Consider the following 57,671-nt stretch of genomic DNA (forward strand, 5'->3'; position numbering starts at 1 on the left):
CCTCAACAAAAACACTACAAAGAATAAAACCCCACAAAGAAACACCCGCCACCATACGGTAGCCGGCCTCTTCGTGAAGTCAGATGCTCACGTCCACTGTCCAGTTCTCAAACAACACACGAAACAACCACTCCGTGCACTCGCATGCCCGGGGCGTGCTGCCTCAGGACCCAACAGTGTGCCACACAAGAAAATGAACAACCTTCGGTCCGAATGAACCTCACGTCGTCGCGATTATCAGCGTTCCACCCAGAAGCATCCACCACACGAACGGTGATGACGATGCTGATTCAAGGAATAGCTCCTTAGAGCTCCTTAGAAAGGAGGTGATCCAGCCGCACCTTCCGGTACGGCTACCTTGTTACGACTTCGTCCCAATCGCCGATCCCACCTTCGACGGCTCCCTCCCACAAGGGGTTAGGCCACCGGCTTCGGGTGTTACCGACTTTCATGACGTGACGGGCGGTGTGTACAAGGCCCGGGAACGTATTCACCGCAGCGTTGCTGATCTGCGATTACTAGCGACTCCGACTTCATGGGGTCGAGTTGCAGACCCCAATCCGAACTGAGACCGGCTTTAAGGGATTCGCTCCACCTCGCGGTATCGCAGCCCTCTGTACCGGCCATTGTAGCATGTGTGAAGCCCTGGACATAAGGGGCATGATGACTTGACGTCGTCCCCACCTTCCTCCGAGTTGACCCCGGCGGTCTCCTGCGAGTCCCCGGCATAACCCGCTGGCAACACAGGACAAGGGTTGCGCTCGTTGCGGGACTTAACCCAACATCTCACGACACGAGCTGACGACAGCCATGCACCACCTGTCTACCGACCACAAGGGGGGCCATATCTCTATGGCTTTCCGGTAGATGTCAAACCCAGGTAAGGTTCTTCGCGTTGCATCGAATTAATCCACATGCTCCGCCGCTTGTGCGGGCCCCCGTCAATTCCTTTGAGTTTTAGCCTTGCGGCCGTACTCCCCAGGCGGGGCGCTTAATGCGTTAGCTACGGCACGGATCCCGTGGAAGGAAACCCACACCTAGCGCCCACCGTTTACGGCGTGGACTACCAGGGTATCTAATCCTGTTCGCTCCCCACGCTTTCGCTCCTCAGCGTCAGTTACTGCCCAGAGACCCGCCTTCGCCACCGGTGTTCCTCCTGATATCTGCGCATTTCACCGCTACACCAGGAATTCCAGTCTCCCCTGCAGTACTCTAGCCTGCCCGTATCGCCCGCAAGTTCACCGTTGAGCGGTAAATTTTCACGAACAACGCGACAAGCCGCCTACGAGCTCTTTACGCCCAGTAATTCCGGACAACGCTCGCACCCTACGTATTACCGCGGCTGCTGGCACGTAGTTGGCCGGTGCTTCTTCTATCGGTACCGTCACTCTCGCTTCGTCCCGACTGAAAGGGGTTTACAACCCGAAGGCCGTCATCCCCCACGCGGCGTCGCTGCATCAGGCTTTCGCCCATTGTGCAATATTCCCCACTGCTGCCTCCCGTAGGAGTCTGGGCCGTGTCTCAGTCCCAGTGTGGCCGGTCGCCCTCTCAGGCCGGCTACCCGTCGTCGCCTTGGTAGGCCATTACCCCACCAACAAGCTGATAGGCCGCGGGCTCATCCCCTACCGAAAAAACTTTCCACCAAGAACCATGAAGCCCAAGGTCATATCCGGTATTAGACCCAGTTTCCCAGGCTTATCCCAGAGTAGGGGGCAGATCACCCACGTGTTACTCACCCGTTCGCCACTCGTGTACCCGAAGGCCTTACCGTTCGACTTGCATGTGTTAAGCACGCCGCCAGCGTTCGTCCTGAGCCAGGATCAAACTCTCCATCGAAAAATCTAGAAAACAAAGTTTTCAGAAAAAACGAGTGAATGTTGAACCCAACAAAAACTCACGCCAGCCAAAAATGACTGACTAAAAAAAATAAATCCACTGACTCTCACAAGCGAAGAGCCAGCCAAAACAATTTGGCACTGACAATCTAATCTTGTCGACACACTGTTGAGTTCTCAAACAACACGCGCTAGCTCCAGGCGTTTCCGCCTTTTCACTTGCTTGGTGTTTCCCTTACACACTGTAGCGACCGGAATTTTCCGGTGCAAATCGGTGTTTGGGGCGGTCCAGCAACTTCGTCCAACCTCGGTTCCCGGGGCTTCGAGGTTTCCCTCTCGCTCTCCGGTTCGGTGTCCGTGTCGCTCTGACTTGGATTAAGTTACGCGAGGTTTTGTGCAGAGTCAAATCGCGCTCCGCGGGCCGTGTCGGAGGGCTAAGAAACGCGCTCTATCTGCGCATTTAGGCCCTGGAGGTTCTCCACGAACGCCGGATATCCGCGATCGATATGGAAAACATCGTGAACTTCTGTGGTCCCATCTGCGCAGAGCGCTGCGAGCACCAGCCCGGCGCCGGCACGGATGTCGGCAGACCACACCGGAGCGCTCGAAAGACGCTCTACTCCGCGTACCCACACGTGGTGTCCATCGGTACGAGCGTCGGCGCCGAGGCGGACCATCTCGTCGACGAAACGGAAGCGCGCTTCGAAGATGTTCTCGGTGATCATCGCGGTCCCCTCCGATACGCAAGCCAGGCCGATGGCAAAGGGTTGAACGTCAGTAGGGAATCCCGGGAACGGGAGGGTCGAAGTGTTTACCGCACGCGGGCGCTGCTCCTGGACGACCCGGAAGCCACGCGGCTCGAGCGTCACCTGTGCGCCGGCAGCGCGAAGTTTGTCGAGGACAACCGCGAGGTGCTTCGGGTTCACGCCCGTCACCCGTACGTCGCCACGCGTCATCGCAGCGGCAATCCCCCACGTGGCCGCGACGATGCGATCGCCGATCACCTCGTGAGTCGTCGGCTTGAGTGACTTGACGCCCTGGATGGTCAGGGTCGAGGTGCCCGCACCCTGGATCTTGGCGCCCATCTTCGTGAGCATGTTGCAGATGTCAACGATCTCGGGCTCGCGCGCGACATTCGTGAAGACGGTTTCCCCCTCGGCGAGAACCGCGGCCATGAGGATGTTCTCGGTGGCCCCCACCGACGGGAAGTCCAGGCCGATGTTGGCACCGGTCAGCGCATCGGCCTCCGCCATCAGACATCCGTGCTCGACCCACGACCGGGCGCCCAGCAGTTCCAGTCCCGCCTGGTGCATATCCAGAGGGCGGTTACCGATCGCATCGCCACCCGGAAGCGCGACGATCGCACGGCGGCAACGCGCCATCAGCGGACCGAGCACGCATACCGACGCACGGAACTGACGAACCGCATCGAAGTCCGCCGCATATTTCGGCTCCGCCGGCGTCGTGATCGAGACCTTGTCTCCTTCGATCACGACCTCACAGCCGAGTCCGCGCAGAACATCCGCCATCAGTGGCACATCGAGAATGTCCGGGCAATTGGTGATGACGCTCGTACCCTCGGCGAGCAAAGTCGCCGCCATGAGCTTCAGAACACTGTTCTTCGCACCGGTCACCGGAACTTCGCCCTCGAGCCGCGTTCCACCGCCGACGAGAAATCGATCTTTATGCCCAGCTTCGCTCACCAGTCCAGCCTAGTCAGGCACTGGACTGTGGTCCCAGATAGTGCGAGCAAACTTGGCGGTAACGTTGTTTCCATGGCGATCCACCTGACGCGGATCTATACGCGTACCGGCGACGACGGCTCGACAGGTCTCAGTGACTTCTCCCGAGTTTCGAAGAACGACGCTCGGCTCGTCGCTTATGCCGACTGCGATGAAACCAATGCAACCATCGGGTTCGCGCTGACCCTCCCGGAGATCGCACCCGATATCGCCGAGGTCCTTCGCGAAGTTCAGAACGATCTGTTCGACGTCGGCGCGGACCTCGCCACTCCCCCGGATGTCGCACACAAAGCGCTTCGGGTCACCGAGGGCTACATCGAGCGATTGGAAAAGCACTGCGACTCGTTCAACGAGAATCTGCCGGCGCTGACGTCGTTCATCCTGCCGGGTGGAACCCCACTCGCGGCGCAGCTCCATGTCACGCGGACTGTCTGTCGTCGCGCCGAGCGCGCGGCGTGGTCAGCGTATGAAGACCTTCCAGGAACCAACGTCCTGACGGCGAAGTACCTCAACCGTCTTTCGGACTTGCTGTTCATCCTGTCCCGCGTCGCAAACGGCGGAGATGACGTGCTCTGGAAGCCCGGCGCGAACGGCTAGTGCGGGCGGCCGCGCCGAGAGCGGCCCGACGGGCGGGACTCGACCCAAGACAGAAAAGCAGTCAGCGCACCGGGCTCGAGCGCGAGTTCATACCACTCGGCGCCCTCAGTGAGCTGGATGATTCGGACATCGTCCGTCATGATCTCGGCCTCGACCGGAACCGGGAGGCGGCGCGTACCGACGTCGATCCCCTGCCGGTTCAACCGATAGTCCGGGCCGAAGCGGAGACTCGAAAGTTTGAAGATGACGAGCTCGTCTTCGCCGTAGCGAATGAGCCCGTGGCGCCAGCCCCCGGAACCGGAATGCGGCTTACGGCGAATGACGGCCTGCGTTCCGCCATTGCGAATAAGAACGAAGCGGTATGTGAGCACCGCACAAACGAAAGCGAGGAGCAGCATCAGCAGAATGAGAACCACGATCTGGGAACTCAACGCTGACCTGCTCCTCGCCTTGACGTTTAGGAACTCCTTGGCAGGAAGGTCGTCAGACCGTCTTGCCGAGAGCCCGGAGTCGAGCACGACCCCAGGCACTCACACTCTCGTCGTCGGACCGTGCGTCCTCGGCAGCGGCATCGGCATCGATGTCCTCTGCCGGCTCCGCGTTTCCAACGAGAATCGTGACGCCCTGCTCGGTGACCGAAAGGAACCCGCCGTCCACCGCGAAGGTGAACGACTGGCCCTCGGTGTCATCGATCCGGACCGAAGCGTCATCGACGAGCTGTGCAACCAGCGGAGTGTGGCGAGGAAGGATACCGATCTCGCCAGCGACGGTACGAGCGAACACAAAGCCTGCGTTCCCCGACCAGATCCGCCGGTCTACAGCGACCAGCTCGACCGCCATTTCGGCCATCAGAGCTTCACACCCAGCTTCTGAGCCTTCTCAGCGAGGTCCTCGAGACCACCGATCATGAAGAAGGCCTGCTCCGGAACGTGGTCGAACTCGCCCTTGCACAGACGGTCGAACGCCTCGATGTTCTCCTTGATCGGGACGTTCGAGCCGGCCTGACCGGTGAACTGCTCGGCCGCGTACATGTTCTGCGACAGGAAGCGCTCGACACGACGTGCACGACCGACGAGCTGCTTGTCCTCTTCCGAGAGCTCGTCGATACCGAGGATGGCGATGATGTCCTGGAGGTCCTGGTAACGCTGCAGGATACGGATGACTTCCTGCGCAACCCGGTAGTGCTCTTCACCGACGACGCTCGGCAGGAGGATCGTCGAGGACGAGGCCAACGGGTCCACGGCCGGGAAGATACCCTTCGCGAACACGGTACGGCTGAGCTCGGTGGTCGCGTCGAGGTGCGCGAACGTCGCCGCCGGGGCCGGGTCGGTGTAGTCGTCAGCAGGAACGTAAACGGCCTGCATCGAGGTGATCGACTTACCCTTGGTCGACGTGATGCGCTCCTGGAGCTGACCCATCTCGTCGGCCAGCGTCGGCTGGTAACCCACGGCCGAAGGCATACGACCGAGAAGCGTCGAAACCTCGGAACCGGCCTGGGTGAAACGGAAGATGTTGTCGATGAAGAGCAGAACGTCCTGGTTCTGCACGTCACGGAAGTACTCGGCCATCGTCAGAGCCGAGAGGGCGACGCGCATACGCGTTCCTGGCGGCTCGTCCATCTGACCGAACACCAAAGCGGTGTCCTTGAGGACGTTGGCGTCTGCGAGCTCGACCCAGAGGTCGTTGCCCTCACGCGTACGCTCACCGACACCGGCGAACACCGACGTACCGGCGAAGTTCTTCGCAATACGGTTGATCATCTCCTGGATGAGAACCGTCTTTCCGACACCGGCACCACCGAAGAGGCCGATCTTTCCACCACGCACGTACGGGGTGAGGAGGTCGACGACCTTGAGTCCGGTTTCGAGAACCTCGGTACGACCCTCGAGCTGGTCGAACGCCGGTGGCAGGCGGTGGATGCCCCAGTGCTCGAGGTCCTCGCCGTAGCCAGGCTCATCGAGGCACTTACCCAGTGCGTTGAACACGTGGCCCTTGACGCCGTCGCCAACCGGAACCGAGATCGGCGAACCGGTGTTGACAACGTCGACACCACGGACGAGACCGTCGGTCGGCTGCATCGAGATCGTGCGGACGAGATTGTCACCGAGGTGCTGGGCAACCTCGAGCGTCAAAGTCTTGGCCAGCTCCGGGAAGGTGACTTCAGCGTGGAGCGCGCTGAAGAGTTCCGGCATCGCATCGCGCGGGAACTCGACGTCGACGACTGGTCCGGTGACCCGGACCACCCGACCGGTCTTGGTGGCAGTTGCTGTCATCTCAGTCGTCACTTCCTGCTGCAGCGGCGAGCGCGTCCACGCCGCCAACGATTTCACTAATTTCCTGGGTGATGCTGGCCTGGCGAGCGCGGTTCGCTTCCAGCTTGAGCTTCTGAATCAAGTCATTCGCGTTGTCCGTTGCGGCCTTCATGGCACGGCGGCGCGAAGCCGACTCCGACGCCGAGGCGTCGAGAAGCGCGGCGTAGACCCGAGTGGTCAGGTAACGCGGCAACAAAGTGTTGAACAGAGTCTCCGCGTCAGGCTCGAAGTCATAGAGCGTTTTCGGACCCTCGCCCTCGTACTCGACGTCCATCGGGGCGATCCGACGAGCGACGGCCTGCTGGGTCAGCATCGACTTGAACTCGGTGTAGACGATGTGGAGCTCGTCCACGCCGGGCGGTCCGTCGAGGCTGGGCTCATAACCCTCCGAAGGCGAACCCGCGAGGAAGTCAGTCACCAGATCGGCCGCGACCGAGGTCGCGTTCGAGAAGTCCGGACGCTCCGAGAATCCCGTCCACGAACGCGCGATCTCGCGGTTGCGGAACGAGTAGAACGCGAGGCCCTTACGACCGATGGCGTAGACCACCGGCGTCTTGCCCTCCGCGCGGAGAGTCGCCTGGAGCTCCTCTGCCACACGCAAGACATTGGCGTTGTATCCACCGCAGAGACCACGATCCGAGGTCACCACGAGGACACCCGCGCGGCGCGGGTTCTCCCGCGCCACCAGCAGCGGATGGTCGAGCGCAGCCTCACCGGCCAGCGTCGACAGCATCTTCGTCAGTTCTTCGGCGTACGGACGGGCAGCCTCGACTCGGGCCTGTGCCTTACCGATACGCGAAGTCGCGATCAGCTCCTGGGCCTTGGTGATCTTCTTGATCGACCCAGCAGACTTGATCCGTCGACGCAGAACGCGTAACTGTGCACCCATTGATCGACGCCTTAGGCCTTCTTCGGTGCCGGGCGCTTGGCCTTGACCGACTCCGCGCCCTCACCCTCGAGCGGCTCGACATCCTCGACGACGACCGAGGAGCCATCGGTGGAAGCGAATCCACGCTTGAACTCGGCGACAGCAGCGTTGAGGCCGCTCTCGGTGTCCTCTTCGAACTTCTTCGAGTCCTTGATCGCGGTCAACAGGTTGGCGTGACGCGACTTGACGAAGTCCAGGAACTCGCGTTCAAAGCGGGTGCAGTCGCCGACCGGAACCGAGTCGAGGTGACCGCCGGTACCGAGGTAGATCGCGACGACCTGCTCCTCGACTGCGTACGGGCTGAACTGCTTCTGCTTGAGCAGCTCGACCAGGCGTGCACCGCGGTCCAGCTGAGCCTTCGAAGCGGCGTCCAGGTCCGAAGCGAAGGCCGCGAAGGCCTCGAGCTCGCGGTACTGCGAGAGCTCCAGACGAAGCGAACCGGCGACCGACTTCATGGCCTTGATCTGCGCGGCACCACCAACGCGGGAGACCGAGACACCGACGTTGATAGCCGGACGCACGCCCTGGTTGAAGAGGTCGGTCTCGAGGAAGCACTGACCGTCGGTGATCGAGATGACATTCGTCGGGATGTAGGCCGAGATGTCGTTGGCCTTCGTCTCGATGATCGGCAGACCTGTCATCGAACCAGCGCCGAGCGCGTCCGAGAGCTTTGCACAACGCTCGAGAAGGCGCGAGTGAAGGTAGAAGACGTCACCCGGGTACGCCTCGCGGCCCGGCGGACGACGCAGCAGCAGCGAGATGGCGCGGTACGCCTCGGCCTGCTTGGTCAGGTCGTCGAAGACGATGAGAACGTGCTTGCCGGCGTACATCCAGTGCTGGCCGATGGCCGAACCGGTGTACGGCGCGAGCCACTTGAAGCCCGCCGGGTCCGAAGCCGGAGCGGCGACGATCGTCGTGTATTCGAGAGCGCCCGCGTCCTCGAGTGACTGACGAACAGCCGCGACGGTCGAGCCCTTCTGGCCGATGGCGACGTAGACGCAGCGAACCTGCTGGTTCGGGTCGCCGGTTGCCCAGGCTTCCTTCTGGTTGATGATCGTGTCGACGCAGACCGTGGTCTTTCCGGTCTTGCGGTCACCGATGATCAGCTGACGCTGGCCACGACCGATCGGGGTCTGCGAGTCGATCGCCTTGATGCCGGTCTGCAGCGGCTCGCCGACAGACTGGCGCTCGACGACAGACGGAGCCTGAAGCTCGAGTGCACGGCGGGTCTCGGCGGCGATGTCGCCGAGTCCGTCGATCGGCTCACCGAGCGGGTTGATGACGCGACCGAGGAACGCGTCACCGACCGGCACCGAGAGAACCTGGCCGGTCCGCTTGACCTGCTGGCCCTCTTCGAGGTGGCTGTACTCGCCGAGGATGACCGCACCGATGCTGCCCTCGTCGAGGTTGAGTGCGACACCGAGGGTGCCGTCCTTGAACTCGAGCAGTTCCTGCGTCATCGCCGACGGCAATCCCTCAACGTGCGCGATACCGTCACCGGTGTCGGACACGATTCCGATTTCCTCGCGAGAGGTCTCCGGAGTGAAGGATGCGACATACGACTCGATCGCGCCCTGAATCTCGTCTGGTGAGATCGTCAACTCCACCATGGCTATCGGCTTCCTGCTTTCGACTGTGTGTTAAGGCTCTTGGGTTGTGGACGCGATGCCGTGCTCGGGACGACAGCGCTTGGGTTAACGCGGAATCTCGCCGGCTGCTGCCGAAAGACGGGCCGCGATGCTTCCGTCGATGACTTCATCGCCGAGGCGGATCACGAGACCGCCGCCGATCGAGGAATCGACTTCCACCTGGACCGAGATCTTCCGGCCGTAGATCTTCGACAGCACCGCGGTGAGGCGGGCGTCCTGACCGTCGGACAGCGCAACGGGCGCCGTCACGTGTGCGACCGACTCGTTGCGCCGCGCAGCGGCGAGCTCAGCGAGGTCCGCCACCACAGTCGAGAGGTTCGAGCCGTCCGCGCCGCGAACCGTCTGGGCAAGGAGCCCGGCCGTGTGCGACGTGGTCTTGCCGGCAAGAACACGTTCGAGCAGCTGGATTCGACCGTCCGCGGCTGCGGTGGGGTCACCCAGCAGAGACGCAAGACGAGAGTTCGATTCGAGCACCCGGCTGAAGCGGAAAAGCTCGTCCTCGACGTTCTCAATCTGCCCGGCGCGCTCGGCCGAGACAATCAGAGCCAGTCGGGCGAGGCGCTGGATCGCGTTCTTGAGGTCACGGCTCTTAGACCAACGCAGCGACACCGCGGCCTCGACAAGAGACAGCGTCGGCGCGGAGACTCGGCTGCTGAGCAACGAGCGAACCGCAGCCTGCTTCGGCGCGGCCTCGTCAGCACGGTTCGCGAGGTGCTTGCGCAGCGTGACCTCGCCGGCGAGCAGTCGGGCGACGGCGGCCAGCTCGTCGGCAAGAGTCGTCAGGCTCGCGTCATCGAGCGTTGAGATGACACTGTCGAAGCTGCTAGACAGCTTCGAGATCGATTCGCGGCTGGCTGCCTGCATCAGCTTCTCCCCTCAGTGCCGACCAACGAACCTTCGGCCATACGCTCGAGCTCGTCGATGAATCGATCGATGCTCGCTGCGCGCTCACCGGGCTGAGCCAGCTTCTCGTTCACGTTCTTCTCCGCCTGCGCCAGCGCCGCGGTCGCGAGTTCGCTCTGCAGCGAACGCACGAGCTGACGACGGTGCAGATCGATCTGCTCGCCGCCGTGGGCCTTGATCCGCGCCACCTCGGCGTCCGCCTGCTCGCGCAGCTGCTCGGCGATACGGTCCGCGTCGCCACGAGCGTCCTCACGGATGCGTGCGGCCTCGACCTGCGCCTCGCTGATCGCCTGCTCCAGCGACCGCTCGGCTTCGGCCAGACGGGTCTGAGCCTTGTCGCTCTCGGCCATCTGCTCGCGGACTTCGTCCTGCTGCGTCTGCATCAGCTTCTTGACCGGCGGTACCACGTACTTGACGATCACTGCGACGATCACCGCGAAAGCGAACAGCTGTCCGATGAAGATCGACAATCCCTCTGACATTTACCCTTAGCTCCGTCCGGACTGAGAGGCCACAGGCATTCCGAGAACCCGGCCGGTCAGCTGATCAGCCAGGGGGTTGATCTGCGACCGCACCTGGGCCGCCGCCGCGTCAGCCTGCGCCTGCAGCTGTTCGGCTGCCTTACGCGAAATGGCATCGGCCTCGGCGCGGGCCCGCGACCGCATGTCGTCGAGGATCTTCTGTCCCTCGGCGCGGGCCTCGTCGCGGATCTTGGCAGCGTCAGAACGCGCAGCCCTGATCTCCGCCTTGTACTTGGCCTCGGCCTCATTGAACGCCCGAGCTGCCTTGTGCTGATCGTCCGCCGTCTTGGCGATCCGGTCGGCACGTGCTTGCAGGACGTCGCGGATCGGCGGTACAACGAACACCGCGATGACGCCGAGAACGACCAGGAAGATGATCAGCTCAACGAAGAATGTGCCGTTGGGGATGAGAAAGTTGGACTTCTCCTCCTCGGCCAACAAGGTCGTCATTAGTTAGGCGCCCGGAGTCGCGAACACGAAGAGGGCCATGAAAGCGAGGTTGATGAAGTATGCAGCCTCGACCAGACCGACCGTGATGAAGAACGGGGTGAACAGACGCGACTGAGCCTCCGGCTGGCGAGCGATGCCGGCGATCAGCTGGCTACCAGCGAGACCGTCACCGATACCAGCGCCGATCGCGCCACCGGCCATGATCAGGCCGCCACCGATGAGAGCTCCCTGGATGATCTGGGGGTCTGCCATTTTCTTCTTCCTTTTCTTTTTATGGAGAGATTGGTCTTACCTGTTGGCCGTGCAGGCCAGGAATGGGATTAGTGGTGCTCGTCTTCCAGAGTCATCGACTGGCCGAAGTACAGAATGGTCAGCAGCGCGAAGATGAACGCCTGGATGAGCCCGACGAACAAGTCGAACAGCTTCCAGATCGCGTTCGGGCCCCACATGATGTACGCCGGGAACAAACCGATCAGCGTGATCATGATGCCGCCGGCGAACATGTTTCCGAAAAGTCGGAGGGACAGCGAGACCGGCTTGGCGATCTCCTCGATGATGTTGATCGGCGCGAGGATCGCGACGTGTCCCTTGACGAGAGCCTTGGCGTGACCGAACGGACCGCGACGGCGGATACCGGCGAGCTGGTAGGCGACGAAGACGAAGAGCGCCAGCGCGAGAACGAAGTTGATGTCCGAGGCCGGCGGCTTGACCCACTCCTCGTGGCCCCACTGCGCCGGAACGACCGACAGCCAGTTCGAGGCGAGGATGAAGACGAAGAGGGTGACGGCGAGCGGGAGGACGAACGGTGCGACCTTCATTCCGATCGCGCTTTCGATCTGTCCACGCAGCTGGACCGTGATGCCTTCGAAGAAGAGCTGCACGCCGGACGGCACACCCGAGGTGACCTTTGCGCGGAGGTAGAAAGCCAGACCCAAGACAACTGCCGCGGCGATGAGCGTGCAGTAAATGGTGTCAAGGTTGAAGGTCATTCCAAAGATGGTCTTGTCGATGTGCTCACCGACTGGAATTCCCTCTGCCAATACGTCGACACCGACGACGTCAGTCATGCTGGCGCAGTCCTCTCATAACGGGCACGGTCGTGTTTACCACGAGAATTACCTGAAAAACGGCGAGGCCGACAAAGATTCCCACCCCGTCTGGTCGCAGCACGAAACCTATCACGAGAGCGATCGCGGTAATCACCATCAATCGACTCAAAGAAGCGACGGCTAACTGCCGCTTGTTGGGGTTGTCCTGTGCGGTCACCTTGGCGACGTCGCGGTGCGCCAGGGCGATGTTCAGCAGGCCCAGAAGGAGGCCAACACAGAACAGCGCACCGATGAGCCACCGGTCGAAGTAGAAGGCCGCACCGAGGCCAAGAGCCCCGAGGACCGCGGAGATGAGCGCGGGACGACTCAGGCTGGGCACGTCCGGATAAACCGGAAGCCCTCCCTGCACTGGCGTCGACATCAGCTGCTAGGTCCTATCTCAAGAATTTCCGGAGTTCTCCGATCGCGGTTCCAACCGCGCCGAGCACGCCCAAGAACAAGCCGACCATCGTCCATACCGGTGTCGAATGCAGCCACGAATCCAGCGCGATACCGCCAACCAATCCCAGAACGACAAACCCTACGAGGGTCGCTCCAAGACCAATCAACTGACGCGGACTCGGTGATTCACCCGGCACGACGACAGCGCTGTCTAGTGCGCGGCCGACGGGCGCAGAACGCTCACGAAAAGCTCCTAATCGGTCGCAGCCGGCTTCGGACGCAAAAACCCGTCCAAGCAGACTGTCATGGCCACAGGAGGTACCTGGGGCCAAGGCACGCAAACGGTATCACAGGGTTTTGACAAACTGTTTACCCGTTCAGGTGGCCCGCTACACAGCGTAGTAGTACTGTGCCCTCTCCGGAAAGCCCCACAGCTTGTGAGAAGCCAAACATTCCGTACGTACGTACTACAGATTTCTTTGTTTCAGCGACGGAACCACGGTGACGATGAGGGCGAAGACCAGTCCCCCGGCGACCAGGACCACGACGATGCGCTGGTCGAGCCAGGCAGTGCCCACCGCGCCGAACGCCAAAATCGCGACCCATAAGTAAATGAGCAGCACGGCTCGACGGTGGGAGTGCCCCAATTGCAGCAGTCGATGATGCAAGTGCATTTTGTCGGGCGAAAACGGACTTCGGCCCGCGCGCGTCCGTCGAATGATCGCCATGAGCAGATCGAGCACCGGAATGAACATCACCGCACCGACCAGCAGTAGCGGAGAAAGCAAACCAACGATGTCGCTGGTGCCGTAGGCATTGAGCGGAATGCGCCCGGAGGCACTCGTGGAAATCGTGGCGAGCATCAGGCCGATGAGCATCGAACCGGAGTCACCCATGAATATCCGCGCGGGCTGAAAGTTGTGCGGAAGAAATCCGAGGCATGATCCGGCCAGTGCGGCGGCGATGAGGGCCGGTGGATACACGCTGACGTCGCCGCCCTGCTCACTGAGCAGACCGATCGAGAACGCGAAGATCGCGGTCGCCGCGACGAAGCCCACTCCCGCGGCAAGGCCATCGAGGCCGTCGACGAAGTTCACCGCGTTGATCATCACGACCGTGACCAGCACGGTGATGAGACCCGCTTGAAGCTGGTCGAGGACGATGGTCCCCTGTCCGCCGAACGGGACGTAGAGGATGAACCAACTGACGCCCATCACGACCAGGACTCCGGCGGCGGTGACCTGACCGACGAACTTCGTCAGCGCGTCGAGTCCCCACCGGTCGTCGATGATGCCGACGACGACGATGAGCGTTCCCGCGACCAGGGCCGCGGGAATGTCCGAGGTGAATTCGAATCCCCGTGTGAGCGCAGGCAACTCCTGCGCGAAGAGAAGCGCGGCAGCCATTCCGAGGTACATGCCCACGCCACCGAGGCGCGGGATCGGCTCAACGTGGACGTCTCGGTCACGGGGAACAGCGATCGCGCCGAATCGAATCGCTAGCACGCGGACCGCGCCAGTCGCGAGGAACGTCACCACCGCTGCCGTGAGCATCACGAGCATGAGCTCGCGAATCGGGACGCCTGCTCCTCCCCCGGCCGCGGGCAGGGCGAGGATCGCGGGCTCGGCGAAGGTCAACGCGGCATTCCCAGAGAATCCGCCGGAACTCCGAGGACCTCGGCCACCGCCGAAGTCGACACCGCACCTTCACGCAGAATTCGGGGTGCATCGCTGGTCAGATCAACAATCGTCGAGGCGACGGCGGTGACACACGGGCCACCGTCGAGATACACCGACACCAAATCGCCGAGCTGAGCGTTCGCCTGATCGGCGGTCGTCGCCGCCGGCTGACCCGAGATGTTGGCGCTCGAGGTGGCCAGGGGCCCGACCTCGCGCAGCAGTTCGATCGCGACCGGATGCAGCGGCATTCGGACCATGACCGAGCCGTTCGTGTTCCCGAGATCCCAGGCCAGTGACGGCGCCTGGCGAACCACGAGGCTGAGCCCGCCCGGCCAGAACGCCCGAATCAATTCGCGAGCTTGCGGGGTCACGCCCTGCGCCAGTCCGTCGATCGTGTGCCAGGAGCCGACGAGAACCGCGACCGGCATGTCCCGGCCGCGCCCCTTCGCCTGCAGCAATCCCGCCACTGCCTCCGGGCTGAAGGCGTCGGCCGCAAGTCCGTAGAGGGTGTCGGTCGGGATGACGGTCAGCTGGCCAGCCTGCAGCGCCCGCTTGGCGGCCGAGAGTCCGGCCTGACGTGCGGCCGGATTCGAGCAGTCGTAGGTCGTACTCACGCTGAGCCTCCTCGTTCCCGTCGTCGCTCCGCCACGACGAATCTTGGTCTACCAGTCAGGTCCGAACGCGCGGAAACGCCGGAGAATCGGCCGTCGGACTCCAGAAGGCGGACACACCGGTCACCGTTCGTGTCGTCATGTTCGATGGCGACGACGCCGTGGCCGACCAACCATCGCGCCACGTTCGGAACCATTGCGGCGATGACGTCCGTACCATCCTGTCCCCCGAACAATGCCCGCGCAGGGTCGTGGTCGGCAACCTCGGGCTCCAGAATCGCGGCGTCGGGAACGTACGGCGGGTTGGATACGACGACGTCAACGCGACCGTCGAGCTCACGAAGAAGCGCGGGATCGGTGACGTCGCCGTGGTGGAGTGAGATCGGGCGGTCGCCGGCTCGCGCGCGCGAATCCGCGTTTCGGCGAGTCCAGGCAATTGCGGCGTCGTCGAGCTCCACCGCGTGGACGGTGACGTCCGGGCGGACGTGCGCGATCGCCAGCGCCAACGCACCGGAACCCGCGCACAGATCGAGGACCATAGCGTTCGGGGGCGCTACTCGGACGACCCATTCCAGCAGCCATTCGGTCTCCGGGCGGGGTGTGAAGACACCGGGCCCGACGTTGAGATGCAGCGGACCGAACGCAGCCGATCCGACGATGTGCTGCAACGGAATTCGCTCCTCACGCTGCTGCACGAGTGCGGTGAAACGCGCAAACTCCGAAGCCGACATAGTCGGCGTGAGGATGAGCTTCATCCGGGCGACTCCGAGGACGAAAGCCGCGAGTTCCTCCGCGTCGACGACCGGACTCGCGACTCCCGCCGCCGACAGCTGCGCCGCCGCGGCATCGATCACCGCGCGGACTCGTTGCTCAGCCATCACTCCGCCGCGAGTCGAGCCTCACGGTCCGCCTTGATGAGCGCGTCGAACAGCGCGTCGAGGTCACCGTTGAGAACCTGGTCGAGGTTGTAGGCCTTGAACCCGATCCGGTGATCGGCGATCCGGTTCTCCGGGAAGTTGTAGGTACGGATGCGCTCCGAGCGGTCCACCGTGCGGATTTGGTTCGCGCGGTCGGCGGACGCCTCTGCCTCGGCTGCCTCCTCCGCGGCGGCCTGCAGACGAGCCGCCAGAACCTGCATCGCGCGGGCCTTGTTCTGGAGCTGCGAACGTTCGTTCTGACACGTCACGACGATGCCCGTGGGCAAGTGGGTGATGCGGACGGCGGAGTCGGTCGTGTTGACGCCCTGACCGCCCTTTCCGGACGATCGGTAGACGTCGATGCGCAGGTCAGACTCGTCGATCTGGACCTCTTCGACCTCTTCGGGCTCCGGATAGACCAGGACACCCGCGGCCGAGGTGTGGATACGGCCCTGCGATTCGGTTGCCGGAACGCGCTGAACGCGGTGCACGCCGCCCTCGAATTTGAACTTCGACCACACGCCGTCCGGACCGTCACCGCGGGCCTTGATCGAGAACGTCGCGTCCTTGTAACCGCCCAGATCAGACTGGTTGAGGTCGAGAACGTCGACCTTCCAACCCTGGCGCTCCGCGAATCGCAGATACATACGTGCCAGGTCGGCGGCGAACAGCGCCGACTCCTCGCCGCCTTCACCGGACTTCACTTCCAGGACCACGTCGTCGCCGTCGTGCGGGTCGCGCGGAGCCAGGAGGTCCGCGAGCGCGGCTTCCAATTCCTCGACCTCAGCAGTCAGCCCGGGCACCTCGGCCGCGAACGAAGCATCGTCGGCCGCGAGTTCCTTGGCCGCTTCGAGGTCATCCTTGGCCGTCTCGAGCTTGCGGTAGGCCGCCATGACAGGCGCGAGCTGCGAGAACCGCTTGCCGATGCGACGAGCCGCCGTCGGGTCGTTGTGCAGCGCCGGATCCGACATCTGCTGCTCGAGACCGGAGTATTCGGCGAGGACATCGTCGATGGCTGAGGGGTTGGTTGCCATGGTTATGAGTGCTCCGCGTGAGAAGTTGCTGTGTCTCCAGGATTCACAGAGAACCCCAGAATGACGCACGAGCCCGGCCTGAAATCAGACCGGGCTCGTGAGAGGAAGCTACTTGGCGTTGCGAGCCGGACGCTTGCCGTAGCGCGCCTCAAACTTCGCGACGCGACCACCGGTGTCGAGGATCTTCTGCTTGCCGGTGTAGAACGGGTGGCACTGCGAGCAGACCTCGACGTGGATCTGGCCCGACTTCTTGGTGCTGCGGGTCTCGAACGTCGCGCCGCAACCGCAGGTCACGGTGGTGGCAACGTACTCGGGGTGGATATCGGCCTTCATGGTGTCCCTTTCAATGGTCGCCGGGTCGTGACGCTCTTTCGTTCACGTGAACCGGAACCGGACTTGTCGACGGCTCAGTATGCCAGTTTTGACCACTGAGCTGTTAATCGATGGCTGTGGTGGAACACCGCCAGCCATCGATTAATTCCTGCCTTGGTTACTCGTCTAATTCCTGCGTTGGTTACTCGTCCGCTCCCGGCGCGTTCTTCGACACGGTCATGAGGAACTCGTAGTTGGTCTTCGTCTTGCGGAGACGGTCGACCAGCAGGTCGATCGCCTGGTGCGAGTCGAGGCCAGAGAGCACACGACGGAGCTTGTGCACGATGCCGAACTCTTCCGGGCTGAGCAGCAGCTCGTCCTTACGAGTACCGGACGGGTTGACGTCCACCGCCGGGAAGACGCGGCGCTCGGCGATCTTGCGGTCGAGCTTGAGTTCGGCGTTACCCGTTCCCTTGAACTCTTCGAAGATGACCGTGTCACCGGTCGAACCGGTCTCGACCATCGCGGTCGCGATGATGGTGAGCGATCCGCCGTTCTCGATGTTTCGCGCCGCACCGAGGAAGCGCTTCGGCGGGTACAGCGCGGTCGAGTCGACACCACCGGACAGGATTCGGCCCGACGCCGGCGACGAGTTGTTGTACGCACGGCCCAGACGGGTGATCGAGTCAAGCAGGACGATGACGTCCTTGCCCATCTCGACCAGGCGCTTCGCTCGCTCGATGGCAAGCTCGGCAACCGCAGTGTGGTCTGACGGCGGACGGTCGAAGGTCGAGGAGATGACCTCGCCTTTCACCGATCGCTGCATGTCGGTGACTTCCTCCGGACGCTCGTCCACGAGAACGACCATGAGGTAGCACTCGGGGTTGTTCGTCGCGATGGCGTTCGCGATGTCCTGCATGATCGTCGTCTTACCGGCCTTTGGTGGCGAGACGATCAGCGCACGCTGACCCTTGCCGATCGGCATGATCAAGTCGATGATTCGCGTGGTGAGCTTGGCCTGCGTGGTCTCCAGACGCAGCCGCTCATTCGGGTAGAGCGGCGTGAGCTTCTGGAACTCGGGCCGACGCTTGGCCGCTTCGGAGTCTCCCCCGTTGATGGTGTCGAGGCGCACCAGCGGGTCGAACTTCTGTCGCTGGTTCGACTGCTCACCGTCGCGAGCGGCACGAACGGCACCGGTGACGGCGTCACCACGACGCAGGCCCGACTTGCGGACCATGTTCATCGAGACGTAGACGTCGTTCGGGCCGGGCAGGTAACCCGAGGTCCGCACGAAGGCGTAGTTGTCGAGAACGTCGAGGATGCCGGCTACGGGCTGCAGGACGTCATCCTCGCGGATCTCCGGCTCGGTGTTCTGGCCGCCCTCGCCGCGGTTGCCACGACGGCGTTCCCGGAACCGGCGTCCGCGACGGCCGCCGCGATCGTCGTCGTCGTCGCCCGGGCCACTCTGGTTGCCCTGACCACCCTGGTTGCCCTGGTTGCCCTGGCCACCCTGGTTCTGGCCGCCGCCCTGGTTACGCTGGCCGCCTTGGCCACCCTGGTTGCGGTTGCCCTCGCCGCGCTCACGGTTGCCGCCGTCGCGCTGCTGGCCTTCGCGCTGCTGGCCGCCTTCGCGGTTGCCACCTTCGCGGTTGCCACCTTCGCCGCGCTCGCGGTTTCCACCGTCACGCTGCTGGCCTTCACGCTGCTGGCCGCCTTCGCGGTTGCCGCCTTCAGCACGGTTTTCGTCACGCGGTCCACGCTCGCGACGCGGACGCTCGCCGCCTTCCGCAGGCTTGTCGCTCGGGGCCGAGTCCTCAGACTTCGGCTGGTCGGCCGGCTTCTCACCGGCTGCTTCCGACGCCGGCGCGTCGTCGCTTGCCGGCTGCGATTCCGGAGAACCAGCCTGGCGCGACGCACCACGGCGCTGACGCTGACGCCGGGGAGCACCGTCTTCGCGGTCCTCTCCGTCACCAGTCACCTCGGCGGGTGGGGCTGGCGGCTGCACCGGCGGTGCCGCCTCAGTAACCGCTTCGGCGGCCGGAGCCGTTGCCGGAGCGGGAGTGTCGTGGGAGGGCTTTCGGGGCGCAGAACCTGCTTGACGTTCACTGATCGCGGCGATCAGCGCGTCTTTACGCATCGCAGACGTGCCTTTGATTCCCAACTGGCCAGCAAGCGATCGAAGCTGCGGCACCGGGAGGCCAGAAATCGTCTCAGAAGCAGAGGTTGCGACCAAGTCCGTATCGGTCACGGATGTCCTTTCCTTCCCTGCCTTCGTTATATCGGCAAGGTTTCGGCGAGCCCAGTTCATGCTGAGCCCGGATACGTCACGCATCTGTCATGCGGGCGCGTCGAATTTTCTTTTCGTGGCGACTACCAACGTGCTGCCACAGAGAACTGGTCCGGCTCGGCACAATCCTCGAAAACATCAAGTGGATTGCTGCCCGGGTGAAAACCGATTCGAAACGCGCACGGTGTGCGGACACCGACAGAATAGCCCCACACCAAATTCCCGGCAACAAACACGCAGTAAATGAGCCTTTTGCCGGAAAAATTCGGCAGTTTGACTCGGTTTAACCCGCCGACACCCCGTCGGAGATCGGCAATTCCAGAACAGTGAGGCCCTCCGCCTCGATCTCGATACGCAGTGCGTCCGGCATCGACGTCTGGCTGAATGCCAGGACTGTGGGTCCCGCACCAGACACCACTGCGGGGATACCCGCCTTGCGCAGCGCCGCAATCCACCGCGTGGTGATCGGCAAAGCACTTGCGCGATATCCCTGGTGAAGGCGGTCTTCCGTCGCCACCATGAGCAGATCCGGACGCTGTGTAAGCGCCACGACGGAAAGCGCCGCTCGGCTCACGTTGAACGACGCGTCCTTGTGGGGAACCATCGGCGGAAGGATCCCGCGCGTCTGCGCCGTCGACGACCGGAAGGTCGGAACGAGCACGATGAGCCGCAGGTCAGAGTGCGGTTCGACGCGGACCGCCGAGAACTTCGCGGCACCGTCGATTTCTTCCGTCCACGACACGACGACGCCACCGAGAACGCTCGCGGCCGCGTTGTCGGGATGCCCTTCGAACTCCGACGACAACTGAACCAGGCGCTCGGCGCCGAGTTCGAGCGTCGAGTCGAACTTCTTCGCCAAGGCCTCTGCGGCAGCGAGTCCGCCGACCACTGCCGACGCCGACGAGCCCAGGCCGCGCGAGTGTGGAATCTTGTTGCGGCACAAGACATTCATGCCAGCAGCTTGGACTCCGAGCGCGTCGAAACCGCGCTCGATCGCACGGACGACGAGGTGCGAAGCGTCGGCCGGAACGTCTCCCGCGCCTTCACCCTCGACTTCGACGGTTAATCCACCGTCGGTCGTCGTCACCGAAATCTCGTCGTAGAGCGACAACGCCAAACCGAGGCTGTCGAATCCCGGGCCGAGGTTGGCGCTCGACGCCGGAACGCGCGCGGTCACCGTGAGACCGCCGGGAAGCTGCACCGTCATCCGTGTTCTCGCTTCGACGCTCAGGCCAGGCCGAGCGCGGCGACGACTGCCGAGGGATCGACGGGAATCGGCTGCACGTGGGGCATCTCCAGGAGCGCGGTGTCCGGGTCCTTGAGTCCGTTGCCGGTCACGGTGCAGACCACGGTGAGACCGGCATCGAGCCAGCCTTCCTTTTTCGCCGCCAGCAGTCCGGCGACGCTCGCTGCCGACGCCGGCTCGACAAACACGCCCTCCGTCCTGGCGATCAGTCGGTAGGCCGCGAGGATCTCGTCGTCAGTTGCCGCGCGGAAGGCGCCATCCGACTCGTTCCGGGCGTTGACGGCGCCGTCCCAGGAGGCCGGCGAGCCGATGCGAATGGCGGTCGCAATGGTTTCCGGGTTCTTGACCGGAGCACCGTTGACCAGCGGCGCTGCACCTGCGGCCTGCACACCGAGCATGCGCGGACGCTGGGAGGTGAGTCCATCGGCGAAGTACTCCGAATAACCCTTCCAGTACGCCGTGATATTCCCGGCGTTGCCGACGGGCAGCGCGTGAATGTCCGGAGCGCGGCCCAGAACGTCGCAGATCTCGAACGCGGCGGTCTTCTGACCTTCGATGCGCACCGGGTTCACCGAGTTGACGAGCGCGATCGAGGGGTTCTCGGAGGTCGCCTTCTGGGCCAGCTCGAGGCAGTCGTCGAAGTTGCCGTCGACCTGAATGATCTTGGCGCCGTGCATGACTGCCTGCGCGAGCTTGCCCATGGCGATCTTGCCGGCCGGGATCAGGACGGCGCTGGTGATGCCGCCCTGAGCGGCGTAGGCCGCTGCCGAGGCCGACGTGTTGCCCGTCGAGGCACACAGCACAGCGCGCTGGCCACGTGCGATCGCGTCGGTGACCGCCATGGTCATGCCGCGGTCCTTGAACGAACCGGTGGGGTTCAGGCCCTCGACCTTGAGGTACACCTCGCAGCCGGTCAGCTCGGAGAGGTGCCGAGCGGGAAGCAGCGGCGTACCACCCTCGCGGAGGGTCACCGTCTTCCAATCCGGTCCGACCGGCAGGCGGTCGCGGTACTCCTCGATCAGACCGCGCCAAGCACGGTGGACAGGGTGGGGATTGCTCATTCCTCAGTGCCTTCCAGGCGGAGAACGCTCGAAACCTCAGTGACCACGTCGAGTTCGGCAAGTGCGGCGACGGTATCGGCAAGTGCCTGGTCCGGAGCGCGGTGAGTGACGACGATCAGGTGGGCCCCATCCGCGACGTCGGTCTGACGGACGGCGGAGATGCTGACTCCCCGCTCGGCAAACTCGCTCGCGACGGTTGCGAGCACACCCTTCTTGTCGGCCACCCGCAGGTTGACGAGGTAGCGCGTGGCGGTCTCCCCCATCGGCGCGATCGGCAGCTTCGCGTACGTCGACTCACCCGGAGCACGACCACCGTAGAACTTGTTGCGGGCCGCCATGACGAGGTCGCCCATGACGGCAGAGGCGGTCGGAGCGCCGCCGGCACCCTGGCCGTAGAACATCAGACGACCGGCGTTCTGCGCCTCGACGAAGACCGCGTTGAAGGCACCGCTCACCGAGGCGAGCGGGTGCTTGCGTGGGATGAGCGCCGGATAGACGCGAGCGGAGACGCGCTCCTTGCCCCCGTCCTTGACGCGCTCACACAGCGCGAGCAACTTGACCGTGCAGTCGAGATCCCTTGCGGCAGCTAGGTCTTCGGAGGTGATCTTGCTGATGCCCTCGCGGTGCACGTCAGCCGCGGTGACGCGGGTGTGGAACGCCAGCGACGCGAGAATCGCGGCCTTCGCCGCGGCGTCGTAGCCCTCGACGTCCGCGGTCGGGTCCGCCTCGGCATACCCCAGGCGACCCGCCTCGGCGAGGGTCTCGCCGTAGTCGGCGCCGGTCTCGTCCATCGCCGAGAGGATGAAGTTCGTGGTGCCGTTGACAATGCCCATCACGCGGTTGACCTGGTCACCCGCGAGCGACTGAACCAGCGGACGCACGATCGGGATCGCGCCGGCCACCGCAGCCTCGAAGTACAGGTCGGCGCGATTACGCTCAGCGGCCTCGGCAAGCTCGCCCGTGTACTCCGCGAGTAGTGCCTTGTTCGCCGTGACGACCGACTTGCCGGCGTTCAATGCCGCGAGGATATGCGTGCGAGCGGGCTCGATGCCACCGACCACTTCCACGACGATGTCGACATCCTTGCGGGCGACGAGCGCTTCCGCATCAGTCGTCAGAAGCTCTTCGGGAATCCCGCGGTCGATGCCCGTACGCCGAACGGCGACACCGCGCAGCACGACCGGTGCCCCGACACGGGCCTTGAGGTCGTCCGCATGGTCGCGAAGAATTCGCACGACCTCGGTGCCCACATTGCCGAGGCCCAGTACAGCCACGCCAATCGGGCGATCACCCGTTCCGAATAACGGCGTCATTCGTTCACCTCCAGGCTCAGCAGGTCTTCGACAGTTTCACGGCGCAGAACGAGCCGCGCAGCCCCATCCCGGACCGCCACGACGGCAGGCCGGGCAAGCAGGTTGTAGCGACTCGACATCGCATAGCAGTATGCCCCGGTCGCGGCCACGGCCAGAAGGTCACCGGGGCTGACGTCATCGGGCATCCACATGTCGCGGATGACGATGTCGCCGCTCTCGCAGTGCTTTCCGACGACACGCGCCACCACGGGCGCGGCTTCGGACGTGCGGGAGACCAGGCGACAGTCGTATTCCGCCTGGTAAAGGGCGGTACGGATGTTGTCACTCATACCGCCATCGACGCTAACATAGCGCCGCGCGGCAGAACCGCCGACCGTGACGTCCTTGATGGTCCCGACCTCGTACAAGGTGATCGTGCCGGGGCCTGCGATGGCGCGTCCCGGCTCCACGGCAATCGCCGGTTCCGGAATGCCGACCAGCGCTGATTCGGTCTTGACGATGTGCTTGAGGCGGTCCGCCAACTGCGCGACCGGCGGCGGATCGTCGCTTTCGAGGTAAGCGATGCCGAGACCGCCACCGAGGTCGAGCGTCGAAAGCTGGCTGGTCTTGTCCGCTCCGAATTCCGCGACGACGTCTCGCACCAGGCCGATGACACGGTGCGCCGCGAGTTCGAAGCCGTCCGCATCGAAGATCTGCGAACCGATGTGGCTGTGCAGACCCACCAGACGCAAGTGGTCTGCGGCGAACACACGGCGGACGGCTTCCATCGCGTCGCCGCCGGCGAGCGAGAAGCCGAACTTCTGGTCTTCGTGTGCGGTCGCGATGAATTCGTGAGTATGAGCCTCAACGCCGACCGTGATGCGGATGAGGACGTCCTGAACGACTCCCGACATTCGCGCGATCTCATCGAGGCGCTCGATCTCGACAAGCGAGTCGAGGACCACGTGCCCGACGCCGGCCTCGACGGCCATCGTCAGTTCGGCAACGGACTTGTTGTTGCCGTGCATCGCGATCTGTTCGGCTGGAAAGCCCGCACTGAGGGCAATAGCCAATTCCCCGCCGGACGCCACGTCGAGGGACAGCCCCTCCTGTGCGACCCAACGCGCAATCTCCCGGCACAGGAAGGCCTTTGACGCGTAGTGCACCTTTTTCGGGTCGCCGAAGGCGGACGCGATCTCGCGGCAGCGCGAGCGGAAGTCGTCTTCGTCGATGACGAACAGCGGGGTGCCGTACTTCGCCGCGAGATCGGTGACCGAAACACCGGCGACCTCGAGCTCGCCGGACTCGCGACGGCGCGCGTTGCGCGGCCAGACGTTCTCCGGCAGTTTCATCAGCTCTGCTGGCTCGGTGGGGCGCTCCCCCAGCGTCGGCGCGTGTGCCTGCTCCGCGTGACGCGGTCCAGCGGGATGCGCCATTACATCTGCTCCGGAGCTGCGACGCCGAGCAGCGCCAAACCGTTGGCGAGCACCTGACGGGTTGCCGAGGACAGCGCCAGACGCGCGATGTGCAAATCGCTGACCGACTCATCACCCATCGGCAGGACGCGGCATGCGGCGTAGAAGCGGTGATAGGCGCCCGCGAGTTCCTCGAGATATCGCGCCACGCGATGCGGCTCGCGCAGGGTGGCCGCCGAGGCGATCACCGCGGGGAACTCACCGATCGTGCCGATGAGCGCGTTCTCCTGCTCGGTCGTGAGCAGCGCGAGGTTCGGCTCCGAGGCGTTGATGCCGAGGTCAGCGGCATTGCGGGCGAGCGAGCACAGGCGCGCGTGGGCGTACTGGACGTAGTAGACCGGGTTGTCGTTCGACTGCTTTTCCCACAGCTCCAGGTCGATGTCGATCGCCGAGTTGACCGATGAACGAACGAGCGCATATCGGGCCGCATCGACGCCGATGAGCTCGATGAGGTCGTCGAGGGTCACGACCGTGCCGGCCCGCTTGCTCATCCGCAGCGCGACGCCATTACGTACGAGATTGACCATCTGACCGATGAGGACCTCGACCATGTCGGGACTGTCCCCCGACGCCGCGGCAACGGCCTTCAGACGACCGATATAGCCATGGTGATCGGCGCCGAGCATGTAGATACAGAGGTCGAAGCCACGCGACCGCTTGTTGCGGTAGTACGCGATGTCCCCGGCGATGTACGCGGGCTTGCCGTCGCTCTTGATGACGACGCGGTCCTTGTCGTCACCGAACTCCGAGCTCCGCAGCCACCAGGCACCCTCGTTTTCGTAGAGGTTGCCGGTCCCCTTGAGGTCTTCGACGGCGGTTTCGACCTGACCCGAGGCGAACAGGGCGCTCTCATTGAAGTAGACGTCGAATTCGGTGCCGAACTCGGCGAGCGTCCGCTTGATGTGCGCGAACATCAGCTCGACGCCCGCGGAGCGGAACAATTCGTGCCGCTTCTGCGGGTCGAGGTCGAGGATCTGCGGATTCGCGTCCACAACGGTCTTCGCGATGTCGTTGATGTAGGCGCCGGCGTAGCCGTTCTCGGGCGTCGGCTGACCGAGCGCAGCCGCGACGAGCGACTCGGCGAACCGGTCGATCTGGGCACCGTGATCGTTGAAGTAGTACTCGCGGGTGACCTGGGCTCCCGTCGCGACGAGGATGCGACCGAGGGCGTCTCCGACTGCGGCCCAACGTGTTCCGCCGAGGTGAATAGGCCCGGTGGGGTTCGCCGAGACGAACTCGAGGTTGATGTTGTGACCGGCGAGCACCTGCGACGTGCCGTAGGCGAAACCGGCCTCGAGCACCGCGGCGACGATCTTGCCCTGCGCGTCGGCGGCCAGCCGGATGTTGAGGAATCCCGGGCCCGCGATCGTAGCCTCGTCGATGCCGTCCTGGGCCGCCAATGCCTCAGCGAGCCAACCCGCCAAGTCGCGCGGAGCAACGCCAGCCCGCTTGGCGAGCTGCATCGCGATGTTCGTGGCGTAATCGCCGTGTTCCGGGTTGCGCGGACGCTCGACCTTGACCTCCGCGGGCACCAATGAAGCGTCGGCGCCGTGCGAGGTGAGCACGTCCGCGGTGGTGGCGCGCAGGAGTTCTGCGAGGTCGGCTGGGGTCACGGTTGACCATCTTATTGGGTGCCCCCGACATGTCGTTATTCCGGACCGAGGGCAGCGGCTCGCCTGCAATGCGGAGGGCTCTCAGGTTTTCCCAGCATCGAACCGTAGAGTGGTGCACGCGCATGCCGCGCACGTCCGAAATCCAGTTCGACATGATGGAGCGCCGACGACGATGCCGAGCAACACCGGTTCAAAGTCCGCGAAAGCGATCAAGGCCGCGAGCAAGGGCCGACGCGGTGCTTCTGCGCCGAAATTGCAACAGATTCCTTGGGTCCTGGTGGCGGGTGTTGCCATCGTCGTGCTCTTCATCGGCAGTATCGCCTGGCACTTAGCGCCGAAGATCGAGGACGCGAGCTGGAAGCCGTCAGCGGATAACCACGATCCGTCGCTGAAGATCGACGGCATCAAGACCGCAACGTATGCCAAGGCCATCCACGTCGGCACTGCCCAGCGGGTCGCCTACGACATCTGGCCGCCGATGGGCGGACCGCACGACGCCATCTGGGCGACCTGTACCGGCACCGTTTACCCCAAGCCGGTCCGCACCGAGAACATGGTTCACACCATGGAGCACGGCGCCGTCTGGATCACATACAACCCGGACAAGCTCGGCGCTGACGGCGTTGCGAAGCTCAAGTCGCTCGTCGAGGGCCAGCCGTACATGGTCATGTCGCCATTCCCGGGCCTGGACCACAAGATCTCGCTGCAGGCGTGGGGCCACCAGCTGCGTCTGGACTCGCCCGATGACAAGCGCATCAAGGAATTCATCTCCGCACTGCGTCTGAACCCGTACACCGCACCGGAAATCGGCGCGAGCTGCTCGACGACGCCGGGCGGATTCGACCCGGCCAACCCGCCGGCCTTCGACCCGACTCCGCCGCCGGCAGACGCGGTGAAGATGGACGGTGTCGGCGCGGATGTCAACAAGACGATCGCTCCTCCGCCTCCCCCGGCTCCGACCGAACCGGCGCCCGCACCGGCGCCATGACCGACCAGGTCGACCTCGCCGACGACAGCGCTACGCGGTCGCGATCGATTGTCCTGATTCTCGGGATCGTCGTAGCGCTGGTCGTCGGGCTCGCCGGCGGCTATCTGCTCAAAGGCTGGATGGTGGATCGGTCCGGACCGAACTCCGTTGACATCGGTTTCTCGCAGGACATGTCGGTGCACCACGACCAGGCCGTCGAGATGGCCGGAATTGCACTGTCGAACTCGTCAGATCCCGACGTGCGATCGATCGCGTGGGACATCGTCACGAGTCAGTCGAACCAGATCGGCCAGATGCGCGGCTGGCTCGCCGAATGGCAGCAGCCGCTCTTCGCGACCGACGGCTACATGACGTGGATGCCCATGGACGGCCACGACATGACCGGCATGGACATGAAGATGACCACCATGCCGGGCATGGCGACGCAGGATCAGTTGAGTGCCCTGCGGGCGGCAAAGGGCAAGGACTTCGACGTTCTGTTCCTGACCCTGATGATCGCTCATCACAAGGGCGGCGCCCCGATGGCCACCTACGCGATCGCCCACGCGAACACCGACGTAGTTCGCACACTTGCGGATTCGATGTCGAAGACGCAGGGCTACGAGGTCGAACTCATGACGAAGATGCTCGAGTCTCGGAAGAGCTGATCAGTTCTGGGTGAAGGCGGTCCATCGCTCGTCGGCGATGACGTCTCCATTCTTGGAGATGACGAGGTGCTCGTCCGTCGTCTCGTAGGTTCTGCCGTCACGTCCGGTTGCCGTGTATCCCGATCCTGAGCCGGATGCGCCGTTGATCGACACCTGGTCGTCGTTCTGGAGGTCGACGGCCTTGAACGTGTAGCGACCGAAGAGTCCCTTGCAGACGACAACCTGCCAGCCCTTCGACCGACCGACGATGGCGGCGCTCTCGACACCGTTGCAGCGCGGACCGGGCGGACTCGTGAATCCCTGAGCGTCGGCGTCCGGCACCGGTGTGATTGCCGTGGTCGTCGTCGTGGTCACGGTGGTCGTTCCCTTGGCCTCGTTCGAGCCGCCGCCGAGCTTCGTGGTCCACACGAGCCAACCGAATGCTCCGGCAAGTGCCAGCACGGCAAGAACCAGCAGCACGAGCGTCGCCGTCGTCGCTTTGCTCCGTCGAGGTGGTTGGTGCGGAGCCATCGGCGCTGCGTATTGCGTCGGTACGACCGGCTGCGGCGCCGTGTTCGGACGGTTTGGCGGTCCGGCCGTGGTCGGTTGATGTACGGCGGTCTGCGACCACGCCGTGGTGGCCTCGGGCTGGTCGAATCCCGCACCCATCGTGGGCATCACGGAGGTGGCGTTCGGCGGCGGCGTCGCTCCGGTCAGCGCGCGGCGTGCCGTCTCTGCGAACTCCCCGGCGGTCGCGAATCGCTCGGCCGGATTCTTTGCCAGCCCACGGGCGATGACCGCGTCGAGCGACTGCGGAACCCCCGGACGCACCAGGGAAACCTGCGGCGGCGGTTCTGAGAGGTGCTGACGCACCAACTGGCCCAGACTGGCCCCGCGGAAGGGCGGGACACCAGCGAGCATCTCGAACAGCACACACGCCAACGAGTAGATGTCGGCCCCGGGTCCGACTTTGCCGTCTTCGAGACGTTCGGGCGCCATGTACTGGCAGGTTCCCACGGTCGCTTGTGTACTGGTCAGAGACGAATCCGTGAAGCTTCGGGCGATGCCGAAGTCCGCCAGGTACGCGAAGTCACCGTCCGCGACCAAGACGTTCTCCGGCTTGACGTCGCGGTGCAGGAGTCCATCGTGGTGAGCGGCGTCGAGTGCTGACGCAACTTGCTCGGTGATGTGCACGGCACGCGACGGCGACAGGAAGGCCTCGGTACGAAGAAGCTTTCGAACGTCGCTCCCCCGGACCAGGCGCATGTCGATGAACAGGCGGCCGTCGATCTCGCCGAAGTCGTGGATCGGAATGACGTGCGGCTCGTGCAGGCGGGCAGCTGCGTAGGACTCCCGTCGGAACCGTTCACGGAAGGTCTCGTCGTGGCTGAGCTCCGGCGAGAGCAGCTTGAGCGCGACGACACGTTCTTTACTCGTGTCGAACGCTTCGTACACCTCGCCCATGCCGCCTTTGCCCAACAGCGAACGCAGCACGTACGGACCGATCTGACGCTCGGCAAATGGTTCGTCGCTCACGCCCACAAAAGTACGGCCGCCATCGCATTCATAGAAGAACTTCGCCCGAATCAACATCGTTGTGCAGCCTCGCGAACCGCCACTGACCGGGCAACTTTGGCCATCGGTACCGATGGGTTAGGCTAACGAAGCCCAACGGCCAATTGGCCCCCGTAGCTCAGGGGATAGAGCGTCTGCCTCCGGAGCAGAAGGCCGCAGGTTCGAATCCTGCCGGGGGCACTTCAATTCCGCACCACGGTCGTTGACCCCGTTGGTTGCGCGGGCGGATACTTTCCCTAATGGGGAGGTAGCCATGTCGTGGAGTCTGAAGGGCAGCTACGCCGAGACCTGTTCCTGCGAGCTCATGTGCCCGTGCAACCTGTCGTTCGACCACGGCGCGACCTATGACTACTGCCGGGCGACGCTTGGATTCAGCATCAAGCAAGGTGTCGTCGACGGCACCGACATCGGCGGGCGCCGGGTGGTGATGATCTTCGATGCTCCGAAAGTCATGACCGAGGGCAACTGGAAGCTCGGCCTCTACATCGACAACGACGCCGACGACGACCAGTTCAATAAGCTGGTCCAGGTCTTCAGCGGTCAACTCGGCGGCCCGATGGGGGCCCTTGCACCCTTGGTCGGCGAGATTCGCGGCGTCGAACGGGCATCGATCGACATGACCGACGACGGTCTTATTCACCGAGTCGTCGTCGGCGAATCCATCGACTTCGAGGTACAGGACATCGTCCCGTTCGGTGTCGAGACCGGCCAACCCGTCCGCTTCAACGGAATGTTCCACCCGGTGGCCTCGGATCTGACGATGGCTGAGGCGAAGCGATCGCGAATCAACGCCTTCGGGATCAGTTACGAGGGAAAAACCGGACTGTCGACGTCTGAGTTCTCCTGGGCCGCCTGACCCATGAACGCGCTCGAGCCGTCCGCTCGGGCGGACAGTCAGCGCGGCCTGCGCCCGCTTTACTCCGCGGTGCGCGCCCGGCTCGTACTCGTCGCAGTGCTGTTCGCGGCGGCAGCCCTGGGATGGGTGTGGACCGCTGGGCAGATGCAGGGAATGGACGACGGGCCGTGGTCTGACCTCGGTGAATTCGCCTGGTTCATCGGCGTGTGGGTGGTCATGATGGCGGCGATGATGTTTCCGTCGGTGGCGCCGACGGTCGCGTTGTACGCGCGGATGACCAGGCTGCGCTCCCCCGTGTTGCCCTTCGTCTTCGCCGCCGGGTACCTCCTGACGTGGGCTGCGGCAGGTGTAGTGGCGTACGGAATCGGAAGCGCGGCGACACACATCGCCGGTGACCAATTGTCGTGGTCCAACTGGGGCCGGACGATCGCCGGCGTGACACTGATCGTCGCTGCCGTGTACGAACTCACGCCGCTGAAGGACGTGTGCCTCGGCAAGTGCCGCAGCCCGCTCGGGGTACTACTCGGCCACTGGCGCGATGGGTTCAGAGGTGCACTGCAGATGGGCGCCAAGAACGGCGCGTGGTGTGTCGGTTGCTGCTGGGCGCTCATGGCATCGCTTTTCGCGCTGGGCGTCATGAGTGTGTCGTGGATGGCGGTCATCGCCGGGCTCATTGCCATCGAGAAGACTCTGCCGTGGCGTCGCATCGCGACCTACGGAACTGCTGCCATCCTGCTCACGCTTGGAGTGCTTCTTCTTGCCGCCCCGAATATGTTGCCGAGCCTGACGATCCCAATGGGCAACATGCCGATGTAGGGAGCGAGCCAGTCAGCCCGTGTGCACAACGATTCCCCGCTGCGCCCGCTCGATCCCGCCGGTCGCTCCGGCGAACTCGACCTTGATCTGGACGAACCAGTCGATCGAGGAGTTCACGGCTTCGGTCGTCGGGTCAACGTCGAGCGGAAGGGTCAACGCGAACGGGAACTCTGCGCGCTGATGCTGCCTGAGCTGAACGTCCTTAGCGAATGTCACCATCGGCCGCGTGTACTCCTCGGTCGCACTCCCTGGGGTCTTCTCGACCGGGTGCGACGCCTGTAGCCGCTGGAACCAGCCAGCGACGAGTGCCTTCCGGCTGACGGGCTCACGCGAGGTCACAGCGACGACACCTCGAACCTCCTCGCCCGGTTTGTAGCAGGCGCGGTCCGTTTCAATCTCGAAGTGCAAGGTATTCGCCAGCGCACGCTCGCCCTGGATCAGGGGGAGATCGGTTGGCTTCGGCTCGGGCGCCGCGATGAGAACCTGAAACGGCGCCTGTGAAGTGGCGGTCTTCTTCCCACGCTCGACGTGAAGTCGAACCTGCCACTGGACGACCTTCGCCGATGAGCCCGGCGCCCAAGAGGGCAGTCGCACCGCGACCTGGTGACTGCCTGCTCCGAGTAAGCCGTCCGCGACGAGGAGCGGCTCCTCGAGGACGTGCACCCACGCCTCACCGTCTTTTTCGGTGCCGTAATTCGTGCCGACCTCACCCATCATGAGCAACGAGTCGGCCCCTTGGCTAAACGCGGCATCGGCGCGTCCCGCCCAGCGGTAGCGGAACACGTTCACGTATCCGAGCTCGACCTTCGCTGCGGTGACGCCGTCCAGTGCCTCATCGAGGTTCACCGAGACCGTGATCGTTTCAGTGGCGCGGTATGGACCCTCGGGGCTCAACCTCAGGGACGCCGCCGACTTCCGTCTGAACAGACCCATCAGCGCGTCCGGGCCGCTTCCTTGCGGGCCTTCAGCTCGGCCTGGAACGCGGCGTACTCCTCAGGGTTGTTCTTCTTGTGAATCGCGCGGACCGGCCAGAAGAGGACGTACAACATCCCCTCGAGAGCCATACCGCCCAGCCAGATCGGCCACGCGATAAGGACGAAGAAAAGCCAAGCCGGATAGATCAGGATCAGGCAGAACTGGAGGAACTGCTTGACTCCGACCGGATAACCCTCGGCCTGCGAGAGCAGAACTCGGGTTGGCCGCGGAACCGAGCCGTCGGGCCCAGGTCGTCGACTGTGCAACGTTTTGTTGCGCGGCACTGACGTCCGGGCCGCGCTCGGCCGCGGTGGTACCTCGCGCAGGGCGAGGAGGCTCAGCAACAGTCATAGGTGCATTCCTATTTGAGAAACGGGACTGGCCAGATAGCCGAGTCGTAGACGCTCACACTATGGCCTGCGCCGATGTGAGGCAGCTCGGGACCTGTTCCGGAAAAGATCTACAAGAGGTGCCGGTACAGCCGGCCGTGATTGCTGAACCAGGCCACGCTTCCGTCCGCCGCCCGAAGGAAGTTCGATCGAGTGCCGACGGGTTTGAGGTCGGGACCGAGGTCGAGGCCGTAATCGGTCTTGTAGAACGCCAGGCCGAGATCCGGGACTGCCTGTTCATCCGGCAGATACGAGCCGTCCGGGGCGTCGCTCATGTTGCCGACGAGCTGACCGTCCTGGGCGCGGAAATTGATCACGACCGTGCCGAGCGTGCCCGATTGGTCGATGTCGTCCGTCGCATATCCGCCCTCGTAAGGTGCGAGATCTGCGGCACTCAACTTCTGCGGCGTCGCGGGCAGGTTGCTCACTCCGGCGAACTTGCGCAGCGACCAGTCCTCAGCGAACAATTCGGCGAGCAGCATCGATCCGCCCTCGGAGTTGGTCAGGACCGTCATGGCGAAGTTGCGGCTGGGCACCATGAAAAAGCCCGATCGCTGCCCCGACCAGGTCCCGCCATGCTGCACGACCGTCTCGTTCTCCGCGGTCGGCCGCAGCATCCAGGACACTCCCATGCCGGTGAGCTCGACCTGCAGCGTGCCGCCAGGGCCCGGATTCGAACGCATAGCGACCAGCGAGTCTTTGCTCATCAATCGCTCCGCTTTGGGCGTCGTTCCGTCGCCGAGGTGGAAGCGCGCATACCGCAACTGGTCGCGCACGTTGGAAATCAGCGAACCAGTCGGGTTGCAGCTCCGTGGGAAGTACCAGAATCCGTTGTCGACGACCGCCTCGCCGTTGACCACGTTGTGTGATGCGGCAACGTTGAAGCCGACGATCTGGTCGGAGAAGAAGCGCGTGTGATTCAACTCGAGCGGGTCCAGCAGCATCTTCTGGACGGCGTCCTCGTAGACCAACCCGGTCACGACTTCGATAATCCGGCCGGCCACGACCAGACCGGCATTGTTGTACGTGAAGGTCGTGCCCGGCGCGGTCCGTTGTGGGAGCCGCGTCATCGACGCGACAAAACGTGCGATTGCGTCATCACCGCGACCGAAGTCCTGTAGATCATCTCCGAGCCAACCCGACGTGTGGTTGAGCAGTTGTCGCACCGTCACCACGTTGCTGGCGCCTGGGTCGGCGACCGCGAAATCCGGCAGGTACTGGCGGATCGGCGCGTCCAGATCGACCTTGCCCTCGTCGACGAGTCGCATCATGGTCGTGCCCGTGAATGTCTTCGTCGTGGAACCGATTCGGAAGACGGTGTTGCCATCGACAGGTGCCGGGTAGTCGACGTCCGTGACCCCGAACCCCTTGATGTACTCCGCACCGTCGGTGATGACTCCCACCGCTACGCCGGGGATCGCATAGTCCTTCATTGCCCGCACGATCTTGGCGTCGAGCTCGCTGAGCGCGCCATCCACACCACTGGGCATGCTGGTTGCCGGCGTCGTGGACTCGTTCGACGAGCATGCCTGCAGTCCAAGCATCGCCAGCCCGGCGACGGCTCCGCCGAGCACGGCCCGCCGCGAAAACTCCGGCCCGTGGGGGTCGATATCGGCACTCATTGCGCTGGCGGGATGCTGTACGCGGGCAGAGGCGTCGAGTTCTCGCAGCTCGTGTCAGGCTTCTTCGGATTGTCGAAGAACGAGGCGATGATCTCTCCTCCGCAGGGTTCCGCATACACACCGTGCGCGACACCGGGCACAACGGCCACGGTGGACTGCGACAGGTTCTTCGCGATGTATTCGCCCCACACTGCGCCAGTCTGGCCGTCGTAGCTACCCGACAGCACGAGCGAAGGGATGTCGCTCTTGGTGATGTCCCGAATCGAGTCAGGAGCCTTCGGCACGTTCCACGCGGCACATGCGTCGCGCAGGAACGGTAGCTGTATCCCTTGGGCCTTCACCGAATCGGGGAAGGTGGGGAAGGCGTCATTCGCCTGCTTCAGCGTCTCCGCGGGCGTCTCGAACGGAACCCATTCGCGGCACCAGATGCTCAACGTCATGCCCCACGCCAGCATCCCGATGTTGTCCGGATTTCCAAACGCCATGACCATTGACTCCGCGAGAGGCTGCGGATTTCCGTGGTCGAGTGCGTCGATCTGTGCCGGAAAATCGACGGGCAAATGCGTCGCGACCGGAGTGAACCAGGCCAGCAGCTTGCCGCCGTCGATGACGACTTTCGTGTCGCCGACCGTGGTGGTGACGGGATTCTGCTCGAGTTCACTGACCAGCCGGATGAACGTCGCGGCCAGATCGGGGTAGCGCTCCTTGCACGCGGGTTGGGCGTCGCATGCCTTGGTCATGTTGTCGAATGCCTCCTTTGCGCTGGCCCACGTCCAGCCCAGGGCGGCGACCGATGGAGGCGTCACCCCGTCGAACGCGATCGAGTTGATCGCGGGGGCGTCCATGCGCAGGTAAATGAGCCCAAGGTCGGTGCCGTAGGAATGCGTGAACACATCCCATTTGTCGATACCGAGCGCCTTGCGCAGGTCGATGAGGTCATAAGCGCTGTCGACCGAATTGAAAGCCGTGAAGTCGACGTTTGGTGAGAGGCGGTCGCGGCACTCCTTCACCGCCTGCACGTAGGCATCACCAGTGGACTTCGCGAAAAAGACCATGCCGAGCCGGCTGATGGCGAACTTGTCGATCTCGGGGCATGCCATCGGGATACTCGACGTCAGGTTGCCGCGCTGCCCCATGAGGATCACGTCGCGATCGGTGTTGAGCGGTATTTTGTCGTTGATCGGCGGAGAGGCCAGCGCGTCCTGACCAGGGCCGCCGGTCAGAATCACGAGCGGCGGCTTGGTCGGCGGCTGGATCTTCGACGGCAGAGTCGCAACGGCCAGCGTGATGGTTTTGTCGCCGGACTTCGTCCGCTGCAGCGGTACGGTCAGCGCGCCGCAGCTGGCACCGTCGAGCATCGGCACTGGGTGCGGCACCTGTGCACACGTACCGGCGACGTACTTCGCCGGCGGGTGGCTGACGGTCGTGGGTGGTGAGCTCGATGAGGAATCCGATTTACTACACGCCGGGACCACCAGAATCAATGCGAGCGTGAAAATCGAGAACGCATTCTTTACGCGCATGTCAGCCACCAACCGTAAAAGAAGTCGATCGGTTCGGTTATTCGCCAGTTAAATCCTTGCACGATTCACTCGGCGCCGAAAGATCGAATGCTCACGTACGCAATAACTCTGCCCCGGAGTGCAGGCCCTCCTCAGGGCACGATGTTCTGATTCAGGCGGAAGAGGTTGTCCGGATCGTAGGCTCGCTTGACCTCGGTGAGCCGCCCGTAATTGCCGGCGAAGTTGTCCTGAACCTTGCCGGCGTCGTCCTCGGCCATGAATCCGAGGTATCCCCCGGCCTCGCTGTGCGGAGCGATCGCGTCGTAGTAGTCGCGAACCCACTGACGACGTTCGGCGTCGACCGCCGGGTCCTGCCACGCGCACACGATCACGGTGGCGAAGGTGGCGTCGCGGTACGCGAACGCAGTGTCACCGGAGGCGACGTCGTGGCACGCGCCGTTGATCGGATAGAGGTGCATCGTCGCGCTGACCTCGGGCACCTTCGATCCGTGCTCGAGGTGCGCTTCGATTGCGGCGTCGGTCAATTCGACGACGTGCGCACCCTTCCAGTAGCTGCGAATGCCTTTCGGGAAAATCGCGTCGAACGCGCCATTGAGCGCTGGGTACGGCCACACGTCGGTCATCTCGGCAACGCGAGGTGCGAGGTCCCGGAAGGGCTGCATCGCCCGGTCGCCCTCGTCCAGCGGTCCGCTCCAGTGCACGATTGCCACGCACAAGGTGTCGCCGTGGCGATCCTCCGGAATGAACGGCAGCGGTGGCGCGATCTGGAACGCCGGGAACCCGCCATATTCGCGCGGCGCGTCTTTGATCCACTCCCGGAAGAAACGCAGCAGGTCACCGGCATGTTCGAGTTCGTAGAAGAACAGGCCGACGTACACGTCCTTGACCGGCTGCACAGTGAATTCGAACGACGTCACGACGCCGAAATTGCCACCGCCGCCTCGGATCGCCCAGAACAGGTCCGGGTTGTCGTCGGCACTCGCGGTACGGATCTGGCCGTCCGCCGTCACCACCTGGGCCGACCGAAGGCAGTCGATGGTCAGACCCTGGCCACGCGAGAGGTACCCGATCCCGCCATTGAGCGTCAGCCCCGCGACACCGGTGGTCGACACGATGCCGCCCGTACTCGCCAGCCCGAAGGCGTGGGTGGCGTAGTTGTAGTCGCCCCAGGTGGCCCCGCCGGCTGCGCGCGCCGTTGACGCCTTGGGGTCGACGTGGACGTAGCGCATTCCAGACAAATCGATCACGAGACCGCCGTCAGTGGTGCCGAATCCCGGCGCGCTGTGGCCACCCCCACGGATCGCCAGCTCCAGGCCGGCATCACGCGCGAAGTTCACACCGGCGACGACATCGCCGACCTGTTCGGCGCGGAGCACAGCGTGCGGACGCTTGTCGAACATGCCGTTGTGCACCGCCCGAGCTTCGTCATAGCCGGGGTCGTCGGCCGTGAAGACCGCGCCCCGAACCTGCTCCCGCAGTTCACTGATCGAGTTGCTGCTCATGTCGGGCTCCTGTCAGGCGTACCTGCATGAAGCGTGCTCCGGATCAAAAGCGCACGTCAATAGGCATCTCTGACAGGTTGGTGACGTTGCGGACAAAGGGAACGAAGGGGCGCGCTAGCCCCTGAACTTGGCCAAGACCTCTGCCGACACGGGGTCGGTCTGGGCGCTGACCGCAACCATTGCGACGAACTGGTCGAGGAGCCAGCGGCGCATAGCTTCGCTGTCCATCGATTGGTGCTCCAGCCATTTCAGGACTGCGACCTCGGCAGCACCCATCCACGATCGAGCCGTCAGTTCGTAAACCGGACTCTCGCTGCCTCCGGCGCGGTCCACGATCAACCGCATGATCGTGTGGCGGACCGCTTCGACCTCCTCGGACAGCGCTCCCCCGGCGTTTCCCGCGCCCTGCGTGAAGATCGCGATGTACGCCTCGCGGTACCCGACGGCGAAGTCGACGTAAGCCTTGAGTCCGACTTCGAGTTGCTCGCGCAGGCTCCCCTCCCAGGAAAGCCCCTCGAGGCCCGCCCGCAGCATGCCGGTCACCATGGCGAACGCTTCGCGATACGCCTCGGACAGGCCCGCGAAGTACCGGTAGAAGAGCGCTCGCGAGACGCCGGCGGCGCTGGCGATCATTTCGGGAGTGATCTCGGAGAGCGGCCTCGAACCAAGCAGACCGAGAGTCGTGGCGATGAGGTCCGCCCGCCGCTCATCGGGGCTCATGCGCAGGCTGCGCCGCGGACGCGGAGCAGGGGCGCTTAAAAGTCGATCAGCGGTGGGCGGAACGGCGGCCATCAGAGGTCGAGCTTCACGCAAGCGCCCTCAGGGGCTCGCGAAACACACACCAGCATTGACTCTTCGCGCTGCTCGGCGGTCAGTGTCCGGTCCCGGTGATCGACCGGTCCCTCGACGACCTTCTGCACACACACGCCGCAGAAACCCTGCTGGCACGAGTAGCTGACGTTCGGCACCGACTCCTTCAGCACCGCCAGAGCCGTCCGGTCGGCCGGCACCTTCAGAGTCTTGCCGGAGCGCACGAGCTCGATTTCGAACTCCTTGCCATCGACAACCGGCAACGCGCTGAACCGCTCGAAGTGGAACGTGCCCGGACGCTCGCCGAACTCACGACGAAGCGCAGTGATCTGTGGAACCGGGCCACAGCAGTACACCGCAGCACCCTCCGGCGCGTACGCCAGGATGTCGGCCGCCGCCGGCACGCCATTGACGTCGTCGGTCAGGATGTGCACGCGCTCAGGATCGAGCGCAGCGATCTCGTCGAGGAACGGCAACGCTGCGCGTGAGCGGCCCGCGTACACGAACTGCCAGTCGACGCCGCGAGCGGCCGCTTCGCGGACCATCGGCAGGATCGGCGTGACGCCGATGCCACCCGCGACGAAGAGGTACTTATCCGAGACGATGAACGGGAACGCGTTGCGCGGTCCGCGCAGCTTCAGCTGAGCGCCCGAACGAAGACGGTGGATCTCGCGCGACCCGCCATCGCCGTCCGCGAGGCGGCGAACGGCGATCTGCCAGTGCTTACGGTCATTCACGTCACCGCACAGCGAGTACTGCCGCTGGCGACCCGACGGGAGGAAGACGTCGGCGTGCGCGCCGGCCTGCCACTCCGGGAAGTCGCTACCGTCGGCGCGAACGAATGTCAGCGAAACGACGTCGTCGCATTCGCGGTTGACACTTTCGAGTACGACGTCGATGTCGCGGTTGACCGGCTTCGGCCGCTTGCGCATGACGCGGTATCCGGCGTTCGCCGCGATGGTCCCGCCGATGATGACGCCCAAAGTGACGAACATGAAGTCCGTCTCGAAGCGCCCCTTCAGCGGGAAGACCTTACGCGCCTCGTCGCCGAGACGGCTCACTGTCCGTTCTCCTGCGCATCCAATGCCCGCTTCGCGGCCGGCGAGGTCGCGAGGTACGCAACGGCCTGGCTGGTCGAGCCGTACTTCGACGGGTGGTAGTTCGGCAGCAGGTAGCCCGGAGCCATCTTGATGAGCTCCCACACGGTCGGCAGGATGTTCTTCTTGCCGGCCTGCCAGAAGGTGATCGGGTTCAGCGAGACCGAGCCCTTGAGCTCCGGGTCGTTCTTCAGGAGGTAGCGCGTCCCGACGATGATCCAGATCCACACGATCATCGGCACGACGATGCCGTACGGCACAGCGCGACGAATGTAGCCACCGTCGAGGTGCTGGTACAGGTCGAACGCCACGCTGCGGTGTTCGACCTCTTCGGCACCGTGCCAGCGCAGAAGGTCGACCATATTCGGGTCCGCACCCGCGGCCTCGAGGCCCTTGGCATCCATCGCCCACTGTCCGAGGAACGCGGTGACGTGCTCAATCGCAGAGGTCAGCGAGGCCTGCAGGACCATGAGCTCGTAACGTGCGCGACCCGTCGTTCCGTGGTTGTCGTACAGAAGCTTGACCAACCACGCCATCTGATCGGCGAACGGACCGGGATCCAGGCCCTGCGCCTTCAAGCGCTCGAGCGCATCGGCGTGCCCCTTGGCGTGCTGCGCCTCCTGGCCGATGAAGCCCAGAACGTCTTCCTTGAGCTGCTCGTCCTTGATGTACGGCAATGCCTCGCTGAAGCAGCGGACGAACCACTCTTCGAACTCGGGCAGCATCATGTGCATCACGTTGATCATGTGCGTGGCGACTGGCTCGTTCGGGATCCAGTGGAGCGGCAATTCATGGAAGTCGAACTCGACGTCACGTGCATTCAGCGCGATGCGGTCGGGCTCAGCGGAAATGTTCGGGTTCTTGGTGGCCACGATGCCTCCTGGTCTAGCTGGTTCTTGGAAACTGGTCGGTGGGTCAGCCGGCGATTGCCGCAGCCCGGGCGTTGCGAATGCTGTCGGTTTCTTCGCCGTTCGCGATGAAGCGAACGAATTCAGTAACCCATGTCGCGATCTGATCCGGGTGCGATCGGCTGATCCAGTGCCCGGCCTGCAGATCCCGGCGGTAAAGGTTCGTAACCCGCTTGGTGGTCTCGGCAAAGAGCTTGGGGTTCACGAACCAGTCGCCATCGGTGATGACGGCCTGGACCGGAATCTCGGTACGGCCCTCGCCCGGCTTGAGCAGCTTCGGAATGAAGTTCGCGCGGTACAGCCCGACACCTCGGCGTCCATCCGCGGCGAACATGTCGTCGCTCGGACGAACCGGCTGCTTGTCCGCGAAGGCCATGAAATGCGGGACGATCTTGTCGAACCCGTTGTTCCACGCGAGCGGTGCCACGACCGGAAGGTGGAACAGGTAGATGTACCAGGACTTGACCAGTTGCTGAGCAAGCTCGGCGAGGTGGCCCGGGTTCGGACGAACACGGCTACGGATCCAATGCATCGCATGGTCGAGGGCCGGTGCACCGAAGTACGTGTACGACGCGATGCGCTCCGAAACCGTCTGGTCGAGGACGGCTTCCCAACTCTGAATGGCACCCCAGTCGTGAGCGACGAGGTGAACCTTCCGGTCGTCGGGAACGACCTGATCGATAACCGAACCCAGGTCCTGAACCAGGAGCGGGAACCGGTAGCCACCGAACTGCTCGCCCGGCTGCGATGCGCCGGCACCACGAACGTCGTAGGTGACGACGTGGAAGTTGGTGGCGAGCTGCGGCACGACGTCGTCCCACACGCTCGAGTTGTCCGGGTAGCCGTGCACGAGGAGCACGGTCGGGTTGGCCGGGTTGCCCCACTCACGAGCGCGCAGCGAGATGCCGTTCGCGCCGGTCACATAGTGCGTCGTGCTCATGCGGAGACTCCCATCTTGTTCCAACGCTGAACGTGGCTGGGCTCGGGATCGAGCCAGAAGGCGTCGTCATCGGTGACGACCATGATCTCTTCGAACTTCACCCCGACATTGCCCAGACCGATGTGCGGCTCGACGGCCCACATCGCCGGGTAGGCGGCGTGATTCGAGAACTTGCCGGCGTTCCACAGCGGCGAACGGCTCTTCATACGCTCGGTGACGAGCTCACGACCGATCGTCTCCAGGAAGCGGATACCGAAGGCACCGGCGATGACGCGCGGCCGCTGCTGCTGCACCCGCATGACGGTGTGCGCGAGCACGTGGCCCGGGTAGACGTTGTGGCAGTTCTTGTAGCCGAGGTCCTTGATGAGGACATCGACGTCGCTCCAGATCTCCGACAACGGACGACCGGCCTTGACGCGGTCGAGGATGAACGGACGGAACTTCGCCAGGTCCGCGAAGATCTGGTCGAACGTGTCGTTCTCGCCGAAGTGGTTGGCGTAGCCGATGTCGGCCATGTAGCCGTCGACGACCGGTGCGACATCGAGGATGTAGGCATCCCCTTCTTCGAGGCGACGGTTCGACGGGAGGAACTGCAAGGGGTTCCAGAAACCGTTGAACGCGGTGCGGTCGCCGAACCACGCGAACGGAATGTGCAGCCAGTCGTCAACGCCGTGGTCCTGCAGCCACTCTCGCATTTGGCGAGCGGCTTGCTTCTCAGTGATTCCGGCGGTGAGGCCGGCTCCGATTTCCTCGCAGCACTGGTAGGCAAGCTGCTGCACCTCGAGATGGTGCTGCAGATCCTCTGGCTTGAGCGACGTCATTGTGCACTCCCTGCGCGGCGTGAACCCCGTCAACTCACACCACTGTTAGACAAACTGTCATTAGTAGACGGTTCGTCAATAGTGGACAATCAGAGGTCCATTGTCAACCACCTGGACGTCCTATGCCGAAATGTCAGCGGGGTCACGTGGTTTATGTGGGCCGCGTCCCATTGGACTTCGCACTCGACCCAGAACTGATGCCGAGCCGGCTGTCCGCTCCCCCGGAATTCTTGAATTCCGCACCGCACCGCGGGACGCAAAATAGATTCAGATCCGGTCAATCCGGGCAGCGTCGCTCCAGTTCACCGAGCCGCTTCCGGCTGCGCCCGCAGAATTCACGTGTAGCTCAAGGATGTTCAGTGGATCGGATCAACCGTCGCACGTTCCTAGAGGGTCTGGGTTTGGTCGGGGCGGCGGCCCTTCTCAGTGGATGCTCGACCGATTCGAAATCCCCCGCAATCAGCGACGGCGCGATCGGCGACCTGCGCAAGAAACTCACGGGACGAGTCCTGACTCCTGGCGATCCGGATTACCGCACGACTGGTCTTCCGGCCAACACCCGCTTTGCGTCGACGCGGCCAGCGGTTATCGCCGAATGTCGTAGCGAAGCAGACGTTGCGACCGCGGTTCGCTGGGCACTGGACAACGGCGTCAAACCGGTACCGCGCGGTGGTGGCCACAGCTATGCCGGAATGTCGGCCACCGAAGGATTGCTACTCGACCTCAGCGCGCTCAACGCCGTCGAAGCCGGCGCGAGCGGCCTGGCGGTCACCGGCGGCGCAGCCAAGAACAGCGACGTCTTCAACACGCTTCGAGACGGCCGGATGGCATTGCCAGGCGGTACCTGCCTCGGCGTGGGCGTCGGCGGACTGGTCCTCGGCGGTGGGCTCGGCTTCTACTCCCGCTGGGCGGGCTTGACGGCGGACCACCTGCGAAGCACGCGAATGGTCACCGCGACCGGCGAGGTCATCGAGGTGAACGCGAGCTCTCATCCGGACCTGTTCTGGGCTTGCCGAGGTGCCACCGGCGGCCAATTCGGCGTCCACACGCAGTTCACGTTCGAGCTCGTGGAGACCCCGAGCAGCGTCACGTACTTCCGCTTCGAGTGGCGCGGCGCCGACAATGCCACGGCGGTCCTGGCGAACTTCGACAAGATCATGGCCAGCGCGCCGCCGGCGTTGAACGGCCTCGTTTATGCCGAGGCGACTCCAGTCGGCACCGACGGTCCACGGGCCGCCATCGACGTCGTGATGCGCGGTCAGTACATGGGCCCCCGCGCCGAACTCGAGGATCTGGTGCGTCCGGTCCTGACCGCTGCGCCGGCGACGCGCAGACCACAGTGCAGGAGTTGCCGTACTGGGAGGCAGCGAAGATCTTCCTCGAACCGCCCGCCGAACTGCATGCGTGGAACGACATCAGCCGCTTCACAAAAGCCACTCTTCCCGACGACCTTTGGGCCAAACAGGTAGACCTGCTCGCGCACTGTCCGCGACGCGAAAGCACTGCGAGCGGCGCCGTGACCGCCATGGGGTGGGTCGGCGGCTCGGTCATCGACTCGGTCGGCCGCACGGAAACAAGCTATGTGCATCGCGGCCTGCCGCTGCTGGTTCGCCCGACCAGCGCGTGGCCGCGAGACGCAGACCCCGCCGTCGGCAGGGACTTGATCGGTTGGACCGACGACATGATCGCCGTCATCGCCGATCACACCGCGAACGAGAGCTACCAGAACTTCCCGAACCTACGCATCAAGGACTGGCAGCAGCAGTACTACGCCGAGAACTTCGACCGCCTCGTCGAGGTGAAGGCGAAATACGACCCACATAACGTGTTCTCGAACGCGCAGGGCATACCGACGACTCGTTGATCGGCAGCGCCTGACCATCCGCCGTGGAACAGCTCAGCCCTGAACGACGCGCGCCCGAGCCGCTCCGACACTCACGACATCACCCGCTACGAGCTGCCGACCGCGCCGCAGTTCGACCTCCCCGTTGACGTCCACGTCTCCGGCCGCGACCACCGTCTTCGCGTCGGCGCCGCTCTCGACGAGATTGGCCAGCTTCATGAACTGAGCCAGCCGGATGGGGAGCCCGCTGAGCGGCACGTCCTCGATATGCATTCTTGGAGCCTATTAGCCGAGCAGGTTGTGCGGGTAGCACCACCGCCACGACTCCCCCGCCTCGAAACTGCGGATCACGGGATGGCCCGTTCTCTGCGCGTGCTTCTCAGCGTGGTTACCCGGCGACGAGCTGCAGCACGCGACGTGCCCACAGGTGAGACAAAGCCGCAGGTGCACCCACTGCAGGCCCTGCTCGATGCACTCTGAGCACTCGCTCGGGTTGTCCGGAACAACGGCTTCGGGTGCGCAGCTGAGATGTTCACAACCACCGGCGATCCCGGCTTCGAGTCGCTCTTCGTGCATCTCGTCTTCCGCTTCGTCGATGCGGTCGATCATCGATTCCTCGATATCGAGGGTCGCCATGACCTGCTGCAGCACTTCGTGAGCGACCTGACCGGAGTTGCGGATCTCGAGCACGGTCTCACGCTCCTTGGCCAGCATCGCCAGGCGGAGCTCCCGATAGATCTGACTCGGCGTCGCGCGGCTGGCCTCAGTCGGCCCGAGTCGCTCCCACTGCGCATTCGTGCGCTGCTGGATGCGGGTGCGCAGCGACGCCACGATCTCCTCGGGAACATCCGGTGTGGCCAAGCGGTCGAGTTCCTCGAGGCCGGCGTTCGCGGCCCGCTGCAGAACATTGGCCTGCTGCAGCGCATCTTCGGCACGACTCGGTGCGCGCAGATCCAGCAACCGGACCAGCCACGGCAGCGAGGTGCCCTGCAAGACCAAGGTGCCACCGACGACGACCAGCGCCAGCAGCATGATCACGGGGAGCTGCGGAGTGTCCTCCGGGAGCAGGAGCGCCGCCGCCAGCGTGACGACGCCGCGCATTCCTGCCCACGCGACGACAGCGGGGTACCGCCAGGATGGTGCCGGGTCTTTCGCGGCGACCTTTGGAATCATGCGCGGCAGATACGTCGCTGGGAACATCCACACGATGCGCGCGAGGATCACTGCCAGCAGCGTGCCGACACAGGCGATGAGCAGCTCGTTGTGCGGCAATCCGCTGTTCCACGCCGCATCGACGATGCTTCGAACCTGCAAGCCGATGATGAGGAAGACCGTGCTCTCGAGGATGAATTCGACGGTCCGCCAGTTGGTCCGCTCGGCGATGCGCGACGCAGCACTCTGCCAGACCGGTGCGCCATGCCCGAGGATGAGACCGCACGTCACGACCGAGATGACACCGGAGGCATGAACCTTCTCGGCGGGCAGATAGGCGATGAACGGTGCCAGGAAAGACAGCGCCGTGTCGATGACCGGGTCCGAGATGCGTCGCCGGATCGGAACGATCAGCATCGCGATCGCGGCGCCGATCAATGCGCCACCGCCAGCGGCGATGGCGAAGTCCGCCGCCGCTGACCCGAGGCTCAACGTACCGAGCGAGAAGGCGGCGATCGACGTCCGCAGCGTCACCAGCGCGGTCGCGTCATTGAATAGCGACTCACCTTCGAGCATGGTGACGATCCGGCGCGGCATGCCGACGCGCCGAGCCACGGCGGTCGCGGCCACGGCATCGGGCGGCGCAACGACCGCGCCGACTGCGACGGCCACCGCGAACGGAACCGGCAGCAGCCACCACACGACGGCCGCGACGACGAACACCGTGAACAGAACGAGCCCGACCGACAACAAGAGAATCGGTCTCTTGTTCTCCTTGAACTCGACGAGCGATGTCCGGATCGCGGCACTGTAGAGCAGCGGCGGGAGGATGCCCAGAAGGACGAGGTCCGGGGTCAGTTCGACGTCTGGAACGAACCAGATGTACGACCCGATGAGTCCGGCAATCGTGAGCACCAATGGCTCCGAAAGTCCGAACCGGCGGGCCAAACCTGCCAGCAGGCACGCCGAACCGACCAGGGCAACCACTCCGACCGCGATCATCACGTCAAGATCGTCGCAAACTGCTTGGGTGCGCGGTAGCTGATCGCCGTCCGCTGTTAGCGGAAAGAGGACGGCGTGAGCATCGCAGCCACTTCAGGAGCGAGGACGGAGGGCCGGACGGTCCGCCCATTGCGTAGGAGAACAGCGAAGGCGATGAGCCAGCCGCTCCAGACCACGTAGCCGAGGAAGTTAGCGATATCGGCGCCGGGGACATCGAACTTGACCAGCGCACCGACCGCGATGAGACCCGCCGAGACGACTCCGGTGACGCGGAACCACTGCGGTAACTGTGTCAGCGCCACGACCACCAGAACCGTCCACGTTGCGGTCAGCAGGTAGCCCAAGGTCTCGCCGATCCAGCCGCCCACGACGTTGCCGAGCATCTCGAACTGCGAGACCGCATGCGTGTCTCCGTGCGCAGCCCGGTCTGCGAGGAACGGGACGACGATGGGCCAGCGCGCGAGGCCGATCACCTGCACGATCGCGGCCGCGATGCCGGCCACCACGGCTACCCGCATCGCCCGCGACGAAGCCAGAGCACCGACCCGAATCGCGATCGGAATGAGGAGCGCCGCAGTCAACGCCAGCAGCGCGAAGCACGTCACGACCGCAACTTCGTTGTGCCGGAACATCGTCAGTTGGTCTGCGGCGGGTTTAGCGAGCACGTTCGGATAGTCGAACACTGCGCCCAAAACACCGAACACCAGGTTCATTCCCACTGCGGCGGCGACCAGGAGCGCCGCCGTCACACTGTTCTTCGACATGATTGTCCTATCTGTACGACGTACAGCTGTTGTACGTAGTACAGTCAACTCCATGCCGGAGCTTCCGTCAAACGCAAAGAAGACCCGGCCGACCCGACGGGCATTCACCGAGCAAGAGGTCATCGAGACCGCACTCGGCCTCGTCGATCGGGGGTTCGGCCACCCAGTGTCGATACGCGCCGTCGCGACCGCACTCGACGTCAACCCGAACGCCATCTACACCTACGTCACAAGCCGGGCAGACCTCGAACGTGCCGTCGCCGAACACGTGCTGGGCGACGCCGACCAGTCCGCGTTCAACGACGAATCCCCTTGGAACGACAGCATTGTCAAATTCTGCACCGGACTTCGAACCACGCTGCTGAACCACCCCGGAGTGGCGATGCTGCTCATGCGCGCGCCGATGGACGGCCCAGCCGCGCGCGAAATCGGCGAGAACCTCATGCGAATACTGATCGCCGCCGGCCTCGATGTGGAAACCGCGTCCCGAACGACCTATGCGGTGATCGTCCACACACTGGGTTCGATCGCCCTCGAGGTCGCCGAGACCGATGGCACTCCTCCCCTGCCGCCGGAGGAGGATCGAATCGCCGGCCGGCGCGAAGCACTCAGTGCCATCGACGAGTCGGACTACCCACTCACCGCACGATCAGCGGGGACGATGGCCGACTGGATATCCGGCGGGCAGTTCGAATGGGGACTGCGCGCAATCCTCGCCGGAGCCGGGGCTTAGCCCAGGGATACGGCAGCGGCGACGATGTCGATTCGGACGCTGTCGCCGACCGAGATCTCGATTGTGCTGGGACGCCGCAACTCGAGGAGCAGGTCGCCGACACGAACGCTCACGACGAGTTCGCCGCCGAGGAACTCCATCCCCACGACCCGCCCCGCACCGTCGTGGTCCTTCACGAGAACGAGCTGCTCCGGACGCAACATCACGCTGCGCTGGCCGCCGTCGAGAGCACCCTTGACCGGCACCTGACCCAGCACAGTTTCCGCGATGCCACCTTCGACTCGGGCTTCGAGCACGACGCAGTCGCCGAGGAAACGCGCGGTGAACTCGTCGCGAGGCGTCCGATAGATCGCTTCCGGCGTTCCGGACTGCGTGAACTGGCCACACCGCATGACGGCGATCTGATCGGCGAAGGAAATCGCTTCTTCCGTGTCGTGCGTGACCAGGACCGCGGTCACGCCCGCGGCCTGAAGCGTCTGGGCGACTGCCTTGCGCGTCGCCACTCGCAGTCCGGAGTCGAGCGCACTGAACGGTTCGTCGAGGAGCATCAACGCAGGCTTACGTGCCAGCGCGCGTGCCAGAGCCACCCGCTGCTGCTGTCCACCCGACAGTTCGTGTGGACGACGTTTGGCATAGGAAGGGTCGAGAGCGACCATCTCCAGCAGTTCATCGACTCGGGCGCGCGTCGACTTTCGATCGGTACGCAGGCCGTAGGCGATGTTCTTTCCGACGGTCAGATGCGGGAAGAGAGCACCATCCTGAGCGACGTAGCCGACACTGCGCTTGTTCGCCGGGAGGACGAATCCCTCGCGCGCGACGATCTGCCCCGCGATCGACACGGTGCCCGAGTCCGGTGCCTCGAAGCCCGCGATCACGCGGAGCAGGGTCGTCTTTCCGCAGCCGGACGAACCGAGAATCGCGGTCGTCGTCCCTTCGGCAACCGAAAGATCCACTCCCCCGAGTGCGGCGACGGCTCCGAAGGCCTTGCGCACACCGACGACGTCCAGAGCGCTCATCGGGTCACCGCCTTTCGGGATTGCGTAAACAGAAGGTAGGTCACGGGCAGGGTCAGCAGGATCATGATCAGGGCGAACGGTGCCGCATGCGCGTAGTCGAGTTCGTCGCTATAGGCCCAGAAACTCGTCGACAACGTTCGAATGCCAGCGGGGGCCAACAGCAGCGTCGCCGTGAGTTCAGTGCTCACCGCCACGAAGACTAGCGCCGCACCCGCGGCCGCCGACGGCCCGCTCAACCGCAGGGTCACATGCAAGAACGTCCAAGCGCGACCTCTGCCCAAGGATCGCGACGCCTCTTCGAGCCCGATCGGCACCTGTGCCACACCCGACCGCAGAGCCACGACTCCGCGCGGCAGATACATCAGCAGGTAGGCGACGACAACGAGCGTCAGCGTCTGATAAAGCGGCTTCATTGTCTTGATGCTGATCGTCACGAGCGCCAACGCCGTGACAATGCCCGGCAGCGAACTCGTGACGTAGTTGCTGCCCTCGGCGACCCGGGCGAACATCGTGCGGGTCCGGGCCGAGAGCCACGCGATCGGGAAGGCGAGAACGATCGCAAGCAATGCGGTGACCAGCGCGAACGACAATGTCTGACTCAATGCCGCGCTGACCGATTCCGCATCCCAGGCGTCAATTCCGCCCATTTCCAGCCAGCGCGAGACCATCCACACCGGCACTCCGACCGACATCGCGACCGCGGCACCGCAGCCGGCGAACGCGAGCGGTTTGAACCGGCCGAGTCGCACTCGAACGGCCGGACGCGGCGAGCCCGAACCGACGCGGGCGTAGCGCAGGCGCCCGCGCATTCCCGCTTCCGAAACGAGGAGGACCAGACAGCAGAGGACGAGAACCGCCGCGAGCATGCTGCCCGCCTTGCCCGCGAAGGTCGATTGGTACTGCTGGAAGATCGCGGTCGTGAAGGTGTCGAAACGGATGAGCGCGAACGCACCGTATTCGGCGAGAAGGTGCAGTGCGATCAGGAGCGCGCCACCCAGGACGGCCAGACGCAGCTGCGGGAGGACGACACGGAAGAACACCGCGACCGATCCGCTGCCGAGTGATCGAGCACTCTCTTCGAGGTCCGGATCGAGACAGCGAATAGCAGCTGCTGCCGGCAGGTAAACCAGCGGGAAGTACGACAGCAGCGAAACCAACACTGCCGCCGGCAGTCCGTGCAGACCCGGGATGAACGAGACCCAGGCAAAGCTGTTGACGAACGCCGGGACGGCAAGTGGGACCACGAAGACCGGAGCCCAGAGTCGAGCACCCGGCAGATCGGTCCGCTCGACGAGCCAGGCCAACCCGACACCCAGCGCGACGGCCAACGGAACTGTCAGTGCTACCAGCGAGACCGTGTTCCCCAACAGGTCGGCGACGCGAGCGCGGAACACCAACTCCGACGCTTCCGCCCAGCCGACGCTGTACACCGAGTACACGACGTAGCCCAACGGCACCATCGTCGCGACGAGAACCGCCGCCGCGAGGAGATAGACGACGACACCCGGCCGATGGGCCGGTGACGAAGAGGGCCGGACGATCGAGCGCCGGGTCAGCGCAAGCGTCATTGTTAGAGCAGACCCGCCTGAGTCATGAGTTCAGTGACCTTCTTGCTGTCGAACTTCGAGGTGTCAACCTTCGGGGCCTCGAGCGAGGCGAGCGGCGGGAGCTTGGGGTTGGCCTTGGCGCCATTGCCGACCGGGTACTCCCAGACGTCGCCGCCGCTGAGAACCGCCTGCCCCTTCGGGCCGGTCACGAACGCGACGAACTGCTGCGCGGCTTCGGCATTCTTGCTGCCCTTGAGGACACCGGCGCCGGAAACGCTGACGAAGGCGCCCGGGTCTTCGTGCTTGAAGTAGTGCAGCTTGACGTTGTTGCTGATGTCGCCCGTCTTGGCCTGGTCCTGGAACCAGTAGTAGTGGAACGTGACGCCACCTTCGACCTGACCGGAATTCACGTTCTGGTAGACGGCGATGTTGTTCTGGTACGCGGTGCCATCGTTCTTGAGCGACTTGAGCCAGCTCTCGGTGGCGTCCGCGCCCTTGAGCTCGAGCATGGCCGCCATGATCGCCTGGAAGTCGGCATTGGTGGCGGCGCTCCAGCGGCCCTTCCACTCCGGCTTCTGCAGGTCGAAGATCGACTTCGGGAGCTGGTCCTCGGTGAGCTTGTCCTTGTTGTACGCGAAGACGGTCGAGCGGGCAGCAGCACCGGTCCACTTGCCCGTCGAGGGGCGGTAGGCCTCCGGGACCTGGTTGAGCGTCGCCTGATCGAGCCCGGCGAACAGGCCCGCGTTCTCGACGAGCGCCATCGCCGGCGAGTTCTCGGTCAGGAACACATCAGCGGGCGAGGCGTCACCTTCAGCAACGAGCTGGTTCGCAAGCTCAATGTCGCCGGCACGACGAATTGCCACGTCAATGCCGGTTTCCTTCTTGAATGCCTCGACCCACTCGTTGGTGAGCGACTCATGCTGACCGCTGTAAACGGTGATGGACTTCGCCTTCGTCGAACCGCCGCCGCTGGTCTCGCCCTTGCTGCAGGCGGCCAGACCGGCTGCCGCAGTTACGGCCGCGGCGGTCACGAAGAAGTGCCGACGGTTCATCACCATGCCCACCGAATGCCCCCTGCAATTGACGTTATGAGGTATGGCTAACCACACTACCAGCGCAAGATCGTCGTTCTACCGCGCCGATTGGATTCACAGGATCTTCGACGCAAGCGCATATCCTCACCTGGTGATCAGAATGGTCCTGGCGATCGCCGCGATTGGCATCCTCGTCCTCTTGCTCGTGGTGACGGGTCTCGCCCTACGCCATTTCATGGCCGACGCACGGAAATCGAGCCGGTACAAGCTCAACGCGCGTTTCCGTGAAGAGGACATGCTTCGCCACGACGTGATCGCCCATTGCTACGGCTTCGAATCCGGCAACGGCGAGCAGTACCGCGGCAACGGCGCGCTCGTGCTGACGAATGAAATGATCTGGTACTCGAAGATGGCCACCGACGAGATGCTCGAGATCCCGATGTCGTCGATCCGGGAGGTCGAGATCGAGATGGAATTTCGCGGCGAACTCGGCGAGGGCCGACTGCTCATCGTGACGTTCGAACGAAACGGCCAGAACGATCGCGTTGCGTTCTTCACCGAGGCGCCGTTCGAGTGGCGCATCGCGATCCTCAACCTGTCGCAGCATCCGGGGACCTGATCGTGCCCGGTCCACTCGAAGTCGATCCCATTCACGCCGCCTACCAGCAGTGGATCGACGCGGGCTGGGGTGATGCGGCCGACGGGATGGCTACCGTGACCTCGGTGATTCGGGCCCAGCAGATCCTCATGGCTCGCGTCGATGAAGTGCTTCGACCGCTGGGACTGACGTTCGCGCGGTTCGAACTGTTGATGCTGCTGCGCTTCAGCCGGACCGGCAGGCTTCCGATGAGTAAGGCGAGCACGCGACTGCAGGTACATCCGGCCAGCGTCACCAATGCCGCCGATCGCCTCGAGGCGGCCGGCTTGGTGCAGCGCACGCCACACCCGAGCGATGGCCGGACGACGCTCATCGAACTCACCCCGACCGGCCGCACAGTCGTCGAAAACGCGGCGACTGCCCTCAACGAGCACGTCTTCAGTGTCCCCGGAATCAGCAACACCGCCGCGCGCGAACTCGTCGCCGTCCTCACTGGCTTACGACGTGAGGCCGGCGACTTCAACGCGACGGCGAAGAGCTTCGATTAGCTGTTGCTGAAGTTCGGCGAGCGCTTCTCCAGGAATGCGCCCATGCCTTCTTTCTGGTCTGCAGTCGCGAACAGCGACTGAAAGACACGACGCTCGAAGCGCAGGCCCTCAGCGAGCGTGACCTCGTACGACTTGTTGACGGCTTCCTTGGCAAGCAGTGCCGACGGCAGCGACATCGCGGCGATGGTGTTGGCCACCTCGAGTGCAGAATCGAGCAGTTCCGCGGCAGGAACGACGCGCGAGACGAGCCCGATCCGGTCCGCCTCGGCGGCGTCGATCGTGCGTCCGGTGAGCACCAGATCCATCGCCTTCGGCTTGCCGATCGCGCGGGTCAGGCGCTGCGATCCACCCATTCCCGGGATGATTCCGAGCTTGATTTCGGGCTGACCGAACTTCGCGGTGTCAGCCGCGATGAGGATGTCGCACATCATCGCCAACTCGCATCCGCCACCCAGCGCAAATCCGGCCACCGCCGCAATGAGCGGGGTGCGCGCATTAGCCACGCTTTCCCAACCGGCGAGGAAATCGGTCAGGAAGACGTCCATATATGACTTCTCCGACATCTCCTTGATGTCGGCCCCCGCAGCGAATGCACGCTCGGATCCGGTGATGACTATCGCCCCGATTTCCGGGTCCCTGTCGAACCCCCCAACCGCAACGGTGAGATCGGCCAGGACCTGCGAATTCAGTGCGTTCAGCGCCTTCGGACGGTTGAGCGTGATGAGTCCCACGCGCCCCTTCCGCTCGGTCAGGATGGTTTCGAATTCGCTCATTGCAGGACCTTTCGAATTTCAACTCTCGACTGCGGGCAGCGTAGCGTGAGGTGTCGTACACCACGCCAAGCCGTCTTGGGGGCGACTTCAGCGTTGTGACATACTTCAGTTTCGCCATGAACCACCCGATCTATTCGGGAAAAGACGTGCAGATAGCCGAAAAAGGACCCCGCACCCATGACTTCCCGCCCGTTGCGCGTTGCGATCGTCGGAGCCGGCCCGGCCGGAATCTACGCCGCTGATGCGTTGATGAAGTCCGAGACCCCGGTCAGCATCGATCTGTTCGAGAAGATGCCGGCCCCGTTCGGACTCATCCGCTACGGCGTTGCGCCCGACCACCCGCGCATCAAGGGCATTATCGACGCGCTGCACAAGGTCCTGGACAAGCCAGAGATCCGCTTGTTCGGCCACGTCGACTTCGGCGTCGACCTCAAGCTCGAAGACGTCGAGAAGCTCTACGACGCGGTCATCTTCTCGACCGGCGCGATCGCTGACCGTGAGCTCAAGGTTCCGGGCATCGACCTCGAGCGCTCCTACGGTGCCGCCGAGTTCGTCGCCTGGTACGACGGCCACCCGGACTTCCCGCGCACCTGGCCCCTCGAGGAGGAGAAGGTCGCGGTCATCGGCGTCGGTAACGTCGCCCTCGACGTCGCGCGCATGCTCGCCAAGACCGGCGACGAATTGCTGCCGACCGAGATCCCGGACAACGTCTACCAGGGTCTCAAGCAGAACAAGGCCGTCGAGGTCCACGTCTTCGGACGTCGCGGCCCGGCCCAGGCGAAGTTCTCCCCGATGGAGCTCAAGGAACTCGACCACTCGCCGAACATCGAGGTCATCGTCGATCCGGAAGACATCGACTACGACGAAGAGTCGATCGCCGAGCGTAACCGCCACAAGATGACCGACCAGGTCGCGCGCATCATCGAGCAGTACGCGATCCGCGACCACGGCGACCGCCCGCACCGCATCTACCTGCACTTCTTCGAGAACCCGATCGAGGTTCTCGGCGAGGATGGCAAGGTCGTCGGTCTGCGTACCGAGCGCACCGAGCTCGACGGCACCGGAAACGTCCGCGCCACCGGCAAGACCACCGACTGGGACATCACCGCCGTGTACCGCGCGGTCGGCTACCTCTCGGACGACCTTCCGGAGATCCCGTTCGACACTCGTGCCGGTGTCATCCCCAACGCTGCGGGCCGCGTCCTCAAGGACGGTTCGCACCTGACCGGTGTCTACACCACCGGTTGGATCAAGCGTGGTCCGGTCGGCCTCATCGGCCACACCAAGGGCGACGCCAACGAGACTGTTGCCTGCCTGCTCGAGGACCACGCAGCGGGTAGCACCTTCAAGCCGGAGACGCCGGAAGAGTCCGCCATCGAGAAGCTTCTCGAAGAGCGCGGCATCCGCTACACCACCTGGGACGGCTGGTACCGCCTCGACGCTCACGAGCGTGCACTCGGCGAGCCGCACGGCCGTAACCGCATCAAGGTCGTGGAGCGCGAAGAGATGCTCGACGCATCAGGCGCCTAATTCATTAAGTTGCAGGAAACCCCGCGCTGAGCGCGGGGTTTCCTGCGTTTTCGGTGAGCTGTTGCCCAGATCACACGATAAAGGAATTACTTGGACGTCCAACTAAAGCGTACTATTACTTGGACATCCAAGTAATTTTGAGGAGATCGACGTGCTGCACACACCCGAGCACCCCGTTCGCTTCGTCACCGCTGCTGCCCTGTTCGACGGCCACGACGCCGCGATCAACATCATGCGCCGCATCCTGCAAGCTCAGGGCGCCGAAGTCATCCATCTCGGGCACGACCGTTCGGTCGCCGAAGTCGTCAACGCCGCCCTCGAAGAGGATGTCCAAGGCATTGCCGTGAGCTCCTACCAGGGCGGTCACGTCGAGTATTTCGAATACCTGTCGGAGTCGTTGCGCGCTGCCGGCGCCGGCCACATCAGGCTCTACGGTGGTGGCGGCGGCGTCATCGTGCCGGCGGAGATCGCACGTCTGGCGAAGGCCGGCGTCAAGATCTTCTCCCCCGAAGACGGCCAACGCCTCGGCCTGCCCGGGATGATCAACGAACTCATCCGCGAGTGCGACACCGACCTGAGCGCCACTCCCCCGACCGCCGACGAGGTCATGTCCGGGCAGCGCACCGCACTTGCCCGAGCGATCACGTGTCTCGAGGCCGGTCATCCGATCGAGGGTCTCACCACCACCCGTAAGGTGCCGGTCCTCGGCATCACCGGTACCGGTGGTTCGGGCAAGTCGTCGCTCACCGACGAGCTGGTTCGACGCCTGCGCATCGACCAGCAGGACAAGCTGCGCGTCGCGGTCATCGCGGTCGACCCGACCCGTCGCCGCGGCGGTGGCGCGCTCCTGGGTGACCGCATCCGGATGAACTCGCTCGATGGAGACCGAGTCTTCTTCCGCTCGATCGCCACCCGCGGATCACACGAACTCCCCGAATGCATTCCCGCCGTCATCGAGGCGTGCCAGGCCGCAGGATACGACCTGGTCATCCTCGAAACGCCTGGTATTGGCCAGGGCGACGCGGCCATCGTTCCGCTCGCGGACGTCTCGCTGTATGTCATGACCCCGGAATTCGGTGCCGCTTCGCAGCTCGAGAAGATCGACATGCTCGACTTCGCCGACGTCGTCGCGATCAACAAGTTCGAGCGCCGCGGTGCCGCCGACGCACTGCGCGACGTCGCCCGCACGATGATCCGCAACCGCGAGGCATGGCACTCGACCCCGGAAGACATGCCCGTCTTCGGCACGAGCGCCGCCACCTACAACGACGACGGCGTGACGGCGCTCTACCACCACCTTGCCGAGCTGCTCGGTTTCGAGCGCGGAATTCTGCCCGTCGGCGAGACCAAGTTCTCGACCCGCACTCGCGAGATCATTCCGGGCAAGCGGGTCCGGTACCTCGCCGAAATCGCCGACTCCGTCCGCGAATACCACGCCGAGACGGCCCGTCAGGTTCTTGCGGCGCAGCGTCTCCAGCGTCTCGAAGCCGTTCGCGCCGAGCTCGAATCCGCCGACCTCGATGTGCTGATCGAAGGTGCTCGGGGCGACCTGACGCCGGCGAACAAGCAGCTGCTCGACCACTGGCCGGCGATTGCGTCCACTGACATTCCGTTCCGGAAGTCGCTGTCGGGCTTGAAGATTCCGAAGGTTTCCCTGCCCCGCTACACCGACCACGGCGAACTGCTGCGGTTCCTTCGGTCCGAGAACATGCCCGGCCACTTCCCCTTCACCGCGGGTGTCTTCCCGTACAAGCGCGAAGGTGAAGACCCGGCACGAATGTTCGCCGGAGAGGGCGACGCATTCCGCACGAACCGCCGGTTCAAGGTGCTGTCCGAGCACTCCGATGCCAAGCGCCTTTCGACCGCCTTCGACTCGGTGACGCTGTACGGCCGCGACCCGGCCGAGCGCCCCGACATCTACGGCAAGGTCGGCACCTCGGGCGTCTCGATCGCCTCGCTCGACGACATGAAGGCGCTGTACGACGGTTTCGATCTCCTCGCCCCGACGACGTCGGTGTCGATGACGATCAACGGCCCCGCGCCGACAATCCTCGCGTTCTTCTTCAACACGGTCATCGACCAGGCGCGCGAAAAGGGCATCGACCCGGCAGCCGCGTTGCAGGCCGTCCGTGGCACGGTGCAGGCCGACATCCTCAAGGAAGACCAGGGCCAGAACACCTGCATCTTCTCGACGGAGTTCAGCCTCCGAATGATGGCCGACATTCAGGACTGGTTCATCCGCCAGCAGGTCCGGAACTTCTACTCGGTGTCGATCTCGGGCTACCACATCGCCGAAGCCGGCGCGAACCCGATCAGCCAGCTGGCGTTCACCTTGGCGAACGGCTTCACCTACGTGGAGACGTACCTTGCTCGTGGCATGAACATCGACGACTTCGCGCCGAACCTGTCGTTCTTCTTCAGCAACGGCATGGACCCGGAGTACTCGGTGCTCGGCCGTGTCGCACGCCGGATCTGGGCTGTCGCCATGCGCGATCGGTACGGCGCCAACCAGCGGTCCCAGAAGCTGAAGTACCACGTCCAGACTTCGGGTCGTTCGCTGCACGCGCAGGAGATGAACTTCAACGACATCCGGACGACGCTGCAGGCCCTCATCGCGATCTACGACAACTGCAACAGTCTGCACACCAACGCCTACGACGAGGCCGTCACCACTCCCAGCGAGGAATCGGTCCGTCGGGCACTCGCGATCCAGCTCATCATCAACAACGAGTGGGGCCTGGCGATGAACGAGAACCCGCTGCAGGGTTCGTTCATCATCGATGAACTCACCGACCTGGTCGAGGCCGCTGTGCTGAAGGAGTTCGACCGGATCAGCGAGCGTGGTGGCGTGCTCGGTGCCATGGAGACCGGCTACCAGCGCGGCAAGATCCAGGACGAGTCGATGCTCTACGAGCGCCGCAAGCACGACGGCACGCTCCCGATCATCGGTGTCAACACCTTCCGTGCGCCCGATGGCGATGCTCCGCAGAAGGAACTGGTTCTGGCCCGCGGCACCGACGACGAGAAGCAGTCGCAGCTCGCGCGTGTCCAGAACTTCCAGGAGCGGCACCAGTTCGAGGCCGCGGAAGTGCTCGACCGTCTGCGGAAGGCCGCAATGAGCGACAGCAATGTCTTCGACGTCCTCATGGATGCCGCTCGCGTCTGCACTCTCCAGCAGATCACCGAGGCGTTCTTCGAGGTCGGCGGTCAGTACCGCCGGAACGTCTAGACGCTGTTGGCGGCCAGAAACGCGAGGATCTCTTTCAGCGCGTTCTGGCCGTCGGCGTTGTCGAGGTTGAACTGGTATTCGTGCGGCAACTTCGGCTCGTGATCCTTCGGGTAGAAGAGCTTTGTCACCGAAACACCGAGCTTGGTCAGTTCATCGGCGAACGGAATCGACTGACCGTCCGTCAGCGGATCGGCATTGCCGCCCGTGATGAACGCCGGCGGGAAATTCGCGTTGACGTGGTAGAACGGCGACATCTGGCGGATGAGTGGGCCGTCGAATTCCTCTTTGCCGGTGTACGCCCACACGGTCGTTTCGTCGCCCCAGTTGAGGATCGCCGGGAGGTCAGCCCCGGGCTCCGCCAACGACTCCATCTTGTAGATACCGCAGGTCAGCACCACACCTGCCAGCTGATCCGGGCGGAGAGTCGGCGTGATACCGACCTCGCGCGCGTAGTCCGGGTTCGTGATGATCGCGGCCATCTGGGCAGACAGGTTCGACCC

At 64.0% G+C, this 57,671-nt stretch carries 53 protein-coding genes, 1 tRNA gene, 1 rRNA gene and 1 pseudogene (1 of these 56 running past the window's edge); 13 read left to right on the plus strand and 43 right to left on the minus strand.

Annotated elements, in window-relative coordinates:
- Positions 1-319: 319 nt before the first annotated feature.
- Both F600_RS0105545 and murA read right to left on the minus strand, forming a co-directional pair.
- A 16S ribosomal RNA gene (locus F600_RS0105545) occupies positions 320-1,836 on the minus strand.
- Positions 1,837-2,269: 433 nt separating this feature from the next.
- Positions 2,270-3,538: a UDP-N-acetylglucosamine 1-carboxyvinyltransferase gene (gene murA, locus F600_RS0105550; protein ID WP_018159601.1), complete on the minus strand. Its 1,269-nt coding sequence runs from the start codon at positions 3,536-3,538 to the stop codon at positions 2,270-2,272.
- A 72-nt stretch (positions 3,539-3,610) separates the two neighbouring features.
- On the opposite strand from murA, the gene F600_RS0105555 reads away from it, so the two are divergent.
- On the plus strand, positions 3,611-4,174 hold the full coding sequence (locus F600_RS0105555) for a cob(I)yrinic acid a,c-diamide adenosyltransferase (protein ID WP_018159602.1): 564 nt from the start codon (positions 3,611-3,613) through the stop codon (positions 4,172-4,174).
- On the opposite strand, the gene F600_RS0105560 is transcribed toward F600_RS0105555, so the two are convergent.
- From F600_RS0105560 to argS, 22 genes and pseudogenes are all read right to left on the minus strand, one after another.
- Complete coding sequence (locus F600_RS0105560; protein ID WP_051090753.1) at positions 4,171-4,572, minus strand: DUF2550 domain-containing protein; 402 nt, start codon at positions 4,570-4,572, stop codon at positions 4,171-4,173. The genes F600_RS0105555 and F600_RS0105560 overlap by 4 nt on opposite strands.
- Before the next feature lie 85 nt (positions 4,573-4,657).
- The gene (locus tag F600_RS0105565) at positions 4,658-5,023 is read right to left on the minus strand and encodes a F0F1 ATP synthase subunit epsilon (RefSeq protein WP_018159604.1); all 366 of its coding nucleotides are present in this window, start codon (positions 5,021-5,023) and stop codon (positions 4,658-4,660) included.
- A complete protein-coding gene (gene atpD / locus F600_RS0105570; protein WP_026306201.1) occupies positions 5,023-6,447 on the minus strand; it encodes a F0F1 ATP synthase subunit beta in 1,425 nt (474 codons plus the stop codon). The genes F600_RS0105565 and atpD overlap by 1 nt, the downstream gene beginning before the upstream one ends.
- A 1-nt stretch (position 6,448) precedes the next feature.
- Positions 6,449-7,375, minus strand: coding sequence for a F0F1 ATP synthase subunit gamma (locus F600_RS0105575; protein WP_018159606.1), 927 nt, complete (start codon positions 7,373-7,375; stop codon positions 6,449-6,451).
- An 11-nt stretch (positions 7,376-7,386) separates the two neighbouring features.
- Positions 7,387-9,024, minus strand: a complete 1,638-nt coding sequence (gene atpA, locus F600_RS0105580; protein ID WP_018159607.1) for a F0F1 ATP synthase subunit alpha — start codon at positions 9,022-9,024, stop codon at positions 7,387-7,389.
- Between the two features lie 84 nt (positions 9,025-9,108).
- Positions 9,109-10,436 (minus strand): annotated as a pseudogene (locus F600_RS32610) (F0F1 ATP synthase subunit B/delta).
- An 18-nt stretch (positions 10,437-10,454) separates the two neighbouring features.
- Positions 10,455-10,937: a F0F1 ATP synthase subunit B gene (locus tag F600_RS0105595; protein WP_018159608.1), complete on the minus strand. Its 483-nt coding sequence runs from the start codon at positions 10,935-10,937 to the stop codon at positions 10,455-10,457.
- A 3-nt stretch (positions 10,938-10,940) separates the two neighbouring features.
- On the minus strand, positions 10,941-11,189 hold the full coding sequence (locus F600_RS0105600) for a F0F1 ATP synthase subunit C (protein ID WP_018159609.1): 249 nt from the start codon (positions 11,187-11,189) through the stop codon (positions 10,941-10,943).
- Between the two features lie 68 nt (positions 11,190-11,257).
- A complete protein-coding gene (gene atpB / locus F600_RS0105605; RefSeq protein WP_018159610.1) occupies positions 11,258-12,004 on the minus strand; it encodes a F0F1 ATP synthase subunit A in 747 nt (248 codons plus the stop codon).
- On the minus strand, positions 11,997-12,407 hold the full coding sequence (locus F600_RS0105610) for an ATP synthase subunit I (RefSeq protein WP_026306204.1): 411 nt from the start codon (positions 12,405-12,407) through the stop codon (positions 11,997-11,999). The genes atpB and F600_RS0105610 overlap by 8 nt, the downstream gene beginning before the upstream one ends.
- A gap of 13 nt (positions 12,408-12,420) precedes the next feature.
- Complete coding sequence (locus tag F600_RS32650; RefSeq protein WP_018159612.1) at positions 12,421-12,624, minus strand: AtpZ/AtpI family protein; 204 nt, start codon at positions 12,622-12,624, stop codon at positions 12,421-12,423.
- A 270-nt stretch (positions 12,625-12,894) separates the two neighbouring features.
- On the minus strand, positions 12,895-14,064 hold the full coding sequence (locus F600_RS0105620; protein ID WP_018159613.1) for a glycosyltransferase family 4 protein: 1,170 nt from the start codon (positions 14,062-14,064) through the stop codon (positions 12,895-12,897).
- Positions 14,061-14,720, minus strand: a complete 660-nt coding sequence (locus F600_RS0105625; RefSeq protein ID WP_018159614.1) for an L-threonylcarbamoyladenylate synthase — start codon at positions 14,718-14,720, stop codon at positions 14,061-14,063. The genes F600_RS0105620 and F600_RS0105625 overlap by 4 nt, the downstream gene beginning before the upstream one ends.
- Entirely contained in the window at positions 14,717-15,595 is an 879-nt protein-coding gene (prmC, locus tag F600_RS0105630; protein WP_018159615.1) for a peptide chain release factor N(5)-glutamine methyltransferase, read from the minus strand. The genes F600_RS0105625 and prmC overlap by 4 nt, the downstream gene beginning before the upstream one ends.
- Entirely contained in the window at positions 15,595-16,668 is a 1,074-nt protein-coding gene (prfA, locus tag F600_RS0105635) for a peptide chain release factor 1 (protein WP_018159616.1), read from the minus strand. Before prfA ends, prmC begins: the two co-directional genes overlap by 1 nt.
- Positions 16,669-16,776: 108 nt before the next feature.
- Positions 16,777-17,001, minus strand: a complete 225-nt coding sequence (rpmE, locus tag F600_RS0105640; protein ID WP_018159617.1) for a 50S ribosomal protein L31 — start codon at positions 16,999-17,001, stop codon at positions 16,777-16,779.
- A gap of 181 nt (positions 17,002-17,182) precedes the next feature.
- Positions 17,183-19,228 carry a transcription termination factor Rho gene (gene rho / locus F600_RS0105645; RefSeq protein ID WP_060934651.1) on the minus strand — a complete coding sequence of 682 codons (2,046 nt, stop codon included), beginning with the start codon at positions 19,226-19,228 and terminating at the stop codon, positions 17,183-17,185.
- Between the two features lie 322 nt (positions 19,229-19,550).
- The gene (thrB, locus tag F600_RS0105650) at positions 19,551-20,474 is read right to left on the minus strand and encodes a homoserine kinase (RefSeq protein ID WP_018159619.1); all 924 of its coding nucleotides are present in this window, start codon (positions 20,472-20,474) and stop codon (positions 19,551-19,553) included.
- Between the two features lie 20 nt (positions 20,475-20,494).
- On the minus strand, positions 20,495-21,574 hold the full coding sequence (gene thrC / locus F600_RS0105655) for a threonine synthase (RefSeq protein ID WP_018159620.1): 1,080 nt from the start codon (positions 21,572-21,574) through the stop codon (positions 20,495-20,497).
- On the minus strand, positions 21,571-22,887 hold the full coding sequence (locus F600_RS0105660) for a homoserine dehydrogenase (RefSeq protein WP_018159621.1): 1,317 nt from the start codon (positions 22,885-22,887) through the stop codon (positions 21,571-21,573). The genes thrC and F600_RS0105660 overlap by 4 nt, the downstream gene beginning before the upstream one ends.
- Positions 22,884-24,302, minus strand: coding sequence for a diaminopimelate decarboxylase (gene lysA, locus F600_RS0105665; RefSeq protein WP_018159622.1), 1,419 nt, complete (start codon positions 24,300-24,302; stop codon positions 22,884-22,886). Before lysA ends, F600_RS0105660 begins: the two co-directional genes overlap by 4 nt.
- On the minus strand, positions 24,302-25,954 hold the full coding sequence (argS, locus tag F600_RS0105670; RefSeq protein WP_018159623.1) for an arginine--tRNA ligase: 1,653 nt from the start codon (positions 25,952-25,954) through the stop codon (positions 24,302-24,304). Before argS ends, lysA begins: the two co-directional genes overlap by 1 nt.
- A gap of 172 nt (positions 25,955-26,126) precedes the next feature.
- Here argS and F600_RS0105675 point away from each other — a divergent pair, with 172 nt between their 5' ends.
- Together F600_RS0105675 and F600_RS0105680 are read left to right on the plus strand one after the other, a co-directional pair.
- Positions 26,127-26,942, plus strand: coding sequence for a thioredoxin-like domain-containing protein (locus F600_RS0105675; RefSeq protein ID WP_026306206.1), 816 nt, complete (start codon positions 26,127-26,129; stop codon positions 26,940-26,942).
- Complete coding sequence (locus F600_RS0105680) at positions 26,939-27,589, plus strand: DUF305 domain-containing protein (protein WP_018159625.1); 651 nt, start codon at positions 26,939-26,941, stop codon at positions 27,587-27,589. Before F600_RS0105675 ends, F600_RS0105680 begins: the two co-directional genes overlap by 4 nt.
- Here F600_RS0105680 and F600_RS0105685 read toward each other — a convergent pair whose 3' ends face one another.
- Entirely contained in the window at positions 27,590-29,104 is a 1,515-nt protein-coding gene (locus F600_RS0105685; RefSeq protein WP_026306207.1) for a serine/threonine-protein kinase, read from the minus strand.
- 146 nt (positions 29,105-29,250) lie between these two features.
- Between F600_RS0105685 and F600_RS0105690 the strand changes: the two genes are divergently transcribed.
- From F600_RS0105690 to F600_RS0105700, 3 genes are all read left to right on the plus strand, one after another.
- Positions 29,251-29,323 (plus strand) — tRNA-Arg (locus F600_RS0105690).
- A gap of 73 nt (positions 29,324-29,396) precedes the next feature.
- Positions 29,397-29,999, plus strand: coding sequence for a DUF1326 domain-containing protein (locus tag F600_RS0105695; RefSeq protein WP_018159627.1), 603 nt, complete (start codon positions 29,397-29,399; stop codon positions 29,997-29,999).
- Between the two features lie 3 nt (positions 30,000-30,002).
- Positions 30,003-30,815 (plus strand): DUF2182 domain-containing protein, encoded by an 813-nt coding sequence (locus F600_RS0105700; RefSeq protein ID WP_018159628.1) that lies wholly within the window; start codon positions 30,003-30,005, stop codon positions 30,813-30,815.
- Between the two features lie 12 nt (positions 30,816-30,827).
- Here the strand turns inward: F600_RS0105700 and F600_RS0105705 are convergent, their stop codons facing one another.
- The 10 genes from F600_RS0105705 to F600_RS0105750 all read right to left on the minus strand — a co-directional run bounded on the left by F600_RS0105705 (position 30,828) and on the right by F600_RS0105750 (position 41,402).
- The gene (locus tag F600_RS0105705) at positions 30,828-31,748 is read right to left on the minus strand and encodes a hypothetical protein (RefSeq protein WP_018159629.1); all 921 of its coding nucleotides are present in this window, start codon (positions 31,746-31,748) and stop codon (positions 30,828-30,830) included.
- The gene (locus F600_RS27095; RefSeq protein WP_245541478.1) at positions 31,748-32,134 is read right to left on the minus strand and encodes a hypothetical protein; all 387 of its coding nucleotides are present in this window, start codon (positions 32,132-32,134) and stop codon (positions 31,748-31,750) included. The genes F600_RS0105705 and F600_RS27095 overlap by 1 nt, the downstream gene beginning before the upstream one ends.
- A 116-nt stretch (positions 32,135-32,250) precedes the next feature.
- Positions 32,251-33,669: a serine hydrolase domain-containing protein gene (locus F600_RS0105715; protein WP_245541484.1), complete on the minus strand. Its 1,419-nt coding sequence runs from the start codon at positions 33,667-33,669 to the stop codon at positions 32,251-32,253.
- A gap of 128 nt (positions 33,670-33,797) precedes the next feature.
- Positions 33,798-35,324, minus strand: coding sequence for an alpha/beta fold hydrolase (locus tag F600_RS0105720; protein WP_018159632.1), 1,527 nt, complete (start codon positions 35,322-35,324; stop codon positions 33,798-33,800).
- Between the two features lie 131 nt (positions 35,325-35,455).
- Positions 35,456-36,826 (minus strand): FAD-binding oxidoreductase, encoded by a 1,371-nt coding sequence (locus tag F600_RS0105725; protein ID WP_018159633.1) that lies wholly within the window; start codon positions 36,824-36,826, stop codon positions 35,456-35,458.
- A 114-nt stretch (positions 36,827-36,940) separates the two neighbouring features.
- The gene (locus tag F600_RS27100) at positions 36,941-37,546 is read right to left on the minus strand and encodes a TetR/AcrR family transcriptional regulator (RefSeq protein ID WP_018159634.1); all 606 of its coding nucleotides are present in this window, start codon (positions 37,544-37,546) and stop codon (positions 36,941-36,943) included.
- Positions 37,547-37,617: 71 nt separating this feature from the next.
- Positions 37,618-38,697 (minus strand): PDR/VanB family oxidoreductase, encoded by a 1,080-nt coding sequence (locus F600_RS0105735; RefSeq protein WP_018159635.1) that lies wholly within the window; start codon positions 38,695-38,697, stop codon positions 37,618-37,620.
- Complete coding sequence (locus F600_RS0105740; protein ID WP_018159636.1) at positions 38,694-39,605, minus strand: metal-dependent hydrolase; 912 nt, start codon at positions 39,603-39,605, stop codon at positions 38,694-38,696. Before F600_RS0105740 ends, F600_RS0105735 begins: the two co-directional genes overlap by 4 nt.
- 43 nt (positions 39,606-39,648) lie before the next feature.
- Positions 39,649-40,581: an alpha/beta fold hydrolase gene (locus F600_RS27105; RefSeq protein WP_018159637.1), complete on the minus strand. Its 933-nt coding sequence runs from the start codon at positions 40,579-40,581 to the stop codon at positions 39,649-39,651.
- On the minus strand, positions 40,578-41,402 hold the full coding sequence (locus F600_RS0105750; protein WP_018159638.1) for a M24 family metallopeptidase: 825 nt from the start codon (positions 41,400-41,402) through the stop codon (positions 40,578-40,580). The genes F600_RS27105 and F600_RS0105750 overlap by 4 nt, the downstream gene beginning before the upstream one ends.
- 359 nt (positions 41,403-41,761) lie before the next feature.
- Here F600_RS0105750 and F600_RS0105755 point away from each other — a divergent pair, with 359 nt between their 5' ends.
- Positions 41,762-42,871, plus strand: a complete 1,110-nt coding sequence (locus F600_RS0105755) for an FAD-binding oxidoreductase (RefSeq protein ID WP_026306208.1) — start codon at positions 41,762-41,764, stop codon at positions 42,869-42,871.
- 56 nt (positions 42,872-42,927) lie between these two features.
- Entirely contained in the window at positions 42,928-43,266 is a 339-nt protein-coding gene (locus F600_RS31525; RefSeq protein ID WP_040630647.1) for an FAD-binding oxidoreductase, read from the plus strand.
- A 33-nt stretch (positions 43,267-43,299) separates the two neighbouring features.
- Here the strand turns inward: F600_RS31525 and F600_RS0105765 are convergent, their stop codons facing one another.
- Genes F600_RS0105765 through F600_RS0105775 form a run of 3 tightly spaced genes read right to left on the minus strand, consistent with a single transcriptional unit; the run spans position 43,300 to position 46,163 of the window.
- Positions 43,300-43,518, minus strand: coding sequence for an RNA-binding S4 domain-containing protein (locus F600_RS0105765; protein WP_018159639.1), 219 nt, complete (start codon positions 43,516-43,518; stop codon positions 43,300-43,302).
- 12 nt (positions 43,519-43,530) lie between these two features.
- Positions 43,531-45,399: a Na+/H+ antiporter gene (locus tag F600_RS0105770; RefSeq protein ID WP_018159640.1), complete on the minus strand. Its 1,869-nt coding sequence runs from the start codon at positions 45,397-45,399 to the stop codon at positions 43,531-43,533.
- 56 nt (positions 45,400-45,455) lie between these two features.
- Positions 45,456-46,163, minus strand: a complete 708-nt coding sequence (locus F600_RS0105775) for a DUF4386 family protein (protein ID WP_018159641.1) — start codon at positions 46,161-46,163, stop codon at positions 45,456-45,458.
- A gap of 52 nt (positions 46,164-46,215) precedes the next feature.
- On the opposite strand from F600_RS0105775, the gene F600_RS0105780 reads away from it, so the two are divergent.
- Positions 46,216-46,896, plus strand: a complete 681-nt coding sequence (locus F600_RS0105780) for a TetR/AcrR family transcriptional regulator (protein ID WP_018159642.1) — start codon at positions 46,216-46,218, stop codon at positions 46,894-46,896.
- Here F600_RS0105780 and F600_RS0105785 read toward each other — a convergent pair.
- Genes F600_RS0105785 through F600_RS0105795 form a run of 3 tightly spaced genes read right to left on the minus strand, consistent with a single transcriptional unit; the run spans position 46,893 to position 50,517 of the window.
- A complete protein-coding gene (locus F600_RS0105785) occupies positions 46,893-47,912 on the minus strand; it encodes an ABC transporter ATP-binding protein (protein WP_018159643.1) in 1,020 nt (339 codons plus the stop codon). The two genes, F600_RS0105780 and F600_RS0105785, sit on opposite strands and share 4 nt — an antisense overlap.
- Positions 47,909-49,480: an ABC transporter permease gene (locus tag F600_RS0105790; protein WP_018159644.1), complete on the minus strand. Its 1,572-nt coding sequence runs from the start codon at positions 49,478-49,480 to the stop codon at positions 47,909-47,911. Before F600_RS0105790 ends, F600_RS0105785 begins: the two co-directional genes overlap by 4 nt.
- 2 nt (positions 49,481-49,482) lie before the next feature.
- Positions 49,483-50,517 (minus strand): iron ABC transporter substrate-binding protein, encoded by a 1,035-nt coding sequence (locus tag F600_RS0105795; protein ID WP_018159645.1) that lies wholly within the window; start codon positions 50,515-50,517, stop codon positions 49,483-49,485.
- Positions 50,518-50,644: 127 nt separating this feature from the next.
- Here F600_RS0105795 and F600_RS0105800 point away from each other — a divergent pair, with 127 nt between their 5' ends.
- The gene (locus F600_RS0105800; protein WP_156024435.1) at positions 50,645-51,112 is read left to right on the plus strand and encodes a hypothetical protein; all 468 of its coding nucleotides are present in this window, start codon (positions 50,645-50,647) and stop codon (positions 51,110-51,112) included.
- Positions 51,113-51,114: 2 nt separating this feature from the next.
- Positions 51,115-51,639, plus strand: a complete 525-nt coding sequence (locus tag F600_RS0105805; protein ID WP_018159647.1) for a MarR family winged helix-turn-helix transcriptional regulator — start codon at positions 51,115-51,117, stop codon at positions 51,637-51,639.
- Here the strand turns inward: F600_RS0105805 and F600_RS0105810 are convergent.
- The gene (locus F600_RS0105810) at positions 51,636-52,412 is read right to left on the minus strand and encodes an enoyl-CoA hydratase (protein ID WP_018159648.1); all 777 of its coding nucleotides are present in this window, start codon (positions 52,410-52,412) and stop codon (positions 51,636-51,638) included. The genes F600_RS0105805 and F600_RS0105810 overlap by 4 nt on opposite strands.
- 177 nt (positions 52,413-52,589) lie before the next feature.
- Here F600_RS0105810 and F600_RS0105815 point away from each other — a divergent pair, with 177 nt between their 5' ends.
- On the plus strand, positions 52,590-53,942 hold the full coding sequence (locus F600_RS0105815; RefSeq protein ID WP_018159649.1) for an FAD-dependent oxidoreductase: 1,353 nt from the start codon (positions 52,590-52,592) through the stop codon (positions 53,940-53,942).
- A gap of 151 nt (positions 53,943-54,093) precedes the next feature.
- On the plus strand, positions 54,094-57,171 hold the full coding sequence (gene icmF, locus F600_RS0105820) for a fused isobutyryl-CoA mutase/GTPase IcmF (protein WP_018159650.1): 3,078 nt from the start codon (positions 54,094-54,096) through the stop codon (positions 57,169-57,171).
- On the opposite strand, the gene F600_RS0105825 is transcribed toward icmF, so the two are convergent.
- Positions 57,168-57,671, minus strand: the final stretch of a protein-coding gene (locus F600_RS0105825; protein ID WP_026306214.1) for an alpha/beta hydrolase. 504 nt of this gene lie beyond the right edge of the window; the window shows 504 of its 1,008 coding nt (coding positions 505-1,008); the start codon falls outside the window, past its right edge — the gene reads right to left on this strand; the stop codon is at positions 57,168-57,170. The two genes, icmF and F600_RS0105825, sit on opposite strands and share 4 nt — an antisense overlap.

It is taken from the genome of Smaragdicoccus niigatensis DSM 44881 = NBRC 103563 (assembly GCF_000380645.1).
In the GTDB taxonomy this organism is placed as follows: Bacteria; Actinomycetota; Actinomycetes; order Mycobacteriales; family Mycobacteriaceae; genus Smaragdicoccus; species Smaragdicoccus niigatensis.

Coding starts and splice junctions, on each gene's coding strand:
- F600_RS0105695 (WP_018159627.1), top strand. CDS start 29,397: ATGTCGTGGAGTCTGAAGGGCAGCTACGCCGAGACCTGTTCCTGCGAG.
- F600_RS0105565 (WP_018159604.1), bottom strand. CDS start 5,023: ATGGCCGAAATGGCGGTCGAGCTGGTCGCTGTAGACCGGCGGATCTGG.
- F600_RS0105595 (WP_018159608.1), bottom strand. CDS start 10,937: ATGACGACCTTGTTGGCCGAGGAGGAGAAGTCCAACTTTCTCATCCCC.
- F600_RS0105720 (WP_018159632.1), bottom strand. CDS start 35,324: ATGCGCGTAAAGAATGCGTTCTCGATTTTCACGCTCGCATTGATTCTG.
- F600_RS0105785 (WP_018159643.1), bottom strand. CDS start 47,912: ATGAGCGCTCTGGACGTCGTCGGTGTGCGCAAGGCCTTCGGAGCCGTC.
- thrB (WP_018159619.1), bottom strand. CDS start 20,474: ATGACGGTGCAGCTTCCCGGCGGTCTCACGGTGACCGCGCGCGTTCCG.
- F600_RS0105725 (WP_018159633.1), bottom strand. CDS start 36,826: ATGAGCAGCAACTCGATCAGTGAACTGCGGGAGCAGGTTCGGGGCGCG.
- F600_RS0105660 (WP_018159621.1), bottom strand. CDS start 22,887: ATGACGCCGTTATTCGGAACGGGTGATCGCCCGATTGGCGTGGCTGTA.
- F600_RS0105815 (WP_018159649.1), top strand. CDS start 52,590: ATGACTTCCCGCCCGTTGCGCGTTGCGATCGTCGGAGCCGGCCCGGCC.
- F600_RS27100 (WP_018159634.1), bottom strand. CDS start 37,546: ATGAGCCCCGATGAGCGGCGGGCGGACCTCATCGCCACGACTCTCGGT.
- F600_RS0105765 (WP_018159639.1), bottom strand. CDS start 43,518: ATGCATATCGAGGACGTGCCGCTCAGCGGGCTCCCCATCCGGCTGGCT.
- lysA (WP_018159622.1), bottom strand. CDS start 24,302: ATGGCGCATCCCGCTGGACCGCGTCACGCGGAGCAGGCACACGCGCCG.
- F600_RS0105810 (WP_018159648.1), bottom strand. CDS start 52,412: ATGAGCGAATTCGAAACCATCCTGACCGAGCGGAAGGGGCGCGTGGGA.
- F600_RS31525 (WP_040630647.1), top strand. CDS start 42,928: ATGGGGTGGGTCGGCGGCTCGGTCATCGACTCGGTCGGCCGCACGGAA.
- F600_RS0105600 (WP_018159609.1), bottom strand. CDS start 11,189: ATGGCAGACCCCCAGATCATCCAGGGAGCTCTCATCGGTGGCGGCCTG.
- F600_RS0105750 (WP_018159638.1), bottom strand. CDS start 41,402: ATGACGTCGCTCAAGCCAGAGGATCTGCAGCACCATCTCGAGGTGCAG.
- F600_RS0105700 (WP_018159628.1), top strand. CDS start 30,003: ATGAACGCGCTCGAGCCGTCCGCTCGGGCGGACAGTCAGCGCGGCCTG.
- atpA (WP_018159607.1), bottom strand. CDS start 9,024: ATGGTGGAGTTGACGATCTCACCAGACGAGATTCAGGGCGCGATCGAG.
- F600_RS27105 (WP_018159637.1), bottom strand. CDS start 40,581: ATGAGCACGACGCACTATGTGACCGGCGCGAACGGCATCTCGCTGCGC.
- F600_RS0105555 (WP_018159602.1), top strand. CDS start 3,611: ATGGCGATCCACCTGACGCGGATCTATACGCGTACCGGCGACGACGGC.
- F600_RS0105610 (WP_026306204.1), bottom strand. CDS start 12,407: ATGTCGACGCCAGTGCAGGGAGGGCTTCCGGTTTATCCGGACGTGCCC.
- F600_RS0105680 (WP_018159625.1), top strand. CDS start 26,939: ATGACCGACCAGGTCGACCTCGCCGACGACAGCGCTACGCGGTCGCGA.
- F600_RS0105795 (WP_018159645.1), bottom strand. CDS start 50,517: ATGGTGATGAACCGTCGGCACTTCTTCGTGACCGCCGCGGCCGTAACT.
- F600_RS0105775 (WP_018159641.1), bottom strand. CDS start 46,163: ATGTCGAAGAACAGTGTGACGGCGGCGCTCCTGGTCGCCGCCGCAGTG.
- atpD (WP_026306201.1), bottom strand. CDS start 6,447: ATGACAGCAACTGCCACCAAGACCGGTCGGGTGGTCCGGGTCACCGGA.
- rpmE (WP_018159617.1), bottom strand. CDS start 17,001: ATGAAGGCCGATATCCACCCCGAGTACGTTGCCACCACCGTGACCTGC.
- F600_RS0105715 (WP_245541484.1), bottom strand. CDS start 33,669: ATGCCCAGTGGTGTGGATGGCGCGCTCAGCGAGCTCGACGCCAAGATC.
- F600_RS0105560 (WP_051090753.1), bottom strand. CDS start 4,572: ATGCTGCTCCTCGCTTTCGTTTGTGCGGTGCTCACATACCGCTTCGTT.
- F600_RS0105575 (WP_018159606.1), bottom strand. CDS start 7,375: ATGGGTGCACAGTTACGCGTTCTGCGTCGACGGATCAAGTCTGCTGGG.
- F600_RS0105705 (WP_018159629.1), bottom strand. CDS start 31,748: ATGGGTCTGTTCAGACGGAAGTCGGCGGCGTCCCTGAGGTTGAGCCCC.
- F600_RS0105780 (WP_018159642.1), top strand. CDS start 46,216: ATGCCGGAGCTTCCGTCAAACGCAAAGAAGACCCGGCCGACCCGACGG.
- prmC (WP_018159615.1), bottom strand. CDS start 15,595: ATGGCTGAGCAACGAGTCCGCGCGGTGATCGATGCCGCGGCGGCGCAG.
- F600_RS0105675 (WP_026306206.1), top strand. CDS start 26,127: ATGCCGAGCAACACCGGTTCAAAGTCCGCGAAAGCGATCAAGGCCGCG.
- F600_RS0105790 (WP_018159644.1), bottom strand. CDS start 49,480: ATGACGCTTGCGCTGACCCGGCGCTCGATCGTCCGGCCCTCTTCGTCA.
- thrC (WP_018159620.1), bottom strand. CDS start 21,574: ATGAGCAATCCCCACCCTGTCCACCGTGCTTGGCGCGGTCTGATCGAG.
- atpB (WP_018159610.1), bottom strand. CDS start 12,004: ATGACTGACGTCGTCGGTGTCGACGTATTGGCAGAGGGAATTCCAGTC.
- F600_RS0105770 (WP_018159640.1), bottom strand. CDS start 45,399: ATGATCGCGGTCGGAGTGGTTGCCCTGGTCGGTTCGGCGTGCCTGCTG.
- prfA (WP_018159616.1), bottom strand. CDS start 16,668: ATGGCAACCAACCCCTCAGCCATCGACGATGTCCTCGCCGAATACTCC.